The organism is Selenomonas ruminantium subsp. ruminantium ATCC 12561, from assembly GCF_000424065.1.
GTDB classification, from domain to species: domain Bacteria; phylum Bacillota; class Negativicutes; order Selenomonadales; family Selenomonadaceae; genus Selenomonas_A; species Selenomonas_A ruminantium.
The window spans coordinates 1-57671 of record NZ_AUJE01000022.1 but is presented as its reverse complement, the minus strand read 5'-3'; the positions used below and the strand labels follow the sequence as shown (position 1 = coordinate 57671).

The following is a 57671-nucleotide window of genomic DNA, read 5'->3' as shown; positions in this document are numbered from 1 at the left end:
ACCGATGAAAACGGCAATCTGCCGGACGATTTCATCGGCGCCCTCAACAAGAATTCTCTGGAAGTTATCGACAATGCCCTGCTTGAGCCCAGCGTGAAGCTGCAGGCTGCCGGCAAGCATTATCAGTTCCTGCGTACGGGTTACTTCGTGATTGACCCGGATACCACGCCGGACAAGCTGGTCTTTAACCGCGTAGTTGGTCTGCGTGACAGCTGGGCGAAAGAAAAGAATAAATAATTTTTTAGGGATGACGAAAAGAAAGAAGGGGAAGAATTGACTTCAACAACGATAGCCATCGTTATCTTCGTGGCTGCGTATGCCTTGATTATCTCGGAGAAGGTACATCGCACCATTGTGGGTATCTTTGGCGCTATGCTGATGATTCTCTTCGGCATCATCAGTCAGGAAACCGCCATTCATCATATTGACTTTAATACCTTAGGGCTCTTGATGGGTATGATGATTATCGTCAATATCACCAGTGAAACGGGACTCTTTAACTTCCTTGCCATTTGGGCGGCGAAGAAGGTCAAGGCTAAGCCTGTGGCGCTTTTGGTGGCGCTGTCCACCATCACGGCAGTTTGCTCGGCCCTGCTCGATAACGTGACCACGGTGCTGCTGACCGTGCCCATCACGTTCAGTATTACGTCGCAGCTTAAAGTAGATGTAAAGCCCTATCTGATGGCGCAGATTATCTCGTCCAACATCGGCGGCACGGCGACTCTTATCGGCGACCCGCCAAACATCATGATTGGCAGTGCCGTGGGCCTGAGCTTTATGGACTTCATTCAGAACATGACGCTGGTATCGGTCGTTATCTTCATCGTCGTGCAGGGCGTTCTCGTAGCGCTCTACGGCAGCAAGCTCAAGACTACGCCGGAACTGCAGGATAAGGTTATGCGCCTCAATGCCAAGAGTCAGATTGCTGACAAGGCCCTGCTCAAAAAATGCCTGGGCGTTATCTTCTTCACGATTACGCTCTTTACCCTGCATGGTGCTTTGGGCCTCGAAACGGCTACGGCAGCGCTTACGGGCGCAGGCCTGTTGCTCCTGATTACCTACACCCGCAATGAAGCCATGATTGCTAAAGTCCTCTCCAAGGTGGAATGGCTGGCGATTTTCTTCTTTGCCGGTCTGTTCGTGCTCGTCGGTGCACTGGTGGAAACGGGCGTAATCAAGGCTATGGCGGCAGAAGCCCTGGCGCTGACCAACGGCAATGTGCCCATGACGGCTATGCTGATTCTCTGGATGAGTGCCATTGCTTCGGCCTTCATTGATAACATTCCCTTCGTGGCCACATTGATTCCTTTGATTCAGGATATGGGCCAGATGGGCCTTTCCAACCTCGAACCCATGTGGTGGAGCTTGGCGTTGGGCGCCTGCCTCGGCGGCAATGGTACCCTTATCGGTGCCTCGGCTAACGTGGTTGTGGCATCGCTTGCCGCACAGCACGGCAAGCAGATTTCCTTCATCGGTTTCATGAAGGTTGCTTTCCCGGTGATGATTCTCACCATCATCATGGCCAATATCTACATCTGGATTTGGCATCTTTAATGACAAGAACATAGCAAAATGCTCTGTGTGTAGAAAACACGCAGAGCATTTTTTGTATTGCAGGTATTTCGGAAATTTTGTCGAATAACGTATAAGAATGTATCATTTGATTGGTTTAGGCGGCTGGGGGGGATTCTGCCCGCCGGCCGCGGCGAGATTATCGAGCTCATCCCAGGAAAGTTCCCGCTTCTGGGCACGCATATCATATAACTTGGCCTTCAGGCTGTCTTTGACCTTGCTGAAACGGGAAAAATCTGTTGTTTGCAGTTCACGTTCAATATTCATAATAGCGTCACTCCTATCTGTTATCTTCATTCTACCATAACATACGATTGAATGGATAGATTATTACAGATTTTGGAAAATTTTTGGAAAAAGTTTGAGGATTTTTATGAAAAATTATTTTTATTTGGGCATCGGCATTATTATTACCTTGATTGTAGGCTTGCTGGGGTATGGTGTATATATGAATCAGCGGGGGGAAAGTGAAATCGCCCAGCGGATGGAGAATTTGCGGCTGCCGCTTACCGGAACGGAAGTTCGGGAACGGGAGATAACGCCGATGGTGGAACTGGAGCTGGCCAATCTTTACTGCGATGACATGACCGATGTGATTGCGCGGGAAAATGGCCGTGTTACGCAGGTATTTGTGGAAAAACACAGCAATGTTACAGCGGGAAAGCCCTTAATGCAGTTGGTGGATGAGGATATCCCCTTGAAGCTGAAACAGGTGGACAGCGATATTTTGGAAGCGGAAGCTCAGCTCATGAAAACGCGTAATTCCTATAATCGTTATAAACAGCTGCGGGAATCGCAGGCAATCTCAGCGGAAAAATACGATGAAACCGAAGCAGCCTACAAGGCGGCGCAGGCGAAACTATCGAATTGTGAGGCCGTACGGGAGCAGCTGCTTGTGCGGCAGTCCCGGCAGATGGTCACGTCCTCCATTGATGGCGAGGTCTTGCGGCTTTACCAGTCGGAAGGTGCTTATGTTACGGCGGGCACTCCCGTAGCTTTGGTCGGGGATTTCAGCAAGATGTATTTCACGGTACCGGTGGTGGATGAGCAGGCGCAGCGGATGGAAATTGGCCGGCAGATCAATCTGACCATTGCCGGAGGGGCTGCCTCCGTGCTGGGGGGCGAGGCACTGCCCAAATCGTATGGTGCCAATTATTCGGCGGGCAATTTAGGCGATGAACAGGTATTTACTGCTGTGGTGATTAAGATAACGCCGGGGCTTGATGAGCCGGCAACGGTGCGGCAGGTGGTTTGGCAGATTGACAACCGCGTGGGGCTGTTGGAGCCGGGGGCTTATCGGAAACTGCGCCTGTACTCGGATATCCCCCGCAAGTGTCTGGCTGTGCCCGTGGCGGCTTTTGTCGATGAATCCCATGATCGGGTAGCGGTGATTGAGGCGGATGGCCGCTTAGGGTTCCGGGACGTTACGACAGGTGTATCGGATGGTAATTATATAGAAGTAATTTCCGGTCTGCAGCCAGGGGACATCGTCATCACAGCGGATACGGAAGGGGTAGCGGCAGGTACAGAGGTAGAATTGACTATTGAGGAAAATTAATTTTCCCGGTTTGTAATAATTTACTGAATCAGGTGTGGTTTTGTTTGGGGAGGATATTTGGTTATGGCAGATGGCAGCAAGATTTTTAGCAAGGCAGCGCTTGATAAGCTGCGTTCGCCAGACCGGCTCGATATGCTTCTGCCAATCACGACGCCCATTGGCTGGATGGGATTGATTGCCGTAGGCCTATTGCTGCTGTCCGTCGTTTTGTGGTCAATCTTTGGTTCCTTTACGGAGCGGGCTGATGGCAAGGGGATGATTATGGATTCAGGCGGTGTGGCGACGATAAATCATGTGGCTGGAGGAAAAATTGCCCATCTTTATGTGCGGGATGGTTCGACCATTAAGAAGGGCGATCTGATTGCCCGCTTAGAGCAGCCGGAGCAGTCAGCGGACACGAATATGGCGCAGTATGGCCCGCAGCTGGCCGGCAGCATGAAGGATACAGCCGACAGGGTTTACCAGTATCGGGCAAAACTCTATCAGCAGGTAGTGTCCCGCGATATTGTCAGTGATTATGACGGCATTGTGGAAGAAATCATGGTGCGCAAGGGCAGTGTTATCAATAGCGGCAGTCCGATCTGTACGGTGCGGCTGACGAAGAAGCGCAGTGACCTGACGGGGATTATGTATGTGCCGGTGGACAAGGGCAAGCGCATTGAACCGGGGCAGACCATTCAGCTGGTGCCCAATGGCGTAGATGTGCAGGAGTCCGGCAGTCTTATCGGTGTCGTGCGTACAGTTTCCAATTATCCGGTACCACTAAAGTCCATCGAGCAGCGGGTCAGCAATCCGGAGCTCGCGCAATGGCTGATGGCCAGCGGCCAGGGGGCTGTCGTGGAAGTGAGTTTTGTGCTGGTGAAGGATGAGAACAATCCTTCGGGGTATCTATGGACTTCCTTTGTGGGCGAACACAAGCCGGTGACGGCAGGCAGTTTCTGTACTGGCTCAGTGATTATTGAACGGCGGCCGCCGATTGAAAAAGTATTTTATCGAATCAGCCAGTGGTTGCGTAACAGGTGAGTCAGATGGTGATGGATTTTTTGCGTAATTTTGGGAACAAGCAGGGCAGACGGGTAAAGGTCCCCACGGTTTTGCAGATGGAAGCCACGGAGTGCGGGGCGGCTTCGCTGGCGATGATATTGGCTCACTATGGACTATGGATACCGTTGGAGAAGCTGCGGGCGGAATGCGGGGTAAACCGCGATGGCAGCAAGGCCAGCAATGTAATGCGGGCGGCCAAGGCGCGCGGCTGTGAGGTACATGGTTATCGCTGGGAGGCGGAGAGTCTGCGGGCGGAGCAGGATTTTCCGCTGATTATCCATTGGGAGTTTAACCATTTTTTGGTACTGGAAGGGATTATTGGGGATACGGTGTATCTGAATGACCCGGCAATGGGACGGCGTACGGTGCCTTGGGAGGAGTTTGTGACATCCTATACGGGGATTGCGCTGACCATTCGGCCTGCGGAGGGCTTTAAGCCCGCGGGCCATCGCTACAATGTCTTTAAGGCGGTGGCCGAAAAGCTCTGGGAGGATAAGTGGGGAATGACCTTCCTCATTTTGCTGGGCCTCTGCATGATTGTGCCGGGGCTGGCTGCGCCGGTATTCAGTCAGGTATTTTTGGACGATATTCTTACGGGGAAGCACCGGGATTGGATGGTCAACCTCTGTTTGGCAATGACCGTATCCTTTATTGTCTCGGCGGTGCTGACCTGGCTGCGGGCGGTGCTGCTCACCCGCTGGCAGCGCAAGCTGACATTGGCGGATTCATCGAGCTTTTTCTGGCATCTTTTGCGGCTGCCCATGCAGTTTTTCCATCAGCGCTATGCTGCGGAAGTGGCGGGGCGCATCTCCATGAATGAATCTGTGGCAGGGGTGCTCTCAGGCAGCGCTGCCACTGCGGTATTAGATGCTTTTGTGGCGCTGTTTTTCCTGCTGCTGCTCCTGCAGTACAATATGCTGCTTACGCTAATCGGCGTCTTGTTTATGGTGATGAATATTGCGGTGCTGATGTTGACCCGGCGGCATCTGACGGATTTGGCCATGCGGATTCAGCAGGATGCGGGCAAGGAATACGGTGCCAGCATCAATGGGCTGACCATGATTGACAGCATCAAGGCCAACGGCAACGAGGGTGATTTCTTTATGAAATGGGCCGGCTATCGGGCCAAGGTCTTGAACGGGATGCAGGAAACGCAGCTGTGGATGCTGTCCGTGACCATGCTGCCGACACTGCTTGCTGGGCTTAACGGGGCGCTTATCATGACCTTTGGCGGTTTTTCCATTATGGATGGCGCCATGACGGCGGGTATGTTTGTGGCCTTTCAACATCTGATGGGCAGTTTTCAGGCGCCTGTGGGCAATCTGACGGGGCTCTATACCAGTCTGCAGAATACGGAAATGCAGATGCAGCGCCTTAACGATGTGCGCCGCTATGAAGTGGATGATTTGAACTATCCGCAGACGGAAGTTAAAGATTTCCCCAAGCACCGTCTGTCCGGGGAGCTGGAACTAAAGCATGTCAGCTTTGGCTACAGCCCCTTAGAGCCGCCTTTGCTTACAGATTTTAACCTGCACTTGCAGCCGGGGCATTGGGTGGCGATTGTCGGTGCTTCGGGCAGCGGCAAGTCCACGGTGGCCAAAGTCATTACGGGGCTTTATGAGGAGTGGGGCGGAGAACTGCTCTTTGACGGCTATCCCCGGCGGCAGGTGCCGCGCAGCGTGATTACGACGTCGCTGGCTGCGGTTGACCAGGATGTATTCCAGATTACTGGTACTGTCGGAGAAAATATTGCACTCTTTGACCGCTCTTTGCGGCAGAGTGATATTGTGCGGGCGGCCAAGGATGCCTGCATCCATGAGGATATCCTGCAGGTTGAAGGCGGCTATGATGCACAGGTTTCGGAAGGCGGGCTTAATTTTTCCGGCGGGCAGCGGCAGCGTCTGGAGATTGCCCGGGCGCTGGCGGTGAATCCGTCCATTCTGATACTCGATGAGGCGACCAGTGCGCTAGACCCCATTACCGAGGAAAAGGTGCTGGAAAATATCCGTCATCGGGGCTGTGCCTGTGTGATTATTGCCCATCGGTTGTCCACCATTCGCGATGCGGATGAAATCATCGTGCTCGAACATGGGCAAATTGCCGAGCGGGGGCGTCATCGGGAGATGATGCAGCACGATGGCCCTTATAGGCGGCTTATTGAAGAACGCAGCAGCAAGTGATAGATAGATTGTGATGTGATGTTATGGAATTACAGGCGGGCAAACGCTGGCGGCTGACAAATGAAGATGGTTTCCTGCAAATTGCTGCCGGACAGGTGGAGGTTTACGCCGTCACCCGCGAAGGGCGGGATTTTCGGCAGGCTTATTTGCTGACTTTGACAGAAGGTGCAGCCATTTTCCCGGCAATGGACGAGTTTGCGGAAATTGATTTTTTGCTTTATGCGGTAAAAGACAGTGAACTTATTGAGCGCCCGTTTGCAGCGGTTGAGCCGCAGGAATTGCAGCCCCTTATGCAGGCCTGGTTTAAGGCTCTGGGAAAAATCGGCTGGCTCAGCCGATTGGCGGCTTTAGGTGATGATTTGTTATCACTTTGGGGCAAGGGCGATGTTTTGCAGGGACCGTTTGTCGGCACTTCTGCGCTTATGGCAGATTTTATGCAGCAGCAGCGGATTTTTTCCATGCTGCAGGGAATGCGCTTTTTGTCAGCGGATAAGCGGCTGAGCAGGCGGCAGAAAATCATCGAGCGCCAGAAAAAATGGCTGGTGCATGATGCCATCAGCATGCTCCTGGGCGAGGAGGAAATCCTTTACGAAGAAAGCAGTATGGAGCAGGGAGGCAAGGCGGTAGACGAGACGGCCTTTATCCTCCGGCTGGTCATGAAAGTGCTGTCCATGCCAGAAGCGGATTTGAATTTGTCCGCTGATATTGCCAAAAAGCTGGATTCCCTGTCGCTGCTGCGGCGGCTGGCCCAAAAGGCCAATATCGAACTGCGGCTGGTGAAGCTGGAGGGAAAGAAATGGTATCGCCGGGACAGTGGTGTCCTGATTGGTTATTATGGGGAGGATAAGGAAATTGCCGCCCTTATTCCCGATACTCCGCATAGTTACCGGATGATAACGCGCAAAAATCCTGCGGGCATACCGCTCACTGCGGAAACAGTGAAACAGTTAGACGAGGATGCCTTTGTCTGTTATGCCGGTTTTCCACGGCGCAAGCTTAAAATCAGCGACCTGTTGCGCTTTATGTTTCATCAGTGTTGGAAGGCCGATTATCGGACGATACTTTTGGTGAGTTTTTTTGCCGGTTTGATTCCGCTGGTCAGTCCGATTATTACGGAAACCATCTTTCAGGATATTCTGCCCATCATGGATAGAGAGGGCCTGGTTACCGTTACGCAGGTGATGATGGTGACGAGTTTCACCATGGCGGTGCTCGCCATGATTCGGTCGGTGGCCGTCATGCGTATCAGTACCCGGCTGGATATGGCAGTGGAAGCGGCACTTTGGGGGAGACTCTTGTCCTTGCCGCAGAAATTTTTCCACCGTTTTACCACGGGGGAACTGGCCAGCCGTATGCGGGGAATCGAAGCGGTGAAAGAGGTCGTCAGCGGCAATTTTGTGGCGACGGTCTTCAATACGGTGTTTTCGTTTTGGAGCCTTCTGCTCATGTGCTGGTACAGTCTGAAACTTACAGCGGCGGCTGTGGCAGTCTGGCTCGTCTGGTGTCTGATTACGGCCTTCGTTTATCGGCGCGTGCTGGGCTTTCAGCGCAAGCTTATCGCCGCCAATAACGAGGAAGCCGGGCTGGTGCAGCAGATTTTTACCGGCCTTTCCAAGTTCCGGGTGCATGGGGCTGAAGAACAGGCTTATCACCTTTGGAGCAAGGTCTTTGGCGAGACCTGGAAGTGGAATTTGGCACTGCGCTGGCAGGGAAACTACAATACCATTATCGCCGCGGTGCAGCCCTTTATCCTGAACATGCTGCTGTATTACATTGTAGTTTATGGTATGCAGGACATGGTCAGCGATGGAAATGGCGGGAAAGTTGTGCAAAACGGGATAGGTTATGCACAGTTTCTGGCCTTTGAAGCGGCGTTCAGTTCCTTTAATGCGACGCTTAATGCGGTGATTCCGCTGGTGGGCACCTTCTTCACCATTCAGCCGCATATTGAAAATCTGCGGCCTATTTTGGAGGAAGTGCCGGAGACTACGGAGGACAAACAGGAAGCAGACCCCTTGTCCGGCGCCATTGAGGTGAGCCATCTGACCTTTGCCTATGGGGAAGGGAAAAAAGATGTGCTTCACGATGTGAGCTTTCAGGTGGCGGCTGGCGAAAATGTCGCCATTGTAGGCCATTCCGGCTGCGGCAAGTCCACGCTGGTACGTCTGCTTTTAGGCTTTGAACAGCCGAAAAGCGGTGCGATTTACTACGATGGCCAGTCTTTTGCCGAACTTTCCCCGCCTTCGGTGCGCTCCCAAATGGGCGTGGTTCTGCAAAACGGTCAGCTGATGACTGGCGATATCTTTACCAATATTGTCGGACAGACGGCGCTGACACAGGATGATGCCTGGGCGGCAGCAGAAGCGGCAGGCATTGCCGAGGATATTCGGGAAATGCCCATGGGGATGCAGACCGTAATCAGTGAAGGCTCCAATAATATTTCCGGGGGACAGCGGCAGCGGATTATGATTGCCCGCGCATTGGCAGGCAAACCCGCAATCCTCATCTTTGATGAAGCCACAAGCGCCCTCGACAACCGCACGCAGGCCATTGTGACGGAGAGTCTGAACAAATTAAAAACAACGCGTCTGGTAATCGCGCACCGGTTATCGACGATTAAGGACTGCGACCGGATTCTGGTGATGGACAAGGGCCATCTGGTGGAAAGCGGCACTTATGAGGAGTTGTTGGCGCAGGATGGTGTTTTTGCCCAATTAGTAAGACGGCAGGTAGCATAGGAGTTTTGAAGATGGAAGAAAAAGATTGGAATGCAGTCGCCCAGCGGGCTGTGGAAGATGATGTGGCATTTGATGAACTGTACGAGTATTTTTTCCCGAAGATATATAATCTGATTTATGTCCGGGTGAAAAATGCTGCTACAGCTGACGATATTGTCAGTGATGTTTTTGAAAAGATGGTTGAACATTTGGTCGAATTTGACAGCACGAAGGCTTCTTTTGCTACATGGCTTTCCCGTATTGCCATGCGTACGCTGACGGATTATTATCGCTGGCAGAGCTATCGGCAGAATGTGGAATGGGATGATGTGTTTTCGCCGGCCATAGATGAAAAAGAACGCCCCGAAGGACAGCTGCTGATTAAAGAAGGCAAAAGTGAACTCTTGCAGGCTGTGGGAAAACTAGGCGAGCGCGAACAGCGGATTATTGAATTGAAATTCTGGGGCGAACTGAGCAATAAAGAGATTGCGGAAACCCTGGATATATCTGCGGCCAACGTCGGGGTGATTCTGTTCAGAGCCATGGGAACCTTGCGGAAAATTCTGGGCGAAGAATAATTTAAGAAATTTGTAATGGATTATCCCCTGAGTCGTATATATAGTCAGAAAGGCAAAAACAACAAGCCTGAAACAGAAACTTACGAAAAAAATAAAAAAGTTTGTAATAGACAGCAAGCTCAATCGTAAGTAGTAATGTACAGACAAGAGATTGAAAGGGGATAATCCACATGAAAGAATTCACCAAAGAAATCATCGAAGTATTGAGCCAGATGGGCATCGAAAAAATCAAAGAGGCTGGCAGCGTGGAGGCGCTGGTCGCAATGATAAAGGAACAGGGCGTAGAAGCTGAACCGGAAGAAGTCATGGCGGCAATGCATGAACTGCTGCAGCAGGCCGATGACAAACAGGAACTAGATGTCGATGCGATGGAAAATGTCGCAGGCGGCATTGCTCCGGCAGCCCTCATTCCGCTTATTCCCACGGTTATCGATGGCATTACGACAGTCGTCAAAAAGATCAAAGGTGATCCGAAGAAGCCGGAAAATACACCGGCTGCGCCTGCAACGACTACTGCACCGCAAGGGCCAACTGTTCAGCAGACGACGACGAATAATACCCAGATTGTGAATAATAATAACGTAAACGGAACGAACACGTCGAATAATATTTCTTTTGCCTGAGCTCTTAAGAATTGGGTGGGCGTTTATATAGAGGAGCGAATAAACATGAAAAACGATATGCAGGTAAAACAGGAAATCATGGAGCAGGAATTGGACCAGGTAGCTGGCGGCGCTGTAAACGTGAAAAAAGTGGTGGATACGGTGACTACAGTGGTAGATACGATATCCAAGGTAATGCCCAACAAGAAAAAAGATGGTGGCAGCCCGCAGGCACCGGGAACAACGACTGCTCCGTCAAGCCCCAATGTCACACAGAACACGACCAATAATACCAATATGGTGAATAATAATAACGTCAATGGGAACAACGAGTCAAACGGCATTCGATTTGGCGTTTCCAAAGCAGGCTAAAAAAATATAGCGGCATTACTCCGTCAAATCTTGACGGAGTAATACGTTGATGTAGGAGGATTCACGATGGGACGGCAGGAATTGGATGAATTAAATCTGGACATGGTAGCTGGTGGCGCCAAGACGGTGAAACCCGTGCCTATAAACCAAAATACAACAGGGAATAAGAATGCGGTCAACCAGAATAATGTAAACGGCAAGAATCAAATTGGTGTTGTGCAGCACAATCATGTGAAGGGGAATAAAGGCAACGTCAAAATTGGTTCGCCGGTAAATATTGACCATCCTGCGGGACCAATATACATCAGCTAGGAGGGACTGACCATGAAAATGGAAGATGTGAAAAACGATAAGGGAAAACAGGAACTGGACCTGCTGAACATGGATGAAGTTGCCGGTGGTGCTCAGGTAGAAGTGAATAATATTGTCAAGGATAATAAGAAGCCAGTAAAGATTGGGTCTACTGTGGTTATCAATATGTAAAGATTATAGCGGTAAAGAGGCGTAAGTATGAGTGGTATCTGTAAGCAAAGAAAACTGCATAAGGCAGCAGCTGCTCTCATGGTGTCTTTTACCAGTGGTATTCTGCTGTGTCCGGGGATGGCACAGGCAGATATAGGCTGCGAAGACAATGAGGCTATTTCTAACCGCATAATCTTAATCAAGGAAGGGGAACATCAAGCGGGACGTGATGTTAATATCCAAGGGGATGGTACGCATGATATATGGATTTATGGCGGCAGTCCTGGTGGCGGTACAGCGCCAGTACTTGTAAATGGCAGTGATACCTTTATTGATGTTTACAGTGGTTACCATGACGGTCAGGGCATTCCGGTAAAAAATAATATCATCAACGTGGGATCGGATGACAGCTTGAAGAACGGCTGGAAAATCTATGATGATCCGGCTAAGTTGTCCGGCTATAAGTTGCTCAGGATACAGGATATCAGCCTCAATGGTATGTTGAATATGAATGTCATTGCCGGGCATGCCAAGTCTGGGGACGTCAGCGGCAATGTCATCAATATCAGCGGAGGAAAGCTGAATGGTTATGTCATTGCCGCTGAAGCCAAAGCAGGCAGTGTATACGTGGAAAAACAGCTTCATGACAATACCGTCAATATTGTTAATAACGCGGATTTACTGAATGCCAAAATTTATGGTGCGGCTGTTTTTAACGATTTGGACCGTACCCGCAGCGGTGTTTGGGGGACAAACAACACGCTGAATGTTTATGTAAAAGATGTAAGTGTGGGGGAACTGGGGACATTTAATACATATAATTTCTATGTGCCGTTGGGGACGGTGTCGGGCGATACAATGGTAACTGTGGCAGGGGGAAAGACCACGGATATCAGCCGGAGCACCGTCAACGGCATTGTAGCTAAGACCGGCAGTTTACCGCTCGATTTTACTGTGAACTTGCTGGTCAATGGAAATGGTGTGACCGATGGAACGGGGACGATATATAACGGCATCCATAGCGATACGGGGCTGTCAACAGGGGACATCAACAGCAAGCTTTACAAGCTGGTGGTGAATAAGGCAGACAGCAGTCATGTGGTGCTGAACGTGGTGAGCTTAAATCGCCTGCATCCTTCGACGAAGAATATCGTGCAGGCAAAGATACCCAGCCTGATCAACCGGGGAGCGGATTTTCTCTCGGGCGACGCGGCACAGAGTGCAGAAGCGGCGGGGGCGCAGGTTTATACGCCATTTTTTGCCCTGAGTCACAGCGATATGCGGCATACGACCGGTTCATATGTGGACATGCGGGGGAACAGCATGGTGCTGGGCATGTCCAGGAAGTCAGAAAAAAATGGCCGGCGCAGTTTGCTCGCTCCGGTGTTTGAATACGGATATGGCAATTATGATGCCTATCTCGATGGGGGGACACACGGTCAGGGCAAAAGCCGTTATTACGGCATAGGGATTGTTTTCCGCAATAGCTTTAGTGACGGAAGGTTTTACGAGGGCAGTTTGCGGGGCGGACGGTTAAAGGTGGATTATTCCACCAACGATTATGTTTATAATGGGCAGAAGACCCATGAACATTTTGATTCATCTACGTTTTATGCAGGTGTGCATTTCGGCGTGGGACGGGAAGTAAACTGGAAACCACGTCATAAAATAACGTATTATGGAAAATTTTTCTATACGCATACCGGAGCTGAGGACATTCGTTTAAGCAATGGACAGCTTTATCACACGAGTCATGTGAACAGTGAGCGGCTGCGTTTGGGGATAAGGGATAGTTACGAGGCCGACAATAAGAATAAATTATATTGGGGTGTGGCCTGGGAACATGAATTTGATGGTTCAGCTTATGCCACCTATGATGGTCTGCGCACAGATACGCCCCGGCTTAGAGGCAACAGCTACATGCTGGAACTGGGCTGGGTGCTGAAACCAAAAGGCAATGACCATTTAAGCTTTGATTTATCTGCTACCGGCTGGCTGGGAAGACAGCGCGGTGTTACGGGCAGATTCGGGATAAACTGGATGTTTTGAAAAAAAGGCGAAAAAATGAAAAAAGGGGTTTACAAGCCTGGGGCAATGTAGTATTATATTACTTGTTCGGGACGTAGCGCAGTTTGGTAGCGCGCTTCCTTGGGGTGGAAGAGGTCGTGGGTTCAAATCCCGTCGTTCCGACCATTTAGTAAATTCAAGAGCTGTTCTTCGGAACGGCTCTTTTTTCGTAAAAACGTAGTAAGGAGAATGTCGAAGATGAGTATTTTGAACGTTTCCCATTTATCCCACAGCTATGGCGGCCGGGAGATTTTTGAGGACGTCAGTTTCCGTCTGCTGAAAGGTGAGCATGTGGCGCTCGTCGGGGCCAATGGTGAGGGCAAGTCCACGTTCCTGTCCATCATCACCGGGCAGCTTACGCCCGATGCGGGTACTGTGGAATGGGCACGGCGCGTGAAGGTGGGCTATCTTGACCAGCACGCGGTGTTAAAGCCCGGCATGACCATCCGCGATACCCTGCGCACCGCCTTTGACGATATGGTGAAGGCTGAGCAGGAAATGCTCGCCGCCTACGACAAGATGGGCGATGCCACACCGGAGGAAATGGACGCACTGATGCGGGATGTGGGTGATATTCAGGATATGCTCGAAGCGGGCAGTTACTATACGATTGATGCCCGCATTGAAGAAGTATCCGGCGGTCTGGGGCTTCGGGATATTGGCCTCGATAAGAAGGTTGATGAACTTTCCGGCGGTCAGCGCACGAAAGTTCTGCTCACAAAACTTCTCTTGCAGAATCCGGAAATCCTTATCTTAGACGAGCCGACCAACTATCTCGATGTGGAGCACATCAACTGGCTCAAAAATTATCTGACGAACTACGAGAACGCCTTTATCCTCGTATCTCATGATGTGCCGTTCCTCAATGCCGTAACCAACGTGATTTATCATGTGGACAATCTCCATCTTGACCGTTATACGGGCAGCTATGAGAAGTTCGAGGAAATGTCGGCGTTAAAGCGTAAGCAGGAGGAAGCTGCCTACGAGCGTCAGCAGGCGGAAATCAAGAAGGAGCAGGATTTTATCCAGCGCAACAAGGCCCGCGTGGCCACCCGCGGCATGGCCAATAGCCGTCAGAAGAAGCTCGACAAGATGGAAGTGCTGACTAAGCGGCAGGAAAAGCCGAAACCGCATTTCAACTTCCAGTCCGACCGCACGCCGTCCCGCTTTGTGATTGAGGCTAAGCGCTTAGTGCTCGGCTACGATACGGCGCTGACGAGTCCTGTGGATATTCAGGTGGAGCGCGGCAAGAAGATTGCCATCCGCGGTACCAACGGTTTGGGTAAGTCAACCTTGCTGAAAACCCTGTTAGGCATGATTAAGCCCATCAGCGGCCATATCGAACACGGCGAATTCGTCAGTGTAGGCTATTTCGAGCAGGAAAGTGCCGCCGGCAACAACAACACGGCACTGGAGGAACTTTGGCAGGAATATCCCGGCATGACCAACTTTGAGGTGCGGGCGGCATTGGCTGGCTGCGGTCTGACCAACGACCATATCACGACCAAGATGATGGCGCTCTCCGGCGGCGAGGCGGCGAAGGTGCGCCTTTGCAAAATTATGCAGAAGCCGGTAAATCTGCTGGTACTCGACGAGCCGACCAACCATTTGGATGTCGAAGCCAAGAAGGAACTCAAGCGGGCCATCAAGGAATACAAGGGCACAGTTCTCCTGGTTTCCCACGAGCCGGAGTTCTATGAGGACTTTGTGGATTCGGTTTGGAATATCGAACGCTGGACGACAAAAATCATTTAATTTCATAATAGCTGTCCTGCACTGGCAGGAAAAAAACCATGGATAGAGAATTTAAACATTAAAGATTCCTGTCCGTGGTTTTTTTATGCCCAAAACAAGGATGGTGTTAAAAATGCTTCTGGGGCGAAAGAGAAGTTTTTATAGAACTGCATGTTTGTTGCTGATGTTCACGGCGGCATTTTTTTTCTCTTTTTCCAGCCAAATGGCGGAAGCGGAGATACAGCTCTATCCGCAGCGGCAGACCGTGCGGGTGGGCTTTTACCAGATGGCGGGGTACCACATGATGACGCAGGAAGGAATCCGCTATGGCTATGGTTATGATTATTTGCATCTCATCAATCGGTTTGCGGATTTTGATTACGAGTATATTGGCTATAATCAGGGTTGGAAGGATATGTTTGAACTGCTCGACAGGGGCGTGATTGATATCGTCACGGCTGTGCAGAAGACCCCTGAGCGGTCAGCAAAGTATATCTACAGTGAAAAGCCGATGGCGTATAGTTCCATGCTGCTGACCACTTTGGAAAGCAATACGCGTTATCAGCCGTACAATCCGTCCACCTATGACGGTATGCGGGTGGGCTTGCTTTCGGGGAATATGCGGAGCCTGGAATTTGCCCGCTTTGCGGGGAAACATAATTTTTCGTATACCCCGGTGTATTACGACAGTGTCGGCAAGGAAGAAGCAGCCCTGCATGCCGGTGAAGTGGATGCTATTGTCACCAGCAACAAGCGGAAGCTGCAGGAGGATGAAAAAATTCTGGAACTGACGAACCCGCAGCCACTCTATGTGGTGTCTACTGCGGATAAGCAGGCCATTATCCGGGCGATTGACCATGCACAGCAGAAATTGTCGATAATCGACCCGGGCTGGGAAGTTGCTTTATCCAAACGCTACTATGGGGAAGGTGGCATTATGGCCCTGACACCGGAAAGTCAGTCCTTCCTGCGTGAATTACAGGCCTCTGACCGTGTATTCCGGGTGGTGGTCATGCCCCATGCCAATCCCTATTCGTATTTTGACCAGGATGGTCAGGCACGGGGGATTTTGCCGGAGGTCTTTAAGCTGATAGCCGATAATATCGGGCTGAAATACGAAATCATACCCGCAGCGAATCAGGCAGAGTATGAAAAACTCCTGCGGGACGAACAGACGGACATTGTTTTGGGCATGAGTTCCAGTGCCTATGAAGCAGAAAAAGTAGGGTATAAATTATCCAAGGCGATTTTGCGTGCCTCCATTGTGCAGATTTCGATGAAAAATGAGAGCATGGAGGGCACTGTAGGGATGACCGCCAATTTGAAACGCAAACTGGCGATGCTGGGTCAGCTGCCGGAAAATGTGGCAGAACAGGATTATGACACAGCAGAGGAGGCCGTGGCCGCCTTGAAGTCCGGGCGTTGTTCCAGTATTTATACCCTCGGACTCATTGGCGAGAAATATGTGAATGAGGATAAACACAATTCCTTGCGCATCACCATTGTGCCCAATCAGTCCATGAGTATGCGGCTGGGCATCCGTAGTTCTCTTGACCACAGGCTGATGGAGGTGTTATCGGCGGCGATGCCGGATATGGATTCAGTGGAAATGCAGGACATTATGCACCATTACACCGATGTGCAGCCCCGGAGTTTGAGCTGGGAGGAAATGCTTTATAGTTATCCGCTGCAATTTATTTTACTGGCAATCCTGTTGGCGATGCTGGGGGGCCTTGGTCTGGTTACGGTGATTCGCAATAATGCCTTGCGGCAGGACGAAAAACGCCGTCAGGAAATTGATGCGGTGATGAGCTATATCTGCCGTCTCAATGAAATGGTGGTCAAGGTGGATTTGAAAAACCATACGGCGACAGAATACCATATCGACGAGGAAGGTCATGTGTTCGTGGATATGTTGCCGCATACAATTGAGCGTTATACCGGTTACCTGCATCCGGAGGATAAACTTAATTTCATGCCGGATGGCGAGTGGGATAAGGAAATGCATGAGGCTTTTGCCCAAAAGCGCAGTTATTACCGTGAGGTACGCAAGCAGGATGGCCCGGACAGCTATCGCTTTTTTGCCGCCCAATTCCAACCGTATTATGAGGGGGGAGAACTGGCGGGATTCTACTTCTACCGGCAGGATATTGATGATTTGCGGCGCAAGGATATCGCACAGCGGGAGGCCTTGAAGGATGCTTTGGAAACGGCCCGTCATGCTAGTGCTGCCAAGGGGGATTTCCTCTCCCGCATGAGCCATGAAATTCGTACGCCGCTCAATGCCATCATCGGTTATCTGACCTTGGGCGAGCAGAAGGATAACAATGAACGGGATTTGCGGCAGCTGATTGGCAAGAGTCAGATTGCGGCACATCATCTTTTGGGCTTAATCAACGATATTTTGGATTTGTCCTCCATTGAGCAGGGCAAAATGAAATTGGCGAACGAGGAATTTTCGTTGCAGGATATCGTGACGGAGATGCAGACGATTTTCAATGGGCAGTTGGAACAAAAAAAGCTTGACCTGATGATTGACGTCAAGCAGATGTCGCATAGCCATGTAATCGGGGATGCCATGCGCGTTAAGCAGGTACTCATGAATATTTTCTCCAACGCGGTGAAATTTACGCCGGAAGAAGGGAGAATCGAATTCATCATCCGGCAGGTACTCCATCCCGGCAATGTGGTGATGACCACTTTTGAAATCACCGATACCGGCATTGGCATGAGTCAGGAGTATCTGAAAAATATCTTCAAGCCCTTCGAACAGGAAAATGCCAAGGTGGCACATAAACATGGCGGCAGCGGCTTAGGCTTAGCCATTACGCAGAATCTCGTGAAGATGATGCAGGGCTCGATTGAAGTGCGCAGCATCCAGAATGAGGGCACCAGCTTTTACATTTCCCTGCCTTTGCAGGTGGGCGCAGAAATCCCTGTGGAAACGGAGGATAAAGAACAGAAGGAAGTATCGTGGGACGGTATGCGCCTGCTGCTGGTCGAAGACAATGAAATGAACCGCGAGATTTCGGAGACCATTCTTGCACAGTATGGCTTTGTCATCGATACGGCAGTGGATGGGCAGGATGCGGTGGATAAGTTCATGGCAACGGAACCGGGAACATACAAGGCCATTTTGATGGATGTGCAGATGCCCGTGCTGGATGGTTATGAGGCAACCCAGGCAATCCGGCGAAGCGGCAGAGCGGATGGAGAAAACATCCCCATCATTGCGGTGACGGCAGATGTATTCACCGATGATGTGGCGCGCGTCATGGCCTGTGGCATGAATGACTATCTTAGCAAGCCTATTGATTTTGACAAGCTCCTGGAAAAGTTGCGGAAATATGTGTGAAAGGGATAAATAAAAAAGTTGACCGGTCAATTTTGACCGGTCAACTTATAAAGTCATTTGCTTATTGGCTTATTTGCCGAAATATCTGTCCAAGAGACCCTTGAAACCGCGGCCGTGGCGGGCTTCATCCTTGCACATTTCATGTACCGTATCATGAACGGCATCGAGGTTGAGCTGTTTAGCCAGCGTTGCCAGTTCTTTCTTGCCAGCGCAGGCACCATGTTCAGCATCTACACGCATGGTCAGGTTTTTCTTGGTGTCGTTCGTGAGGACTTCACCTAAGAGTTCTGCGAATTTGGCAGCGTGTTCTGCTTCTTCCCAAGCATAGCGCTTGAAGGCTTCGGCGATTTCCGGATAACCTTCACGGTCTGCCTGACGGCTCATAGCCAGATACATGCCAACTTCGGAGCATTCACCCGTGAAGTTCTGGCGCAGGCCTTCAATAATGCGGGGGTCAACATCCTTAGCCGTACCCACATGATGTTCATCGGCGTAATTCATATCGCCGCTCTGCTCAACAAACTTGGAGGCTGGGGCTTTACAGATGGGGCATACTTCCGGTGCCGCATCGCCTTCATGAACGTAACCGCAAACCGTGCAAACAAATTTCTTCATAATCTTACTACCTCCTAAAATATATTACACATTAATCAGATACAATTTTATGGTGTGCTCAGCACCATGCCTTAATTATAATTGACCACTTGCAAAAGATAAATAGCTGTTTTAGGCGATTATAAAAAAATATATCATTATTACTCTGCATTTCTCGTTATTACAACAAATTACATAATTTTTCATGATAATTATTAACGGATAATAATTATTGATTAGTGCGGCCAAATTTAGGTGGTAAAATGGAATCAATGGTGTTACAATAAAAAAGATAATGTTTAATTGTTTATAGGAGAGAAAGGACACTATGTTTACCTGTATGACAAGTTCTCCCGAGGAAACTGGTCACCTAGCCGAGCTGGTGGGGCAGAAGATTCGGGAAGGAACCGTGCTTTGCCTGGAGGGCGACTTGGGGGCTGGCAAGACGTTGTTTGTGCAGAGTCTTGCGCGTACCTTGGGCGTCGAGGGGGATGTGACGAGTCCGACCTTCAACCTGATGAATGTCTATGAAGGGATTTGCCGCATTTACCACTTTGACCTCTACCGGCTGGAAACAGAAGAAGAACTGGAAGATATCGGCTTTTATGAGTACACGGAGGAGCCAGAGGGAATCGTGGTCATCGAATGGCCCGACAAGTTCCCGGAGTCACTGCCAGAGGATTATATCGAGGTGCGTATTCGTAAATTAGGCGAAAACACCGATGAACGGCAGATTGATTTTTCCAGTATCGGCGAGAAGAATCAGGAGTTTATAAAGGAGTTGGAAGACTTTGTCCATACTGGCCATTGATACCGCTACGCAGGTTTCAAGCGTAGCCGTGGCTGATGAGGGGCGGCTTTTGGCCGAGCTTACCATGCAAGGGAAGCTCACGCATTCGGAAACCCTGCTGCCTCATATTGAGCAGGTGCTGAAAATGGCAGCTGCAGCAAAAGAAGATTTGACCGGCATTGCCATAAGCAATGGCCCCGGTTCGTTTACAGGCTTGCGCATTGGCCTTGCGGCAGCAAAAGCCATGAGTTATGTGCTCGGGATTCCCTTGGTCGGCGTTTCGACCCTGCAGGCACTGGCCTATCAACTGCCTGTGCCGGGTGTGCGGCTTATGTGCCTCTTGGATGCCCAAAAGGGTAATGCCTATGTGGAAAGTTACCACTGGGAAAATAATAGCCTGCAGGTAGTAGAACCGGTCAAGGTAGCCAAAATCAGTGAGATTGTGGCCGATTGTGCGCAGATTGGCGAACAGGTCATTTTGCTTGGCGATGCCGTACAGAAAAAGATTGTCGGCAAAATGGAACTGCCGGCAAATGTCAGCACAGCCATGCCGCATATCGTCATGCCGCGGGCGGCCTGCGTGGCCATGCTCGGACAGGAAAAACTTTTGGCCGGCGAGACGGATAACGTGATGGATTTGGAACCGGTGTACATTCGCCGCAGTGAAGCGGAAGTGCTCTGGGAGAAACGTCATCCCGAAGAAGCGAAGGCCACGAAGCCGACTGAGGAAATGTAATTGCAAGAAAGAGGAGATGTAATGGACACTGTTCCTTTAGATAGTATAGATGTGAATAAACTGGAATTTCGGGAGATGGCTCCCGAAGATGCGGACGCGGTAGAAATTGTGGAAAAGGCTTGCTTTGCCATTCCCTGGTCACGGGAGTCCTTCTGGAAGGAAGCGCAGAATGAAAACACCTTGTATCTGCTGGCTCTCGATGGCGAGCGCGTGATTGGCTATGTGGGCTGCTGGATTTCCTATGAGGAAGCGCAGATTACCAATGTGGCGATTTTGCCTGAATATCGGGGCAAGCGCATTGGTACGCGGATGTTTGGCGAGATTATCGACCGGGTGAAGGAAAAGGGCGTAACGGCCATGACCCTGGAGGTACGGCCCACCAATGCTCCGGCGCTGGCGCTTTACAAGGGCTATGGCTTCAAGGAAGCCGGCCGCCGTCCGAAATACTATCAGGATAACGGTGAAGATGCCATTATCATGTGGAATACGAAACTCTGATTGTATAGATAAGGTGACGGAAGTTTTTATGGAAAAGAAAAAGGAAGAACTGCTGACGCTGGCGATTGAGTCCAGCTGTGATGAAACTTCAGCGGCAGTTTTGCGGGGCGGACGGGAGATTCTTGCCAATATCATCTCCACGCAGATTCCCATTCATCAGAAATTTGGTGGGGTGGTGCCGGAAATCGCCTCCCGCAAACATATCGTAAATATCATGCCGGTAATTGATGAGTGCCTGCGCACAGCTGGCGTGGAACTTAAGGATATCGACCAGGTGGCCGTAACGTATGGCCCGGGGCTCGTCGGTGCGCTTTTGGTCGGTGTGTCGGCGGCAAAGTCGTTGGCGTTTTCGCTGGGCAAGCCTTTAATCGGTGTCAATCATCTGGAAGGGCATATCTTTGCCAATTTCCTCGCGGCACCGGATTTGGAACCGCCGTTTATGGCGCTCGTGGTGTCCGGTGGGCATACGGCGCTTGTCGATGTGCAGGGCTATAACCGCTTCCGCATGATGGGACAGACTCGTGATGATGCGGCTGGCGAAGCCTTTGATAAGATTGCCCGCGTGATGGGCCTGCCTTATCCCGGCGGCCCGCGCATTGATGCGCTGGCTAAAGAGGGCGACCCGATGGCAATTGATTTCCCGCAGGCGCTTACGGAAAAGGGCAATTACGAGTTCAGCTTCAGCGGTCTGAAGTCGGCGGTGCTCAACTACATCAACAGTGAGAAGATGAAGGGGCACGAGCTCAATAAGGCCGATATTGCCGCATCCTTCCAGCGTTCGGTTATCGAGGTGCTGGTGGGCAAGGCGTTCCAGGCGGTCAAAGAAGCTGGGCGCGATACATTGGTGCTGGCTGGCGGTGTGGCAGCCAACAGCGGTTTGGAAGCCCGCCTGCGCGAAGAAGCGGAGAAACGGGGCGTAAGGTTCCTCTATCCGAGCAAGATTTTGTGTACCGATAATGCGGCTATGATTGGGTGCCGTGGGTACTATCAGGCGCTCGATGGCGGGTATAGTGACTTGTACCTGAATGCGGTGCCGGGGCTTAGTCTCACAGATAAATAAGTTTATAAGATACGTTCCAATGGCGGAACAGAGATATTTTTCACGCTACGCTAAGAGGCGGGGCTAAAAATATTTTTGCTTTTCAATTAAGTATCGGGAAAAGTCAAAACTCGCTGCGCTCAAACAGTAGACTTTTCTCGATAGGGCAAGGGTAAGCAAAAATATTTTCTTCACGCCCCGCCCCTTACGCACCGCTTAGAAAAACATCTCTGTTCCGCCAAGTTACGTTTTTAGGAGTATTGTCATGAAAAATGCCTTACTAACAACCAAACAATTAAATATCTTAGACCGCCTAAAACAAATTCTCTCCTTTGTGGCTGACCTCGCCCATGGGCATGCCATCATCTACATTCAGGCGGAAACAGTGGACAAACTGCGCATAACCGCCACGGCTACGCCGCATACGGTTTATATGCAGGATGATGCGGAAATGGCGGAAGGGATTGTGGATTCTCTTTCTGAACCGCTGGTCACGGAGGTATTTCAATCCGCGCAGTTTGTGCATGGCAAGCGGGAGCAGGACTATGGGCATTTTGTGGATATGTATGTGTTCCCTATTGTCGATAATGCGCATGTGATTGCGGTTATCAGCATTGAGGTGGATAAGGAGCACTTGAATATTGATGACTTCTCCTATCTCATCAAGACCACGCAGGATGTGTTGAATTTTGCGGCGCGTGATGTGGATTTGGCGCCGTTTATGCCGCTTTCGGCCAGTGACGGGCTGTTGATTACCGACCAGTTCAGCCGGATTGTGTTTGCCAATGCGGCGGCGCAGCGCATTTATCGGGTTTTGGGCGTGGGCAGTCTCAAGGGCTGTCATTTGTTCGACCGGCAGCTGACGCGTCATGTCACGCGGGAATCCTTTGAACGGGAGCGGCCCTGGCAGAAGGAACTTTCGGCGGGCGGCTTGCAGCTTATCCGCCGGCAGATTGATTTGCAGGCGGGGGGCACGCTTCTGCGGCGGATTGTCGTGCTCTCGGATGTGACGGAAATCCGGGCCAAGGAGCAGGAAATCCGCATTAAGTCGGCGGTGATTCAGGAGATTCACCACCGGGTCAAGAATAATCTGCAGACGGTGGCCAGCCTCCTGCGGCTGCAGGCGCGGCGCAGCGGTTCGGAGGAAGTCAAGTCGGCGCTTTCCGAAAGCGTCAACCGCGTGCTGTCCATTGCGGCGGTGCATGATTTTCTCTCGCGGCAGGGGCGGGAGAGCATGGAGCTGGGGCAGATTATGGCGGAGATTTTTGCCCAGGTCAAGGCAAGCATGGTCGCGGCGGATTTTGATTTGCAGCAGGAGTATGAGGGGGAGGCGGTAAGCCTGCCGCCAAAATACGCCAGCTCTCTGGCACTGGTGCTCAATGAGCTGATAATAAACGCCGTGGAGCATGCCTTTGCCGGACGGCAGGCGGGGCTTGTAGGCTTAAAGGTGGAACTCGATGAAGAATTACGGCTGGATTTCTACGATGATGGCTGCGGTCTGCCCGCAGATTTTCAGCCGAACAAATCCCGGTCACTGGGGTTATCTATAATTCGCACCTTGATTGAGGGCGATTTGGAGGGCAGTTTCCGGTTGGAAAATGACAGCAGCGGCCGGGGAACGCATGCGTATATTGTCCTGCCCAAGCCGCAGGCGCAGGGGCAGGTTGTGGCGAGTTTGGAGGAATGAGTTATGCAGGAAAACAAGAAAACATTACGGATTGTCATTGCCGATAACGAATCCCTTATCCGTCTGGATATCCGGGAAATGCTCGAAGATGCAGGCCATGAAGTCGTGGGCGAAGCGGTAAACGGCCGGCGGGCCGTGGAACTGACCCGTCAGCACCGCCCGGATTTGGTGCTGATGGATATTAAGATGCCGGAAATGGACGGTATTACTGCGGCAGGAAAAATCTATGTGGATAAAATTGCCCCCGTAATCCTGCTGACGGCGTTCAGTCAGCCCGATATTGTGGATAAGGCGAAGGACTCCGGCGTACTGGGGTATCTTGTAAAGCCGGTGCAGGAAAGCCAGCTTTTTCCTGCGATTGAAATCGCGCTCTCCCGTTGGCAGGAAATGCAAGGGTTGGAGGATGAACTGGAAAAGCTCAAGGATTCGCTGGAAACGCGCAAAATGGTCGACCGGGCCAAGGGCATAATCATGGCGGCGCATAAACTGGGGGAACAGGAAGCGTATCGCCGGATGCAGCAGTATGCCATGCAGAAGCGGGTGCCGCTTAAAGATGTGGCACAGAGTATCATTCGCGCGGCCGGGGGCAAGGCTTGAGAGAAAGATATGCAAAGGCGCGCGGTGACTGGTAATACCTTTCCTTCGCCATAGACAGGCTTGTCAAAAGCTGCGGAAAGGCATCACCAGTCACCGCACTTAGTGCGAACATTACAATGAAGTGCAAAGGCGCCCGTCCTGTGGGGAATAACTTTCTTTCGCTTAGAAAAGCTTGTCAAACGCTACAGAAAGTCATCCCCACAGGGCGGGCTTAGGTTTTGCTTACAGTCAAATGTCTTTGACGATAATACATGATTATGATATACTCATCAAGAGGACGAACGCGGATTTTCCGTATTCACATTGATGATTTACAATGATGGTCGAAGTGAGTCTAGTCGAGCTTCCCGACACTTTATCAAAGCTCCAAAGGGTGATGTGTAATTGCCCTTTATTATACCGTGGAATATCAGCTTTTGCTGTACGCTATTGGAACCTTCGTTCTGGTGCCTATCCTTTCCGGCTTTTGGTCGGAATTCGGCAAAGATTTATATACTTGGCTAAAAGCTAAGCTTCTTGGATAGTTTCTTCGGTTAATGCTAGGCCAGAGTTCGTAGCAAGCATGAAAAAAGCCGCCCTGGCCGGGGCGGCTTAATCATGAATTCTGTTGACCATCAGATAGCCGTCTGATAGGTCACTGTTTGGTATTAACCATACAATTTACCAAATCGGAAGGTGTTGGGCGACCATCATTGTGGTTCGTCCTCCTTTTCATATCTTGATTATATCAGTTTGCCGTAAAAAGTCAAGGAATTTGCTGTATTTGTGGCGGCATCGTGCTAAAACGCCCGTCCTGTGGGGAATAACTTTCTTTCGCTTAGACAAGCTTGTCAAACGCTACAGAAAGTCATCCCCCACAGGACGGGCTTGATTTTTGCATTAATTTTCCTAAATTTCATTGTGAAACATATGATTTTTGGCAGGATTTTTTTACTGTATGACGAAAAGAGGAGGTAGATGGATAACTAAGGAAAGGTGAAAGGTGGGGGAACTATGAGTCTCAAACACAAGTTTATGGCATTGTCCGGCATAATGGGGCTGTTAATGGCCATTGTGGCTATTGTCGGCTACGTTATGGCCAGCCGTGAACTGAATCAGAGCGTGGACAGTGAACTGCGGGCGACGATTTCCCGCGAGGCTATGGTGTTGGATGGTTGGCTGCGGGAGAAACGGGCCTTTGGTGAGGCAACGACCAACTACATGACCAGTCTGAATGGCAATTTTGACATTATGCATAGCAAGGCCACTCTGGGCACCACCATGTCGGATAAGGAAATTCTGGAAATGACGGGTGCGACGGAGGACGGCTGGTGGATGGGGTATTACACTGGCGATAAGACCGGGAAACGCGACCCGCGTCAGCGTCCCTGGTATAAGGATGCCAAGGCCAAGGACAAGGTGTTCTTTACCGATGCCTATGTAGCTGCCAGCACGGGCAAACTGGTCGTATCCGTGGCCGCACCGGTTAAAGCCGATGGTCAGTTCATCGGGGCTACCTGCGTGGATATCGCACTGGATGCCATCACGGAGCAGGTAAACAAATTGAAATACCACGGCGAAGGTGCGGGCATTGTCATGGAGAAAAGCGGCAATATTCTCGCGACCTCCGGCGCCGGTGAGCAGATGAAGAATTTTAAGGAAATTGATGGCCTGGGCAGTCATTTTGAGGAAATGGTCAAAAATGGCGAGGGCTATTTTGAAGCGAACATCAATGGCGAAGATAAGGTCTTTGCTTATCAGACCGTGCCTTCAACAGGCTGGATTATGGGGATTTCTGTGCCCAGTTCCTTTGTGTTTGCCGCGCTTACCCATTTGAAGATGGTGTTCGGCGTGCTCATTGTTATCGGACTGCTCTTTTCGGGCGGTGTCTGCCGGAGCTTTGCCGGCCGCATTATTAAGCCGGTAGAGCTGTTGGAAGCGCATGCAACGCAAATGGCGAATGGGAATCTTTCCGTGAACAATTTGCCGGTGGAATCCAATGATGAAATCGGTATGCTGACCAATGCCTTTAACACCATGTGTGCCAATTTGCGCAATCTGATTGGTAAGATGGCAGCTACCAGTGAGCAAGTGGCGGCGTCTTCCGAAGAACTTACCGCCAGTGCGCATCAGTCCGCAGATGCCTCCGTGCATGTAGCGGAAACCGTGGGTAATGTGTCCTTCAGTATGGAGAAACAGCTCGAAGATATCAACGGGGCCAAGAAGAATGTGGATGAGGTTTATGCGGATGTAACGGCGATGGCGGACAAGGCCCGTACCGTTACGGAAACTTCCAACCGCACAGCTGAGGCCGCGCAGAAAGGATCACAGCTTATGGAAAATGCCGTCAAGCGCATGGGCAATATCGAGCAGAGTGTTATCTCGTCGGCCAATGTCGTGGAAAAACTTGGGGAAAACAGCAATCAGATTGGGCAGATTGTGGATGCGATTTCCTCCATTGCCGAGCAGACAAATCTCCTGTCCCTGAATGCGGCCATTGAAGCGGCCAGAGCAGGTGAACATGGCCGCGGCTTTGCGGTGGTCGCCGAGGAAGTGCGTAAGCTGGCTTCGGAATCGCAGGAATCTGCCGAACAGATTAAGTCGCGCATTGATTCCATTCAGCGCGATACCTTTGAGGCGGTCAAAGCCATGCAGACAGGTACAGATGAGGTGAAATCCGGTACGGCAGCCATTCGTGAGGTCGGCGAACAGTTTGAGGGGATTCTCACGATGGTCAACGGCATCAAGCAGCAGATGGATGAAATCAATACTTCGGTGAATACGGTGGCTGCAGGGGCCAATAATATCGTAACGGCGGTGGATTCTATTGATGGGATAAGCCGCAAGACCGCCGAGGATACGCAGACGATTTCGGCTGCTACGCAGGAGCAGTCCGCGTCCAATGAAGAAATTGCGGCAGCTTCGCAGGCTTTGGCAAATCTGGCAGCGGATATGCAGACCGCCATTAAACAATTTAAGGTGTAAACTGCAACAAAGGAGTTCGCTTGAAAAAGAGAGCTCCTTTTTGCTGTACAGGTGACGAAGGGTAATAATCCGTCTGGCTGTATTGCTTAGAAAAAATAATTATGATAAAATAAATATAAGTAATAAAAACAGAGAGGAGGGGTTCTCATGGCAGCGATTGGCGAGACCTTGGAGATTATGAGCCGGGCTGTGGATTTTTCCGTGAAGATGCCACGGATGCATTCATCCTTTGACCCGCATCCCGACATGCATACAGCCACTCCTGTTCGTGAGCCGCAGGACATTAATCGAACGGTGTATAATGCCCTGCAAAATGGCATCAGCGTGGAAAAAACGCTCAAAGAGCAGGCGGATACTTCGGTCAAGGACTATCAGACGGGCAAAAAGTCCTTCCAGGAAATGCTGCGTAAGGTTACCGACACCACAGAAGAAGACTATAAGACTACGACAGCGTATCTCAAGAAAAAAAGCGATGCCGCAACGGATGGCTATACCGCAAACTCCAACAGCAAGGCAACGGGAACGGCAGGTAAAATCGTTGATGTGCAGTCATGAACAGGCTGCAGGAAAATTGCAGAGCGAATGAAGGATTGACTGGTTTGTACGACTAGTTCGTACGCTTGACCAGTCAATTCTTTATTTTTGTCCTATTCTGTCCGGGACAAGATTGAATGTCTTTAACTTGTATAAAATCGGAATAACCCGTATAATAAAACCATCGAAACACGAATTACTTAAATCGGTTTTGATACGCTTCTGAGTGATCATAGGAGGCAAAGTGAAAATGAATCTGCGTGAGCGAACCACAGCAATCTTAAAAATTTTGACGGAAGGGGACAATCCTTTCCAGAGTGCAGGCGAACTGGCCGAAAGGTTAGGCGTCAGCACGAAAACCGTATCAAGAGAACTGCCAGCAGTGGCAGAGGCGCTAAAGCCTTATGGTCTTGACCTTTCCCGCAAAAAAGGGGCGGGCTTTTCCATAGACGGCGGTGCCGAAGCGATGGCTTCGCTCAAGGAATTTCTGGGGCAGGTGAATGACAAGACTTTTACTCCGGAGGAGCGGCGGTCGATTATCGTCAGCCAGCTGCTTCCCAATCAAGAGCCGGTAAAACTCTTTACCCTCGCATCGCTCTTAGGCGTAACCGATGGCACCATCAGCAAGGATTTGGACAGGCTGGAAAGCTGGTTTAAGGGACATGGGCTGAAACTTGTCCGAAAACCCGGTCTGGGGGTCTATATCGAAGGTAAAGAAGCAAGTATCCGGCAGGCAATTGTAGCGTATATTTATGAAAATGTAGGTGAGCAGGAGCTGTTATCGCTTGTGCAGGCCAATCTGGCCGAGGATGGACAGGCAGTGAGCATGGCTTCCTCCCACCTGCTGGATTTAGTCGATAAAGAAATCATTCAGCGTTTGGAACGCTTAATCCGGCAAACGGAAAAATCTTTGGATGGGCGGCTGTCCGACCAGGCCTTTGTGGGGCTGCTGGTGCATCTGGCACTGGCAGTACAGAGGATTCGGCGCCATGAACCCATCAAACTGGCACCTGAGGTGCTGGCGGATTTACAGTCGAAACCTGAGTTTAAGCTGGCGGCAGATTTGGGCGCAAAAATCGCTAACGAATTTGCCATCACGATAAACGAGGCGGAGACCGGCTATATCGCCATGCATATCTTAGGCGCCCGCAGCCGCTACCAGCCACAGGGCATGCCGGCGTCACTGGATAACTTCCATCTGGTGCGCATGGCCAAAGCCGTGATGGGGGCGGCGGAAAAAATCAGTGGTCAGAAATTATATCGCAATTCGGCACTGCTGACGGGGCTGGTCAATCATTTGGGGCCGTCCATCAGCAGGTTAAAAATGGGGATGCCGATACGCAATCCGCTGCTCGGTGAGATGAACAGCAATTATCCGGAGCTTATGCAGCTGGCGGCAGCCAGTGTCAAGGATATCGAAGGGGAGCTGGATATCGTATTTCCGGAGGAGGAAATCGCCTATATTGCCATGCATCTGGGCGCGGCGCTCAACGACAATCAGACGCTCAAGAAACTGCAGCGCCGTGTGATTGTGGCGTGTCCCACGGGGATGGGCACGAGCCGCTTGCTTGCAAGCCGCCTGCGCCAACAGTATGACAATCTCATCGTACACGATATGGTTTCCACCATGCAGCTTACCCCCGCTTACTTTCGTGAGCATGAGGCTGATTTTATCATCGCGACGGTGCCGATACCGCATGTACCGCTGCCGGTGGTGGTCGTAAGTGCCCTGCTCACACCTGCCGACCAGGCAAAAATTGATGGTCTGCTCGACAAGCAGCTGCCCGCCGAGCGGGTAGAGGCTCCGGCAGCTACCGCCAAGCCGGATTTTGTCAGCGCACTTAAAATCATGGGCGCTTACGAACAGGCAATCCTGACACTCATCGAGGGCTTTTTCTTCGCAGAGGATGCAAAGTCCATGACGGTGCAGGAAATTTCCCAGCTGGCTGGCAGGCTCATAAGCGCGGATAAGCAGGTAGCGGAGAACGTGGCCCGGGAGCTTTTGGCCCGGGAAGACAAGGGCAGCACAGCGGTCAGCGGCAATCATATGATTCTGCTGCACTGCCGCAGCAGCCATGTACAGGAAATTCATTTTGGCATTGTCCATGTCGGTGACTTTTTCTTCTATCCCGCCGAACCCACGGAGAAAATCCGTACGGCGGCGGTGATGGTGGCACCGAAGGAATGCAGTCAGTATGAATTGGAAACAATAGGTTATATATCCGCCATTCTACTCGAACGGTGGGGCTTTATCGAAGTGTTGCATGAAGGGGATAAGCGGCTTATCCACGATGAGTTAATCCGCATTTTCCGCCAGTTTCATGCCAAGAAATACAAGGAATTGATGGAGGGATAATCCATGAGTACAGCGACGAGTTCTGCACAGAGCTTGGGTTTTCAGGAAGCAATGCAGAAATTTGGCCGGTTTTTGTCCGGTATGGTTTTGCCGAACATTGGTGCATTTATCGCCTGGGGCTTTTTGACGGCGCTCTTTATTCCTACGGGTTGGCTGCCCAATGAATACCTAGCGCAGGTGGGCGGCCCCATGAGCAAATGGCTCATTCCCCTGCTCTTAGGTTATAGCGGCGGTGCAGCTGTTTACAAACATCGCGGCGGCGTGGTCGGTACGATTGCCACGGCCGGTGTTATCGCCGGTGCCGACATTCCCATGTTCCTGGGCGCCATGATTATGGGCCCGCTGGCTGGCTTCTTGATGAAGAAATTCGATGCCGCCATCGAGGACAAGATTCCCACGGGCTTTGAAATGCTCGTCAATAACTTCTCGGCAGGCATCTTAGGTGGTGTCTTGGCTGTGCTCGCCTTTGTCGGCGTCGGCCCCGTGGTGCTGGCTGCTAATGGCGTGCTGCGCTCTGGCGTGGAAGGCATTGTGGCAGCAGGGCTTTTGCCGCTGGCATCCGTTATCATTGAACCCGCTAAGATTTTGTTCCTGAACAACGCCATCAACCATGGCGTGCTCTCGCCGCTGGGCATTCAGCAGGCCGAAGAATTTGGCAAGTCCATGTTCTTCCTGCTCGAAGCAAATCCCGGCCCCGGCCTTGGCGTACTGCTGGCTTACTGGTTCTTCGGCAAAGGCATGGCGAAAGATTCCACTCCCGGTGCGATGATTATTCACCTTCTGGGCGGTATCCATGAAATTTACTTCCCCTATGTCCTCATGAAGCCGGTACTGCTGATTGCCGTTATCGCCGGTGGCATGGCCGGTGTGGCAACCCTGCAGCTCTTAGGCGGCGGCCTTATCGCTCCGTCCTCTCCGGGTTCCATTATCGCGGTTCTCGCCATGACCCCGAAAGGCGCCTTTATCGCCAATATGGCAGACTTCCTCGTAGCCACGGTGGTTTCCTGTGCCGTAGCATCGGTATTCATTAAAGTTTCCGCCACGGAAGAAAGCGGCGAATCCCTCGAAGAAGCAAAAGCAGCTATGCAGGAACGCAAACAGCGCGGTCAGGTCGCTGTAAGTGCTGTACGCATCAGCGGCAGCGAACTGGAAAGCATCGTTTATGCCTGCGATGCTGGCATGGGCTCCAGCGCCCTCGGTGCCGCCAGCCTGCGCAAGAAACTGCGCAATGCAGGTTATACGCATATCTCTGTAACTAACGCCGCCATCGGCAATATCCCCAAGGATGCGCAGATTGTCGTCACCCATGAAAAACTGGCACAGCGCGCTATGGAAGATTCTCCGCAGGCTGAACATATCCTCGTGCGCAACTTCACGCAGAATGATGTGTTTGAACAGATTATCGCCCGCCTTTCCGAAAACAAGATGGACGGCGTAATGGCTGCCGGTCAGTCCGGTTCCCGCGAAAAACACGTTTTGGACCTTACGAATATCCAGCTCGGCCTTAAAAGCGTGAGCAAGGAAGAAGCCATCACCGCCGCCGGCAAGGCTTTGGTTAAAGCAGGCTTTGTGGACGAAGGTTACATCGAAGGCATGCTCAAACGCGAAGCCGATATCAGCACCTATGTGGGCAAAGGCATTGCCATTCCCCATGGCGAAGCCGCTGTCAAAGATACCATCCGCCAGTCCGGTATCGTGGTGCTCCAGTATCCCGAAGGCATTAAGTTCGGCAACGACACCGCCCATATCCTCGTGGGGATTGCCGGCAAGGACAACGACCATCTCTCCATCCTCGCTAACATCGCCGCTACGATGGATGAATGCAGTGATGAGGAGCTGCAAAAACTCTACAACACCAAAGACGCCAACGTGCTCTATGAGCGTTTCGCACTGGCAAACTAATCAAATCTGAATATTACATGTCCCTTTTCCACGCAGGCGTATACCCTGTGGAAAAGGGACTATTTTTTTGACAAATTTTGGAGGTAATCAAGATGAAAAAGGCAATCCATTTCGGTGCAGGCAATATCGGCAGAGGTTTTATCGGAGAGCTCCTGGTGCGTTCCGGCTATGAAGTGACGTTTGTGGACGTCAATGCAGAACTTGTGGATTTAATCAATGAGCGCCGCGCTTACGATATCAAGATTGTAGGGGATAAGCCCGAAATCATCCATGTGGAACATGTGCGCGCCATCAACAGCGCCGCCCATCCCGAAGAACTCATCAGGGGCATCTGTGAAGCCGATATCATCACGACGGCTATTGGCCCGAATATCCTGAAATTCATTGCGCCGAATCTGGCGGCAGGCCTTGCAGAACGCGTAAAAGTAAATCAGCAGCCCTTGAATGTCATCGCCTGTGAAAATATGGTGGGCGGATCCACGGTGCTCAAAGGTTTTGTCGAAGAAAACCTGCCGGAAGAAGCCAAAGAAGACGTGGCTAAATATATCGGCTTCCCCGATGCCGCTGTGGATAGAATCGTACCCCTGCAGAAAAATGACGACCCCCTGCTCGTGCAGGTCGAACCCTACGCCGAATGGGATGCCAATGTGACCCAGGCCAAAGGCGAACCGCCGCAGATTGAGGGCCTGACCTGGGTGGAAAACCTCGAAGCCTATATCGAGCGCAAGCTCTTTACCGTAAATACCGGCCATGCCTCCATTGCGTACCTTGCTTATCGCAAAGGCATCAAGGACATTTACAGCGCTATGCAGGATAAAAACATTGTGGATATGGCGCGTAAGGTTTGGCAGGAAACAGGGGACTTGCTCGTGCGTAAGTTCGGCTTTGACCCCAAAAAGCATGAAGAATACGTCAAGACCACCGAAAACCGCTTTAGAAATCCGCACCTCAGCGACGAAGTGACAAGAGTAGCCCGCGGTCCCAAACGCAAACTCGGCGCTAAAGACCGCCTCGTAAGCCCCGCTACCCAGCTTTTGGCACAGGGACAGAAACCCTCGGCCCTGGCTACAGTAATCGGTGCAGCCTTCCACTTCGACTATGATGGAGACAAAGAAGCGCAGGAAGTGCAGGGCGCCATTCAGGAAAAAGGCCTGCATAAGGCAATCCTGAACTATACACAAATCCCCGAAGAATCCGAACTCTTCCGTATGGTGGAGAATAAGACAGCAGGATTTTAAGTGCCTATTTATAGAAATGTGAAAAATTCCATGAACATGAAAAGTCCGCTGATCCAAAGTATCAGCGGGCTTTTATGTAAATTGCAGTTTGCCAGTACGTGCTGAAATTTTTTTGTTACAGCTCAGTTTGGGCGTAGGTGGTAATACTTTTCGCCGTTGCACTGAATGACCCACAAGCAAGGGAGGCGCTTTTTAGTTACCTGCGCCGGGCAAGACCGGCGGCGCGTATGTTCAGCTTAATTTTTAGGAACTATCGTTTGTGGGCCAGTCCTCACTGCGTTCGGACAATCGTTCCACGGCGAAAAGCATCACCACCACCGCCCTAAGCGATGTTCGTATAAAACGGCACTTTCGCGGTGACAAGCAGCAAGTACATCGATGTTCTTGTAACGGGAGCAACGAGTTCGTTGCAATCGTTACTCCGTAACTGGGGGCGGACGGGGAGTGCTTTTTCTGTTAGGAGCGACTGCCTGAACGCAGTGAAGGCCGGCCCCTGTAGGAAGTCGCTAAGCAAATACGCTGAAAGCAGCGCCGTTGGCCTGCCCGGCGCGAGTAACTGGACAGCTATTTTTTCCGAGGGGGTCGTTTAGCGGGAAACAGAAAAAGTACTCCCCGTTCGCCCCTGACCACGTATGAACAAGATACCTTTACCACGAACTGAACTCCCCGACAAACTGCAACTTATATGTATGAATAAGCTATGCTTTTTTGATTGGGAATGATATGACCAGTTCCATTTTACTGATAATAGATAATATCCACAAAGTTCACCGGTTTGGTACCGGTGTTGCAAAATTTATGCGGGCGGGTGCAGTCGAAGCACATGGCATCGCCTTTATTCAGGACATAGGCTTCGTTGGCAATGTAGGCTTCTAGTGTGCCTTGTTGGACAAGTACATATTCCTGCGTGTTGGGGGAATGGCTTTCGGACAGGTGTTCTTCGCCGGGCAGTATGGTTACGGTGAATACGTCAAAACGTCGTTGGGCTGTGGCCGGGAAGTAACATCTTGCCGAAAATAAGCCGTTATCGTCTGCTTGTATGGGAATATCGGCTTCGCGGACAATTTGTACTGAGGCGGCTGGTGGGGCAATGAGCTGGGAATAATCCACGCCCAAGCCATTGGCGACCTTCCATATCGTATTGATGGTGGGGTTGCCCTCGCCCTTTTCAATTTGTGACAGCATGACCTTGCTCACACCTGACCGGTCAGCCAGTTGTCCAAAACTTAAATTCTGTTCTTCGCGCAGTCGTTTGAGGTTGTTCGCTATAATTGCATTTATTGTCATCGTTAGCTCCTCCTTTTACAATATAGTTTACCATTCGTAAAATATATTGTAAATATTTCTTGACAATAAAGGAAAAGCACCGTATACTCTATTTAACATTTCGTTAGATATATTAATTAATGGGTTAGGAGTGAATGATATGGTGACTATGGCGATAAATTCCCTGCGCAATCTTTCGCCGGAATCTGCCCGCTGGCAAATGCTCTTTTCTATGGCGATTTTTGGGACGTTGGGCTTTTTCAGTCGGTATACTTCGGCAATTACTTCTGCGGAGCTGTCGTTTTACCGCTCGGCCTCGGCGTTTGTCATCATCGGCATATATTTTCTCTGCCGTGGCCGTCAGCTTTCCTGGCATAAGCTGCGGGAGGATGTCGGGATTATGTTCCTGTCGGGGATAGCGCTCGCAGTTAATTGGTTGTTTATGTTCGAGGCGTTTCGCTATACCAGTATTTCCCTAGCGACCATCAGTTACTATTTTGCGCCTGTGATTGTCACGGTGGTCTGCCCTTTTCTGTTCCACGAAAAAATGACGGGGCGGCAGCTCATTTGTTTTGTCATGTCCACGCTGGGGCTGGCTTTGATTGTGAACGTATTTGAGGCTTCGCCTGAGGCCGCAGATTCGCTGGGTATATTTTATGGTTTGCTAGCGGCGGTCTTCTATGCGCTGTTCATCATTCTCAATAAATACATCAAGAGCGTGGGCAGCATGGAGCGTTCCTTTTACCAGTTTGGCATTGCCGCTGTGGTTATTTTGCCGTACACAGCCTTAGGCGATGGTTTTCATCTGCTGGCATTGGATGTCAGCGGCTGGGCGGCGCTTATGATTATCTGTCTTGTTCATACGGTTATCATGCATTATGCGTATTTTCAGTCCCTGAGTCAGCTTACTGGTCAGGAAGTGGCTGTTCTGGGCTATATTGACCCGCTGGTGGCGGTTATTATTTCGTATTTTCTGTTACACGAAACGATGACCGTCAGTCAGGCGGTGGGCGGTGCCATGATATTGGGCTTTGCCTTGTGGAACGAATGGAAAAGCAGTTAAACAGGGAAAAATTAGGGTGCGACAAGATATGCGGATGCGCATACGCTGTAACAGCCTTGGTTTATAGTTTCAAATATGCCTCTTCAACTTTCATTTCCTCAGGCAGTTCTGGTGTTTGCCCGAGGATTCTGCGGGTGAATAGTTCAAAGGTACGCAGTTTTTCATCATGGGCGATGTTCCAGCGGTCAATCAAAGGCTTGTACTGAGGATTAATGGACAGGGCATCCCGGTAACTGCGGCCGAAGGTACAGTATTTGAAGAGAATTTCCCGGGCAACTTTATTGAGCCGGGGAAGGCCTTCGGACTCATTTTTGACGAACTGTTCGTATTCAGAGGCAAATATCTTGCTGTACCTGTTGCCGTTGCGCTTTAGGGCGGCTTTGACTTTTTCCTTCATATCTGCTGACAGAGTGGAATTTTTCTTGTAGAACTGCAAGTAGTTGCAGTATTCTGCGGTGAGGGATGGTTCGCTGATATCGCTGTAGTGCACGCCCTGAATGCGTTTGCACATTTCCCAGCGGAACTGGGCACACATGCGGATAAGGGTGGTTTCCAAATCTTCTGAATGGAAGATGGACAGTACCATATGAGCGGGAGTCGTTCGCCTGCGACCTTCGATTTCCTGCCAAGTTAGACCGCGGCTGCCGTAGTTAGGCATAAGGATAATGTAGGGAAGAACTTCCCGGTTATAGTCATAGCGGTTGATTTTTAGCTCAGGATAGCTGGCATAGGCGGGGCGGTAGAAGCAGCTAAAGTCGATTTCCCGAATGTGATTTAAGGCTTTCCGAACCCGTTCAACTGTGGACAGGCAGGTTTCCAGCGGACGGGATACAGCCTGAGCGTAGAAGGCGGGAATGTAGGAGAAAATGCTGCCGTAGGTCATTTTATTGGCATTGGCAATCATATTGTGTAGTTCAAAGCGGGCCATAGCCTTGGGGTCATTCAGCATGGCATCGGCCTGCGGCTGTTTTAGATTTCCCTGCCGGACGGCTTCTTTCAAGTGGTCCGGCCAGTCGTTGTCAAATTCGTCCTTAGATGGCTGTGCCTGTCCCAGGGCGATTTTTTTCAGCCAGTTATAGGCGGGCATAATGAGGTCTTCGGGGTCGTCCTCCCATAAAAGAGCAGCTTTGTAAATTGCGGCTGTGTTTTCCTCGCCAGCTAGTTCCTCGTCGATAAAACCGAAGAGGAAGAACATTTTGACCTCAGCGGGAATGCTGTCGGTTTCCAAACTTTTGAAAAAGGCAGCTTCGTAGATGGTGAAAAAATTCTGGGTGATATCGCCGCGCAGACGGCGCATTTCTGCAGATTTTTCGGTTTTGTCCGGCGCTTTCATAAACAGGCGGATATCCTTGGCCAGCGCGTCGCCGATATCCCGGCCAATGCCGGCAAAGGCCAGGATGGTTTGCAGGGCATTGGTGATTTTAGGAATATTGCCGCTGCCAGCTTCCAGCGCTTCCTGACGATGGGCTTCGTCCAGTTTTGCTTTTTGCGTGCGATACTCAGAAGTGAAATCATTGGTGGCAGCATGGGTGTCCTGAATAAAGGCCGTGATGAAGTCAAGCTGGGGATGGATCGCTTGGGCGAGGCGGGCGGCCAGCATGATGGTGCCTATGCAGAAATTGATATCGGCAGGATAACATTCTTTCCGCAGCAGTTCATTTTTTTCCCGACAGGTACGGCAAAGGGCCGCCTGCCAGCCGGTGAGCATGGATGGTTTATCTGGGGGCGTCAGGGTGTTTACATGGTCAAATTTTTGCGGTTGAAGCATTAAGGTGGCACAAATATTTTTATAATCGCTGTAATCGCTTTTTAGGCTGTCACAGAGATTTTGGGCTTTATTATAGAAATCGTCGAGGGTGTTGATTAAGTCTGTGGCTAAATTGATACTGGCAGAAACCATGACAGGGGCAATGGAGGGGGTAGCGGCAATGGCGGCAGCCAGGTCATCTTCGTCATTATAATCGTAGGTAAAGAGGGTGCAGTCCTCGGCAGCTTTGTAATCGTATTCGTATGCCCCGCCACTGGGGTGAAAAGCGCCGATAATGGCTCCGTTGCCTGCGGTGAGCTGGACTTCATCCCCATAACAGAGGGTGAAACTTCCCTTGAGGATAATGGCAATATCCTTCACTGTATCGCCCTTGCGATGCAAAAACTGTCCTTTGCTTAGTTCAAGCTTGCCCATGGCTGCCAAACCTCCTTAACTCTAGCTAACATTGCTACCTCGTATATTCGCGTTTGGGAACGGATTTCCTTCATCAGAAAGAGGTTTGGTTGCGGAAAATTATTTTTTCATCATAGAGGATGCTCGAATCCTGTTGGAAATACATCCCGTTAGAGCGTTAGCGGTTGACACGGCGGGTTTAGTTTGCTAAAATTGACCTCAGCGATGAAAAAGAGGAGTAGCGCGCACTTAGCGAGTCCGGGAGGGTGCAAGCCGGTCAGAGCGTGAAGGGCACTTTGGAGCAAAAGACAAGAGAAAACTTTGAGGTGGGCTTCTATTATATATAGAAACCAATCAGGGTGGAACCGCGGGATTTTGAGTCTCGTCCCTGTAACGATGGCGTTACGGGGGCGGGGCTTTTGTAGTATAAGCACAGTCAACCGTAACAGGAGAAAAAGGAGTTGTACCTATGAAATTTCAGGAAATCATCCTGGCTCTGCAGAAATTCTGGTCAGAGCAGGGCTGTATCTTAGCACAGCCTTATGATGTCGAAAAAGGTGCGGGCACGATGAACCCCTCGACCTTTTTGCGTGTACTTGGCCCGGAGCCGTGGAATGTGGCTTATGTAGAGCCGTCCCGCCGTCCTGCCGATGGCCGCTATGGCGATAACCCGAATCGTCTGTATCAGCATCATCAGTTCCAGGTCATCATGAAGCCGTCCCCGGACAACATTCAGGAGCTGTACCTCGAAAGCTTGGAACGTCTCGGCATTGACCCGAAACAGCACGATATCCGCTTCGTAGAGGATAACTGGGAATCTCCGACGCTGGGCGCTTGGGGTCTGGGCTGGGAAGTATGGCTCGACGGCATGGAAATCACCCAGTTCACCTACTTCCAGCAGGTGGGCAGTCAGGACGTTAAGCCCGTCGCTTCGGAAATCACCTATGGTCTGGAGAGACTAGCCATGTACATTCAGGGTGTCGAAAATGTTTACGACATTCAGTGGACGGACGATTACACCTATGGGGATGTATTCCATCAGAACGAGTATGAGCAGTCTGCTTATGCGTTTGACCTCTCCGATGAAAAACTGCTGTTCGAGATGTTTGACAAATACGAAGCCGAAGCGGTTCGCGTAATCGCAGAAGGTTATGTACATCCGGCTTATGACTATGTGCTCAAATGCTCCCATACGTTCAACCTGCTGGATGCGCGTGGTGCCATCTCCGTATCCCAGCGTACGGCATTTATCGGCCGCGTAAGAAAGCTTGCACGTCTTTGCGCCGAATGTTACTTGAAACAGCGTGAGGAATTAGGCTATCCAATGCTGCACAGGGGGGAGAAATAATGAGCAAGGATTTACTGTTAGAAATCGGCACGGAAGAAGTACCGGCACATGTCATGCCGGGCATCCTTGCCCAGTTGAAGGAAAATGCCGCTAAGGCATTTGCAGACAGCCGCATTGACTGCGGGGAAATCCGCACCATCGGTACGCCGCGCCGCACGGCTCTCCTGGTCAAAGACCTCGCGGAAAAGCAGGAAGATGTGGAAAGCGAAAACCGTGGCCCGTCCGCAGCCATCGCTTTTGATGCGGACGGCAACCCGACCAAGGCTGCTCAGGGCTTTGCCCGTGGTCAGGGCATTGACCCGAAAGACCTCGTGGAAAAAGACGGTTATGTCTATGCCATGGTACATGAAAAGGGCAAGGAAACGGCTGAGCTGCTGCAGACCATTCTGCCGGAACTCATCTGCGGTCTGAACTTCCCGAACAATATGCGCTGGCGCGACCTGGACTTCAAGTTCATCCGTCCGCTGCGCTGGATTGTGGCCCTCTATGATGCAGAAGTTGTGCCCTTTGAGGTTGCCGAGGTTAAATCCGGCAAGGTTTCCCGTGGCCATCGCTTCCTGTCCCAGGGCGATTTCACCATCAACAGCGCTGCAGAATACGAAAAAGCCTGTGAAGAAAACTTCGTCATTGTAGACCAGGAAAAGCGCAAGGCCATGATTCGTGAGCAGATTGCTGCAGTTGCCGAAAAGAATGGCGGCAAGGCTGAAATCACCGAAGACTTGCTCGAAGAAGTGCTCTACCTCGTCGAATATCCGACGGCTCTGTGCGGCAAGTTCGAAGAAAAATATCTGGAACTTCCGCCGGAAACGGTTATCACGCCGATGCGCGACCATCAGCGTTACTTCCCGGTTAAGACTGCAGACGGCAAACTTCTGCCGCTCTTTATCACGGTGCGCAATGGTGGTAGTGAACACCTCGAAACCGTACAGCACGGCAATGAGCGTGTACTGCGTGCCCGCCTGGCTGACGCGCAGTTCTTCTTTGACGAAGACCGCAAGAAGAGCCTTGAAGAACATCGCGAAAAGCTCAAGACCGTTGTCTTCCAGCAGGGCCTTGGCACGATGTATGAAAAATCCGAGCGTCTTGTGGAACTGGCCGGCTTTATCGCGGATGAAATCGGCGCTGATGAAAAGGCTCACAAACACGCACAGCGTGCAGCACTGCTGTCCAAGGCTGACCTCGTTACCGGTATGGTAACGGAGTTCACGGAACTGCAGGGCATTATGGGCCGTGAATACGCAAAACTTGATGGCGAATGCGAAAATGTGGCCATTGCCATTGATGAGCACTATATGCCGCGCTTTGCCGGCGACAACCAGCCGCAGACGGAGGCCGGCCGCATCGTGAGCATGGCCGATAAGATTGATACCATTGTGGGTACATTCTCCCGCGGCAAGATTCCGACGGGCTCCCAGGATCCGTTCGCGCTACGCCGTCAGGCTCTCGGCCTTGTGAACATGCTGATTGAAGCCAAGTGGAACGTAAGTCTGTCCAAGGTTGTAGCTAAATCCATGGACCTCTATGGTCTGACGGATGAGGCTGTCCGCACGAAGATGCAGTCTGATGTGGCTGACTTCATGCGCCTGCGTCTCAAGAACGTGCTCGAAGCTGTCCGCTATGATGTGGTGGATGCCGTGCTTGAAAATGTTGACGATATCTACGCGGTCAGCCTGCGCGCTGCCGCTGTGGCTAAGTTCGTGGAAACGGCTGATGCTGCCGCCAACATTCAGGCCTTTGTCCGTGCGTCCAATCTGGCGAAAAAAGCCGAAGCAACGGAAATCAAGGAAGCTGTCTTTGTGGCTGATGAAGAAAAAGCTCTCTACGATGTTTACAAGTCCACCAACAGCGCTGTTGCCAGCCTTGTAGATGGTGAGGATTACGTTGGTGCCATTGACGCATTGAAGGAACTGTCCAAACCCATTGATGCCTTCTTTGATGCTGTAATGGTTATGGACAAGGACGAAGCGGTTAAGAATAACCGTTTGGCTTTGCTTAAATCCATTGATGCACTCGTTAACCGTGTAGCAGATTTTAGCAAAATCGTGCTGTAATTTTATAAGTTGTCTTTTCACCGCGTACACATTAAAGAAATGTGTACGCGGTGATTTTTTATTTTTTGTAATCGTTCACTGTATGCAAACATTTTTACATTTTACTCTTGCAAAAGTGTAAAGTATAGTATATACTAACAGATGTATCATAAGGGTGAACGCACTTATCGTAATACAAGATTTTTAATGAAGGAGGATGATTAGCATGTTTAGGAAAGTCGGCAAAAAGTATATGGAAACTGCTCTGATCAAGCTAATCGCGGTAGGTTTAGTTATTGGCATTGTAATCGCTCTGGCGGCGCCGGGGATGGTGCCTTTGGTGGCAATTTTTGGTGATTTGTTTGTCCGGGCGTTGAAGGGCGTGGCGCCGGTATTGGTGTTCGTGCTCGTTATGAACGCTATGGCACAGAAAAATGCGGATGCCAGCGCGTCCATGCGGCCGATTGTCAAGCTTTATGTATTTGCTACGTTTTTTGCATCGCTGGTGGCGGTGGCGTATTCCTTTGCCTTCCCGACCACGCTGCATTTGCAGCTGGCAGATGCGAAACTCACGCCGCCGAGCGGTATTCTGGAAGTTTTGCATAACCTCGTGCTCAATGTGGTAGACAATCCGATTCATGCCATTGCCAGTGCCAATTATATCGGCATTCTGGCTTGGGGCGTGTTGACAGGCCTTGCGCTGCATCATGCTTCGGATGGCACGAAGGAAACGCTTAATGATTTTGCCAAGGCTGTGACTAAGCTCGTGCAGTGGGTTATTCGTCTGGCACCCTTCGGTATTATGGGGTTGGTGGCTGATGCTATCGGGACCAATGGTGCTGATGCCATTTTGGGTTACTTCCATCTGCTGGCGGTGCTTCTGGGCGCATTCTTCTCCGTGGCGCTGATCATGAATCCGCTGATTGTTTATCTGCACATTCATCGCAATCCTTATCCGCTGGTGCTCACAACGTTGCGGGAAAGCGGCATCTATGCGTTCTTCACGAGAAGTTCGGCAGCCAATATCCCCGTGAATATGGATTTGTGTGCACGGCTGGGACTCAATAAAGATACCTATTCCATCTCCATTCCTTTAGGTGCTACGATTAACATGAGTGGCGCGGCTATCACCATTGCGGTGTTGTCCTTGGCTTGTGCGCATACGTTGGGGATTGATGTTGACCTGCCTACGGCACTGCTCTTGTGCATCATTGCCACGGTTGGCGCCTGTGGTGCTTCCGGTGTGGCGGGCGGTTCCCTGCTGCTTATCCCGGTGGCCTGCTCCTCGTTCGGTATCAGCAACGATATTGCCATGCAGGTCGTTGGTGTGGGCTTCATCATCGGCGTATTGCAGGATTCCTGCGAAACGGCCCTCAACAGCTCCAGTGACGTGTTGTTTACGGCTACGGCGGAACTGACGCAGAAGGCGAAAGAGGGGACACTGACGGAAGCGGATTTAGTGGCTAAGAATTAAACAGCTGTTGGCTTTGTTTACATCCATACAATAAGACGCCCGCAGGGGTTGGCAATATTTTTTCTTCGCTTAGACAGGCTTGTCAAACGCTACGAAAAAACATCGCCAACCCCTGCGGGCTTAATACGTAGCAGTTGTTTCGTCATAGACAGGCTTGCCAAAAGCTGCGGAAAACATCACCAGCCCCCACGGGCTTACTGCGTTATTTTGCTGTACATTAACATCGTAGTGCTAAGGCGCCTGGTGGGGCTGGTAATATTTTCCTTCGCCATAGACAAGCTTGTCAAAAGCTACGGAAAACATCACCAGTCCCACCAGGCTTACTGCGTATATACATGACCGCTGCTTGCTAAGACACGCATCGTTGTATGGGTTACATTGAAGTGTTAAGTTGGAAGTGAGGCGGGAGGGGGAGGCAATGACTTTCGGCAGCGTTTGACAAGCTTGTCTAAGCAGACGAAAGTTATTGCCTCCCCCTCTCGCCGCCTGTTACATCGAATTATAAAATTTTCTTAAAATCAAAGCTGACAAATACTACCTGTAGGATGTATAATAAAAGAAAATTCCATCATATGTGGACAAAGAAGGCGAAATTATGGAGTTTCGACTTAAACAATGGCACAGGCCATTGGCTGGGTGTGGTTTAGTTCTTTTGTTGGCAGGTTTAGTAGGGGCTTGGTATGCTGATGAGGCAGAAAAGCCCCCGCTTGTGTTGCAGGCAGGTGAAACGGAGAAAGTGGTGCAGGAGGATTCTTTGGCCATTCGTGGGTTGCAGGAGGCCAATGAACATAAGGAGTTGCGCAATCCATTTTCTTTGCTCCATGAAACGGAACAGGAAAGTGAGCATATGGCTTTGCCTGCTAAACAGCCAACAGAAAATGGAAAGGTAAAAACGGACACGCCGCCGGCAGTTTCGCCTGCTGCGGGGAATGGTTCGCAAAAGCCGGCCGGTAATGAACCGGCGATAAGCTTATGCGGTATTGTGGAAGGAGGTGGTCAGCGGCTGGCTTTGCTGAAAGTCGGCAATAATACGGTAACTGCTGGCTTGGGCGAAATGGTTTCGGATTGGCAAGTGACCGGCATAAGCGCTGCTGCGGTTACGGTGGAGCGTTCCGGGCAGGTGCAGGTTTTGCCGCTGGTGCTGAATGGGGAAGCGGGGGTGAAGTGACATGGGGAAGAGTGTTTTTTGTCTGTTGATGATGGTCGTTTTGACCTGCCTGGGAGAGCTGCAGGTCAGTGCATCGCCTGTGCGGCTGCAGGTGCAGAATGCACCGACAAGTGCGGTGTTGATGTCTGTAGCCCGTCTGGGTGGTTTCAACCTGTTATTGTCCGATGGCATCGGGGGAACGGTGACGGTCAATGTGCAGGAGGAGCCACAGAAAATACTGGAATTATTATCGGCTTCGCAGGGCTTTTTGTTGGAGAAGTATGGTGATGTCTATGTGGTGACTGCACCGGATAAGAGTAATGCCTTGCGGCGTGTACACAGCTATCAGGCCAGGTATGCCCGTCCAGCGGATTTAGCAAAAATCGCAATTTTATCTTTGGGTGAAGCAGGAAAAAAGTCTCAGGTGACGAAAGATAACAATGATGTGGATATAACTGCCCAAAAACAATCCACAGAAAAAGCGGAAACTGGGGAAAGGTCATCTCGGGTATTGGTTGATGAATCTGCAGGCAAGGTAGTCTTTTATGGTACTGATGCTGAAGCGCAGCGGGTGCAGGAGGCTTTGCAGCAGGTAGATATTCCTGCTAAGCAGGTCAGTATTGAAGCCAAAGTGGTAGCTTTGTCCAAGAACGCCGCCAAAAATTTGGGTGTAGAGTGGGAATGGTCCAAAATACCACAATATCCTGAACGACGTAAAACTTATCGTCATGAAGGAAAGGAAAATGAGCGGGTGGATTATGAGGTGCGCCGTTCCTATGGCGGCAAGTCAGATTCTATTCCGGGCATTATTCAATTTGGCCACGGCCCTGAGGGGCAGCCCTTTGAATTTTATTTCAGTGCGCAATTGAATGCCTTGGTATCGGACGGCAAGGCGAAGATTTTAGCCCGGCCGAATATTACCACCATTCAGGGGCATGAAGCCGTCATCAATATTGGCGGTGATGTGCCAGTGCCCACGCAGACGGTGACGGAAACCTCTACGACCAATACGGTGACGTATCGGCAGGCGGGCATTATTTTGCGATGCATACCTAGAGTAAACGCCGAAGGTCAGATTACCGTAGAGGTACATACGGAGGTCAGCACGCCGGAATTTGTGACGGATTTGAAGGCGTATCGTTTTCAGCGCCGCAGTGCCGATACAATGGTGCGGCTGCAGGATGGGGAAACCATGGTGATTGGCGGTTTGATTGGCAGCGAGGAATCCCATAGTTTAAGCAAGGTACCCTTTTTAGGCGATTTGCCCATTTTAGGGGCATTTTTCAAAAGTGTACGGCATAGCCATACGGAGTCGGAAGTGATGATATTCCTGAAAGCGCATGTGCTATGAGGTTATAGATATGATAAAGGAGAAACGGTTATGGCGATTAAAATTTTGATAGCAGACGACCATGCGCTTCTACGACAGGGGATAAAGAGAGTCCTTAATTTCGAGGATGGTTTCGAGGTTATCGGCGAGGCCGAGGACGGACAGGAAGCTGTGGCACGGACGCTCATGCTACAGCCGGATATATTGCTTTTGGATATCAACATGCCCGGGCTTAGCGGTCTGGAAGTGGTAAAGCAGCTTAAGCAGGCAGATTGTGAAACGAGGGTTATTGCGCTGACGATTCACGATAGTGATAACTATGTTCTGGAAATGCTGAAAAACGGAGCGTTAGGGTATCTCTTGAAGGATGTGGAGCCGGCGGTGCTCATCAAGGCGATTCATGTGGTCAACGGCGGTGATGCCTTTGTTTATCCGGAACTGGCGGAGCGGCTCTTTGGCAGCACCACGGTGACGGATGATGTGGAGAGCAGGGCAAAGGAAATGCTCGATGAAAGCCGTGGCGAGCGCCTGACTTCGCGGGAGATGGATGTGCTCGAATGCGTAGCCAAGGGCTTTTCCAATCAGGATATCGCCAAAGCGTTGGGACTTAGCGAAAAGACGGTTAAGAACCATATGACCCGTGTCCTCAGAAAGCTGAAAGTGGAGGACAGGACGCAGGCGTTGGTCTATGTGCTCAAAAATAAAATCATATCTCTGGAATAAATTTTTATTGTGAAAAACTCCAAAAGCAGAAGTCTAAAATTTATGGATTTCTGCTTTTTTTTCGTGATTAGATAAGGTATAATAGGAATAGTAGAAAAATATGAATCCGATTCGTAATTGAGAGGTATTCACAAAAAGTGGAAGGTGATTCGGTGCTTTATCCGCTGAATTTGGAACTGGCGGGCAGAAGCTGTGTAGTTGTAGGCGGCGGGCAGGTCGCCTGCCGGAAGGTACGGGGACTGCTGACTGCTGGAGCTGAAGTGACCGTTATTGCACCTGTGGCAACGGATGATTTACAAAAAATGGCCGCATGCGGCAGGCTGAAGTGGTTGAAGCGGGATTATCAGCAGGGGATGCTGAAAGCGCTGCGCCCCTTACTGGTGTTTGTCACAGCGAGCAGTCAGGCGGCTAATGCAGCGGCTATTGCTGAGGCTAAGGAGATTGGCGCCTTGGTCAATGCGGCAACCGATCCGGAGCAGACGGATTTTTCTGTGCCTTCTAAGGTTCAGCGGGGCGATTTTTTGCTGACGGTTTCCACTGGCGGCGGCAGTCCTGCCTTTTCCCGGCTCCTGCGTGAGCGGCTGGAGCGTGAATACCCGGATAGTTTCGGGCAGTTTTTGGAACGGTTAATGGTATTACGGGATGAAATCAAGGCCATGCCGGGCGGCAGCCGGGAACATGAACGGCTGTGGCGGCAGAGTCTTAACCAGGGAATTATTGATTTAGTGAGAGTGGGTCATTTAGACCAGGCGGAGGAAGAAGTAAGAAATGGAATTACTAATGCTGGGATTAAATCACAAGACAGCACCTGTTGATGTGCGGGAAAGGTTTTCCATTCCCAAGGCGGCGGTGAAAAATGGTCTTGCGAATCTGGGAACCTATGAGGGCATTTTGGAGGCGGTTGTCCTCTCCACCTGCAACCGCAGTGAAATGTATGCGGTGGTGGATGATGCAGAGCGGGATTTAGCCACCTTGAAACAGTTCCTCTTTGACTTGACGGGAAACGAGGAGGATATTGACGAATATCTCTATCATTATGCAGATGAAGCATGTATTGACCATCTGTTCCGCGTGGCGTCGAGCCTTGACTCGTTGGTGCTTGGCGAGGGACAGATTCTTTCCCAGGTCAAGGAAGCCTATGCTATGGGACGGGAAGCCGGCACCACGAGCACGGTATTAAATACCCTTTTTCATCGGGCGATTGCCACGGGCAAGCGGGTGCGTACGGAAACCCGCATTCAGTTTAATTCCGTGTCGGTAAGTTATGCCGCTGTGGAATTGGCGCGCGAAGCACTGGGCGAACTGCATGAAGCCAGTGCCCTGATTTTTGGTGCCGGAAAGATGGCAGAACTTACGGCACAGCACTTAATCTCCCGCGGCGTAAAGAAAATCTATGTGGCCAACCGCCATATTGAGCGGGCACAGCTTTTGGCCGAGCAGTTTAATGGCGAAGCAGTTCCTTTTAAGGATGCCATGAAGCGGGCCGTGGATGTGGATGTAATCGTGACCTCCACGGGCGCGCCGCATTATGTGATCAAGCCCTGGGAAACTCGCCAGCTTATGAGCAAGCGAAAAGGCAGACCGTTATTCCTGATTGATATTGCCGTTCCCCGCGATGTTGACCCCGAAGTGGGCGATATCAAGGGCGTAACGCTCTACAATATCGACGCTTTGGAAGAAGTGGTGGATGAACATATCGAGGAACGCCGTCAGGAAGCCAAACAGGCGGAAAAAATCGTGGCCGAAGAAGTGGCATCTATTGAGGAAAAGTTCCAGTACCTCTCTTTCCGTCCGTTGATGGCACTGCTTTCTGACCGCTGTGAGCGCATTCGCCAGCGGGAGGTCAAGCGGGCCAGTTCCAAACTGCCGGAGCTTACGGAGGAGGAATGGCGGCAGGTGGAACATATGAGCCGCATGATTGTGCGCAAGATTCTGCGCATGCCCATGATGAAGCTCAATTCTGCCGCTGGCACGGAAAACGAGCAGTTCTATATCGACGCCATGCGGGCGCTATTCAAACTTGATACGATAGGAGAGACAGCAACCAGTGAAGAAAGACACAATCGTTATCGGTACGCGCAGCAGTAAGCTTGCTCTCTGGCAGGCAGAATACGTAAAAGGCCGTTTGGAAGAAGAATATCCCGGCCTTAAAGTCGAACTCAAATTAATGACCACCAAGGGGGATAAGATTCTCGATGCCCCCTTGGCCAAAATTGGCGGCAAGGGCCTGTTTACCAAAGAACTCGAAATGGATATGCTCTCCGGCGGCATTGACCTGGCGGTGCACAGCCTTAAGGATATGCCGACAGAGTTGCCCGAAGGCCTGACGCTTGCTGCGATTACGAAACGTTTTGACCCCGGTGATGCCGTGGTCAGCCCCAAATTTAAGACATTTGCAGCGTTGCCTTGTGGCGCAAAAGTAGGTACATCGAGCCTGCGCCGCAAGGCACAGCTTTTGCATGCCCGCCCGGACCTCAACATCTGCGACTTGCGGGGCAATGTGAATACGCGGCTTGCCAAACTGGAAAGCGAAAACTTTGACGCCATTATCCTCGCCGTGGCCGGACTCAAACGCCTGGGCTTTGGCGAGCGCATTACGGAAGTTTTGCCCCGCGACATGGTACTGCCCGCCGTAGGGCAGGGAGCACTGGCCATTGAAACCCGCGAGGACGATGCGGATATGCGCGAAATGCTCGCGTTCCTCAATGACGAAGCCACGGTGCATTGTGCCAAGGCAGAACGTGCCTTCTTAGGCAGGGTCGAGGGCGGCTGTCAGGTGCCGGTTGGTGTTTACGCCGTACCTGCCGCTAACGACGAAATTCAGGTGGAAGCCGTAATCGCTTCCTTGGACGGCCAGCGTCTCTACCGCGATAAACTCAGCGGCAAGGCTAGTGAGGCGGAAAAACTGGGCGTAACGCTGGCCGAGAAACTCCTCGCCGCCGGCGGGCAGAAAATCCTGCAGGAACTTGGTTTGTTGCAGAATAAATAAGACAGAAAAGGGATGACATATATGGCAGGAATGGTTTATTTAGTAGGTGCAGGCCCCGGAGATTACCGGCTTATCAGCATGAAGGCAGTGGATTGCCTAAAAATGGCCGATGTGGTGGTCTATGACCGTCTGGCCGATGACCGCATCTTGCGCTGGGCGCCGGAAGATGCCGAATTCATTTATGTGGGCAAGGCATCGAGCAACCATACCATGAAACAGGAAGATATCAACCAGCTGTTGGTGGACAAGGCCAAAGAAGGCAAATGCGTCGTGCGTCTCAAAGGCGGCGACCCCTTTGTATTTGGCCGGGGCGGTGAGGAAGGCCTGCTCTTGCGCGAAAACAACCTGCCCTTCGAAATCGTGCCGGGCATCACTTCGGCGATTTCCGTACCGGCCTATGCGGGCATTCCCGTGACCCATCGCGCGGTAGCAACTTCCTTTGCCGTGGTGACAGGCCATGAAGACCCCACCAAGGGCAAGAGCAATATGCGTTGGGAACACCTGGCTACGGGCGTGGATACGCTTGTGTTCCTGATGGGCGTAGCCAATCTGCCGCATATCACGGGTAAATTAATCGAAAATGGCCGCAGTGCCGATACGCCGGCTGCCGTTATCCGCTGGGGCACCAAGCCAGAACAGCGCACGCTGATTACCACCGTGGGGAAGGCCGCTGAAGATGTGGCGAAAAACGGCATCAAGCCGCCTGCCATCTTTATCGTGGGTGAAGTCGTGAAACTGCGGGACAGCCTGCAGTGGTTCGATAACCTTTCCCAGCGTCCTCTGTTTGGCAAGCGGATTCTCGTAACGCGGGCACGTAGTCAGGCATCCAAGCTGACGGCAAAACTGGAAAAACTCGGCGCGGAAGTTCTCGAAGCTCCGGCAATTTCCATGGCCGACCCCGCCGATAATTATGCGGCTCTCGATAAGGCCATTGACCATGTGGCGGATTATCACTGGTTGATTTTCACGAGTGCTAATGGTGTAGGCCGTTTCTTTGCCCGCCTGTTCAAAGCAGGCAAGGATGCCCGCGCATTAGGTTATGCCAAGATTGCCGCTATCGGTTTGGCAACGGCAGAGAAACTCAAGCAGTATGGCCTTGTGGCTGATGTAATCCCGCAGGAATACCGCGCTGAAGGCGTGTTGGAAGCGCTGAAGGGAAAATTGCCGCCGCATGCCAAAATCCTGATTCCGCGTGCCGAAGAAGCACGGGAAGTCCTGCCGGATACCTTGCGTGAAATGGGCGCAGAGGTTGAAGTCGCACCTGCATATCGTACAATCTGCGGTCAGGTGGACGGCGAGGCTTTGGCGGCAGAACTCAAAGAAGGCAACATTGATTTGGTGACCTTCACCAGCTCGTCCACGGTTAAAAATCTCGTCAACATCATCGGCTCGGCAGAGGTACTGAAGGGCGTAAAGACGGCCTGCATTGGCCCAGTTACGGCCGATACTGCCAAATCCTTAGGCATTGAGCCGGATATTATAGCCAAAGAATATACCATTGATGGTCTTGTAGAGGCCATCTGCAAATAATAGGAGATGTTATATCATGTATGAACAGAAACTCCGTCCGCGCCGTATGCGCATCAGCCCCGCTATGCGGGCAATGGTTCGCGAAACCAGCCTGTCGGTGAAGGACTTTGTCTATCCGCTGTTTGTCGTGCCAGGCGAAAACGTCCGCGAGGAAATTCCCTCCATGCCGGGCTGCTATCATCTGTCGGTGGATGAAGCGGTCAAAACGGCGAAAGAATGCTGGGAACTGGGCATTCCTTCCGTGGAAGTATTCGGCATTCCCGAATATAAAGATGCCGACGGTTCCAGCGCCTGGGATATGACCAGTCCTGTACAGCGCGCCATCAAGGCGATTAAGGCAGAAATTCCCGAACTTATGATTGTCGGCGACGTCTGCATGTGTGAGTATACCGACCACGGCCACTGCGGCCATCTCGAAGGCCACTATGTGGACAACGACAAGACCTTGAAACTCCTGCAGAAAGTTGCTGTTTCGCAGGCACAGTGCGGTGTGGATATCATCGCGCCCTCCGATATGATGGACGGCCGTGTGGCGGCTATCCGCGAAGCTTTGGACGAAAACGGCTTCCAGAATGTCTCCATCATGAGCTATGCGGTCAAATATGCTTCGGGCTACTACGGCCCCTTCCGTGATGCTGCCGACAGCGCACCGGCTTTTGGTGACCGCCGTCAGTATCAGATGGACCCGGCCAATGCCCATGAAGCCATCAAGGAAGTTGACCTCGATATTGCCGAAGGCGCTGACATCATCATGGTAAAACCGGCGCTGGCTTATCTCGATATCGTGCGTCAGGTGCGAGACCATATCCATCATCCGGTGGCTGTTTATAACGTCAGCGGCGAATATGCCATGGTCAAGGCTGCCGCTAAGAACGGCTGGATTGACGAAAAGCGCATCGTTATGGAAACCCTGCTTTCCATGAAACGTGCCGGTGCTGATATCATCATCACCTACCATGCTATGGATGTGGCCCGCTGGCTGAAGGAGGATGCTAATGCTTAATCTCACCAAATCCGCTGCCGCTTTTGCTGAAGCCAAAGAACTTATGCCCGGCGGCGTCAACAGCCCCGTGCGTTCCTATAAGAGTGTGGACTGCAATCCACCGTTTATCGACCATGCGTTAGGCGATAAGATTTACGATATCGACGGCAATGAATACATTGACTATGTTGGCTCCTGGGGGCCAATGGTCGTGGGCCATGCCCATCCGAAAGTCGTAAAAGCCCTGCAGGAAGCCGCAACCCGTGGTACGAGCTATGGCGCGCCGACTTGCATTGAGTCGGAACTTGCAAAGCTCGTGATGGAGGTTTATCCGTCCATCGAAACCATCCGCATGGTCAACTCTGGCACCGAAGCAACCATGAGCGCTCTGCGCCTGGCACGCGGCTATACGGGACGGGAAAAGATTGTCAAATTCATTGGCTGTTACCATGGCCATAGCGACAGCCTGCTCGTCAACGCCGGTTCCGGCATGGCCACCTTCGGCGTGCCGAGCTCTCCGGGCGTAACGAAAGGCACGGCACAGGATACGATTTCCGTACCCTACAATGATGAAGAAGCCATTACGAAAGTGATGGAAGAGGTCGGTGACGAAGTTGCCGCCGTTATCGTGGAGCCGGTAGCCGGCAATATGGGCCTTGTTTTGCCGAAACAGGGCTACCTTAGAAAACTCCGCGACCTTACGGAAAAGCACGGCGCCCTGCTGATTTTTGACGAGGTTATGTGCGGTTTCCGCGCCTCCTTGGGCGGCGCCCAGGCAGCTTACGGTATTACGCCGGATTTGACCTGCTTGGGTAAAATCATCGGCGGAGGTCTGCCCGTAGCAGCCTACGGCGGCCGCAAGGACATCATGGCGAAGGTTTCGCCGTCCGGCCCGGTCTATCAGGCCGGTACGCTCTCCGGCAATCCGCTGGCCATGACCGCAGGCCTTGCCACGCTGCAGATTATCACCGCAGAACCGGAAGACGGCAAGGCCGATTACAGCCGCGAACTGACCTTAAAGACGAAGAAACTGCTCCTCGGCTGGCAGGAAAAAGCCAAAGCCGCAGGCGTTGCCATTCAGGTCCATCAGGCAGGCTCCATGTTCGGCATCTTCTTCAGCGAAAAAGATGTGCTGAACTACGAGGATTCCTGCAACGCCGACCAGGAAAAATTCAAGGTCTGGTTCAAATCCATGCTCGAACAGGGCATCTACCTTGCCCCGTCCCAGTTTGAAACCCTCTTTATGAGCGGTGCCCATACGGATGAAGACATTGATAGAACCATTGCGGCAGCAGAAAAAGCATTTGCAGCTGTAGCGGCTATGGAAAAATAAAATAACAACAATAGTTAGGCTTGACTGGTCAAATGTTGATTGGTCAAGCCTTTTTATAAACATAAAACATGAAATATAAATATAAAATGTAAAATATAAATACGAAATATAAAATTGGCAGGCAAAAATGTAAAATGATTTATCAAAACATAAAGAGAGTCTGTTGTAATTTTATAAATGACCAAAGTACGATAGTCATTTGGGAATGCGTGAACTTCATCCAAAAGCTGGAATATTGACTGAACAGGCAGGAAAATTTTTATGTTATGGAGAATAACACCATAAATGTAATATGGTGCAGTTAATTAGAAGTCAAAGTGGGGTGTGTTTATGGCAGATAAAAAGAATATCAGCAAAGTCACGTTAAAGTCTCGTCCGGGGAATCTTTCTTTTGCCAGGCGAATGAATGTTACTGAAGCAAAGTTTTGGCAGACGGATTTTGCCAAAAGACATTCTGTCAAACTGCCTTTGCTGGTAACGGATAAGGCTGTGTTGGCTTCCAAGGGGCATGAAATGCCCCCGGAAAAACTGGAAAAAGAAATAATGGATCCAAATCCACAAAAGAGCCAGTCCTGTACATTGTCTACGGAATGCGATACCTTAAGAATTGACTATGGCATAAAGGTGCTGCCGGTAAAGGATGGCATGTACAGTTGTTCAGACTATGCTTATCGGACAGCGATTTATCAAAAGATAGATGAATATATTGCCAAAGATGGTTTTCTGACCTTGGCAAAGCGCTATGTGAATAATATCGCCAATGCCCGCTTTCTATGGCGAAACCGCAAAGGGGCTGAAGCTATTGAAACCATCGTTACGATTGGCAACAAGGAATACCCGGCATTTGATGCCAAGGATTTTGACTTGGATGTTTTCGTGGATAACAATAAAACAATCAATGATATAGCCCGGCAGGTAGCTGATACCTTCGCCGGTAAGCAGGAATATTTGAATATGTATATTACCTGCTTTGTGAAAATCGGTTGTGCAATGGAAGTATATCCTTCACAGGAAATGACCATAGATGAAGAGAAAGGGAAGCAGTTGTTTGTCTTTGAAGGCAGTGCGGGGATGCACTCGCAGAAAATCAGTAATGCTTTGCGAACCATTGACACCTGGTATCCTGATTATACTGCATACGAGTTTCCCATCCCCGTTGAGAATTACGGAGCTTCAAGGGCGGTAGGCATAGCATTTCGCCCGGATACCAAGAGTTTTTACAAACTCATTGATAAGTTAGTTTTGAAAAATGAAGATATACCGATTGAGGACAAGCATTATGTTATGGCTGTCCTTATTCGGGGCGGGATGTTCAGCAAGAAACAGGAAAAATAAGCGTGTTTGAGGTAGTAATTATGTTTAGTCAAATGATAATTATAAAACCCGGTACGGGCATATCCGCAAATGTAATTATCTCTGAAGACATATTTCCTGTATTGCACCGCTTGTTTGTTAATCATGGCAAGAAGTTTGGCATAACCTTTCCTGCTTATACTTTTGACAAAAGAGGCAGCCTGGGGAATATTATTGAGGTCTTATGTGAAGATGATAAGGCTTTGGCAGCACTTCGGCTTGAAGAAGTAATGGCGCCCATAAAAGATTATGTAAAGGTGAAAAGGGAAATAGCCGAAACCGATGATTATATGCTCTTTAAGCGTGTCCGTGGAGAAAGTCAATTTGAAACGACCAAAAGGCGTATGGAGAAACGTGGACATACTGAGTTGGGGCGGCCTTTGGCTATGCATATTCGGAAAAGGAATCAGCAGGTATTTTGTCATGCATATATCAAGGTGAAAAGTGCTTCTACAGGCAAGGCTTATAATATCTTTGTTGCTCCTGCGGATGTGAAACATGGCAATTTTTCCGCCTATGGATTGGTTCTGCGAGGTGAGGAGCATGCTTAGAAAGAAGATGCTGGCGGCCATCAAGGGAACAATGTCTGAAGAAGAGAAAATTGCCAAGTACATTGATGGTCTTTTGCAGGCCATAGACAAAAATTATCTTGCTACGCATGTTGCTAAATTTACGGAAACGAACAGTCCCGGCAATATTGGCGCTTATGATGATTCGCAAGATGGTTTTAGCTGTGGATATTTGTGTACAGCTAATTCAGGCTGGCATGATTTTGACATGGTAACGAATGATGCAAAATATAAGCGGCCGCATGGGTTCATTGCTATGGAAATGCAGGATGGACGTACTGTAATGGAACATTTGCAGGAAGATAGTGCAGAGCTCAGGCAGGAAATGGAACAGCTCACAGATAAATATGATGAAATTCGGAATGGACTACTGAATATGGCCCGGATTCAGCCGGATAAGACCAATCAGTTTATAAAGCAAGTATTTTTTCCTGTGGGAGATTCTTATCATTTGTTAAGCGTATTGCCTTCAACCGTATTGAATTATGAGGTGGGGGCAAGATTGTTCAAATCCCGGTTGCCACGAATAAGGCTGAAACTCTTGACCGATAAAGCTGCATCTACAACCGGCAGCCGACTGGTCAGTAAAAATAAATGGCCTATAGTTTTTCAGTCACTACCGCCTAAGTTTTTGGAAAAATCGCTAACTAAGGTTTTGGATAAGGAGTTCCTATTGCCGGACATGGATATTGATGAAATGTCCGGTGTGGAAGCCGGATGCCTTGTTGATGCGTCCTTGTTGTCTATGATAATTGAAGAAGGCAAGCGAAAAGGGGAAGGAAATTATCGGGCGGCATTTTTGCGGGACGAGCGTAAGGAAGAGACGGTTCAAGCATTCTTAGCGAAGTATGGTTACCATGGTATTCCTATAGGTTACGAAATTCATCATATTGTGCCATTGAGTCAAGGCGGTGCCGATTCAATAAAGAATATGATTATGCTCAGCATAGAAGACCATGCCAAAGTTACTGAAGCTCATGCTGCATATTTCAAGTGGAGATAATGATGATGATAAGATATGTACTGCTTGAAAAAGTGAATATTGAAAATGCTAATGCCTTTAATAATATTACAGTAGGGATTCCGGCGATCACTGGTTTTATGGGCTTTGCTCATGCATTGGAGAGAAAACTTAAAGCAAAAGGGGGAACGATAAAAATAGCTGGTGTCGGCTTGGAATTTCATGAGTACGAATTAAAAGGCTATAAGAACAAAGAGGGGCAGTATGTAACGACTTTTCCTTTACCGGGAAGCATTCCTGGCTTGAATGAGAAAAAACTCGATGCCCATATTATGAATCAGGCTTATATTGATTTGAATATGTCGTTTGTTTTGGCAGTTGAGGGTAGCCACATTGATACATCCATATGTAAATCAATAAAAGCGGCTGTGGAGACATTGCGGATAGCTGGTGGAATCATTCGCAGTTATAAGGCTGTACGATTGATTGATACACTGGCGGATATTCCCTATGGTTATTTCTTAACTTGTAGGCAGGATGTGTTAAATGATGCTGTTGGTAATGATATGCTGGATAAAATGATTCATGCTTTACAACAGGACAACACACTTATTCCTATTGCCATTGGGTTTAAGGCACTTTCTGAGGTGGGGCATGTGGAAGGTCAGCGTGACCTGGAAAAAGACCACTGCTTTGTAGAAAGTGTGTTCAGCCTGGGCGGATTTGAGTGCAGCAAATCTATAGAGGATATCAACGCATATTTGTGGCGCTATAAAACAGGAGAAGGATTATATCTTTGTACCATAAATTGTTAGGCTATACGCAACCCTTTAGTATTCAGGCCGCAGGCGCCTTGGGGAAAAAAGGGTATTTTTACAAAAGTTTCTCTAAGGCCAATAATATCAAGGGGTGACGCATTTTTTATTACGGGTGTACCGCCGTGTAGGTGGTTTAGAAGTTGACGTTACAAGTAACCTCATAAAGCTTTACGTGTACCGCCGTGTAGGTGGTTTAGAAGATCATCAGATAACAGGTTGCTGTCCTGCTATGGTGTACCGCCGTGTAGGTGGTTTAGAAGGGACGATGTTATTAAATGGCGTAACAAGAGATGTGTACCGCCGTGTAGGTGGTTTAGAAGATACAGTCAGCGCGTATCGTGAAGGTTGAGGAGTGTACCGCCGTGTAGGTGGTTTAGAAGAATGGCATACAGAGTGGGCTTGAAGGTATCTTGTGTACCGCCGTGTAGGTGGTTTAGAAGAGCTGATTCATGCCGTTTGCAATAGTATCTTTGTGTACCGCCGCATAGGTGGTTTAGAAGATCAGGTCAGCAATACGGTCCAGTTCCTCCGGGTGTACCGCCGCATAGGTGGTTTAGAAGAGTATCGCAAACAGCGTAGACTCTGCATAACCGTGTACCGCCGTGTAGGTGGTTTAGAAGTGCTTGACCGTCTTGCCAGCCGTTTCAAAGCCGTGTACCGCCGTGTAGGTGGTTTAGAAGTACGATTCCGACAGCTATAACGGCGTGGATTTGTGTACCGCCGTGTAGGTGGTAAAGGACTGTTTTTTACCGATTATAAATCATCAAATTAAGGATATATCCTTTAGCAACAAGTTGATAACGACATTACAATTTGATAATGATGTGAAATTGAATATAGCCGTGTACGATAACAATAAATCCCGTTACCTGTATTTTCAATAGATGCGGCAAGTAAAAAGGCCTTTTTCTTTACCAGTTCACCGGGGGCAAATCCTTCTGGAGGGTAAAGTGCTTACCTTGCTTTGCACGGCAATTTTGCCGTCGGCAGCACAGGCAAGACCGGTCATCAAGTTCCAGATTGAGCATGTCTATATACATCATGCGGGTGAGGTGGAAATTGTCGGCTACTTTGAAAACAGTGGCAATCAGGGAGCTTATCCAAAACGCCGTAAAACCCCTAACTTTAGTTATGGGGATATAAGGCGTGTCCACCGAATTTACGTAAGTAATTGAAGGTGGAGAATTACTTTTTAACTTGTGTTGTATTATCTTTCTTAAAGTTGTATAATACAAATATGGGAGAAATAAAATATCATTCAAGCCACAATATCGTATATTCATGTAAGTACCATATCGTGTTCTGTCCCAAGTACCGCAGAAAAGTGTTGGTCAATGGCGTTGACACCAGACTAAAGGAGCTGGTCAAGTCAATCTGTGAAGAAATCCAAGTCGATGTAATCGAAATGGAAATCATGC

The 57671-nt window shown here is 50.4% G+C and carries 48 protein-coding genes, 1 tRNA gene and 1 CRISPR repeat array (1 of these 50 running past the window's edge); of the genes, 45 read left to right on the top strand and 4 right to left on the bottom strand.

Features of this window, described 5'->3' with window-relative positions; all coding sequences use genetic code 11:
• Positions 1-237: the end of a glutamine--tRNA ligase/YqeY domain fusion protein gene (locus G598_RS0109875; RefSeq protein WP_026766832.1), read on the top strand. It extends 1440 nt beyond the left edge of the window; 237 of the gene's 1677 nt are visible here — the last part of the coding sequence; the start codon falls outside the window, past its left edge; the stop codon is at positions 235-237.
• A 36-nt stretch (positions 238-273) separates the two neighbouring features.
• Positions 274-1554 carry an ArsB/NhaD family transporter gene (locus G598_RS0109870; protein ID WP_026766831.1) on the top strand — a complete coding sequence of 427 codons (1281 nt, stop codon included), beginning with the start codon at positions 274-276 and terminating at the stop codon, positions 1552-1554.
• 102 nt (positions 1555-1656) lie between these two features.
• Here G598_RS0109870 and G598_RS0109865 read toward each other — a convergent pair whose 3' ends face one another.
• Positions 1657-1839, bottom strand: coding sequence for a hypothetical protein (locus G598_RS0109865; RefSeq protein WP_026766830.1), 183 nt, complete (start codon positions 1837-1839; stop codon positions 1657-1659).
• Positions 1840-1945: 106 nt separating this feature from the next.
• Here G598_RS0109865 and G598_RS0109860 point away from each other — a divergent pair, with 106 nt between their 5' ends.
• From G598_RS0109860 to G598_RS18660, 13 genes are all read left to right on the top strand, one after another.
• Positions 1946-3130 carry an efflux RND transporter periplasmic adaptor subunit gene (locus G598_RS0109860; protein WP_026766829.1) on the top strand — a complete coding sequence of 395 codons (1185 nt, stop codon included), beginning with the start codon at positions 1946-1948 and terminating at the stop codon, positions 3128-3130.
• Between the two features lie 63 nt (positions 3131-3193).
• Positions 3194-4153: a biotin/lipoyl-binding protein gene (locus G598_RS0109855; RefSeq protein ID WP_026766828.1), complete on the top strand. Its 960-nt coding sequence runs from the start codon at positions 3194-3196 to the stop codon at positions 4151-4153.
• A 5-nt stretch (positions 4154-4158) separates the two neighbouring features.
• A complete protein-coding gene (locus G598_RS0109850; RefSeq protein ID WP_071837967.1) occupies positions 4159-6354 on the top strand; it encodes an NHLP family bacteriocin export ABC transporter peptidase/permease/ATPase subunit in 2196 nt (731 codons plus the stop codon).
• A 23-nt stretch (positions 6355-6377) separates the two neighbouring features.
• The gene (locus G598_RS17645) at positions 6378-9092 is read left to right on the top strand and encodes an NHLP bacteriocin export ABC transporter permease/ATPase subunit (RefSeq protein WP_051180172.1); all 2715 of its coding nucleotides are present in this window, start codon (positions 6378-6380) and stop codon (positions 9090-9092) included.
• An 11-nt stretch (positions 9093-9103) separates the two neighbouring features.
• Entirely contained in the window at positions 9104-9649 is a 546-nt protein-coding gene (locus G598_RS17640; protein WP_051180169.1) for an RNA polymerase sigma factor, read from the top strand.
• Positions 9650-9819: 170 nt separating this feature from the next.
• Positions 9820-10272 carry a hypothetical protein gene (locus tag G598_RS0109835; protein ID WP_026766826.1) on the top strand — a complete coding sequence of 151 codons (453 nt, stop codon included), beginning with the start codon at positions 9820-9822 and terminating at the stop codon, positions 10270-10272.
• A gap of 45 nt (positions 10273-10317) precedes the next feature.
• Positions 10318-10623 carry a type A2 lanthipeptide gene (locus tag G598_RS0109830; protein ID WP_026766825.1) on the top strand — a complete coding sequence of 102 codons (306 nt, stop codon included), beginning with the start codon at positions 10318-10320 and terminating at the stop codon, positions 10621-10623.
• A 66-nt stretch (positions 10624-10689) separates the two neighbouring features.
• Positions 10690-10935 carry a hypothetical protein gene (locus G598_RS0109825; protein ID WP_026766824.1) on the top strand — a complete coding sequence of 82 codons (246 nt, stop codon included), beginning with the start codon at positions 10690-10692 and terminating at the stop codon, positions 10933-10935.
• A gap of 12 nt (positions 10936-10947) precedes the next feature.
• Positions 10948-11106 (top strand): hypothetical protein, encoded by a 159-nt coding sequence (locus G598_RS19755; protein ID WP_157833315.1) that lies wholly within the window; start codon positions 10948-10950, stop codon positions 11104-11106.
• Positions 11107-11133: 27 nt separating this feature from the next.
• The gene (locus G598_RS0109815; protein ID WP_026766823.1) at positions 11134-13134 is read left to right on the top strand and encodes an autotransporter outer membrane beta-barrel domain-containing protein; all 2001 of its coding nucleotides are present in this window, start codon (positions 11134-11136) and stop codon (positions 13132-13134) included.
• A gap of 67 nt (positions 13135-13201) precedes the next feature.
• Positions 13202-13278, top strand: a tRNA-Pro gene (locus tag G598_RS0109810).
• A gap of 72 nt (positions 13279-13350) precedes the next feature.
• Positions 13351-14907: a ribosomal protection-like ABC-F family protein gene (gene abc-f / locus G598_RS0109805; protein WP_026766822.1), complete on the top strand. Its 1557-nt coding sequence runs from the start codon at positions 13351-13353 to the stop codon at positions 14905-14907.
• 202 nt (positions 14908-15109) lie between these two features.
• Positions 15110-18241 (top strand): ATP-binding protein, encoded by a 3132-nt coding sequence (locus G598_RS18660; RefSeq protein ID WP_211221548.1) that lies wholly within the window; start codon positions 15110-15112, stop codon positions 18239-18241.
• A gap of 69 nt (positions 18242-18310) precedes the next feature.
• Here G598_RS18660 and G598_RS0109795 read toward each other — a convergent pair whose 3' ends face one another.
• Positions 18311-18856, bottom strand: coding sequence for an NADH peroxidase (locus tag G598_RS0109795; RefSeq protein WP_026766821.1), 546 nt, complete (start codon positions 18854-18856; stop codon positions 18311-18313).
• A 307-nt stretch (positions 18857-19163) separates the two neighbouring features.
• Here G598_RS0109795 and tsaE point away from each other — a divergent pair, with 307 nt between their 5' ends.
• From tsaE to G598_RS0109740, 11 genes are all read left to right on the top strand, one after another.
• On the top strand, positions 19164-19646 hold the full coding sequence (gene tsaE, locus G598_RS0109790) for a tRNA (adenosine(37)-N6)-threonylcarbamoyltransferase complex ATPase subunit type 1 TsaE (RefSeq protein ID WP_026766820.1): 483 nt from the start codon (positions 19164-19166) through the stop codon (positions 19644-19646).
• Positions 19627-20361, top strand: a complete 735-nt coding sequence (tsaB, locus tag G598_RS0109785; RefSeq protein WP_026766819.1) for a tRNA (adenosine(37)-N6)-threonylcarbamoyltransferase complex dimerization subunit type 1 TsaB — start codon at positions 19627-19629, stop codon at positions 20359-20361. Before tsaE ends, tsaB begins: the two co-directional genes overlap by 20 nt.
• Positions 20362-20382: 21 nt before the next feature.
• Positions 20383-20859, top strand: coding sequence for a ribosomal protein S18-alanine N-acetyltransferase (rimI, locus tag G598_RS0109780; RefSeq protein ID WP_051180165.1), 477 nt, complete (start codon positions 20383-20385; stop codon positions 20857-20859).
• Between the two features lie 28 nt (positions 20860-20887).
• Complete coding sequence (gene tsaD, locus G598_RS0109775; protein ID WP_026766817.1) at positions 20888-21919, top strand: tRNA (adenosine(37)-N6)-threonylcarbamoyltransferase complex transferase subunit TsaD; 1032 nt, start codon at positions 20888-20890, stop codon at positions 21917-21919.
• 244 nt (positions 21920-22163) lie between these two features.
• Complete coding sequence (locus G598_RS0109770) at positions 22164-23585, top strand: sensor histidine kinase (RefSeq protein ID WP_037363850.1); 1422 nt, start codon at positions 22164-22166, stop codon at positions 23583-23585.
• A gap of 3 nt (positions 23586-23588) precedes the next feature.
• A complete protein-coding gene (locus G598_RS0109765; protein WP_026766815.1) occupies positions 23589-24182 on the top strand; it encodes an ANTAR domain-containing response regulator in 594 nt (197 codons plus the stop codon).
• 993 nt (positions 24183-25175) lie between these two features.
• On the top strand, positions 25176-27146 hold the full coding sequence (locus G598_RS0109760) for a methyl-accepting chemotaxis protein (RefSeq protein ID WP_026766814.1): 1971 nt from the start codon (positions 25176-25178) through the stop codon (positions 27144-27146).
• A 147-nt stretch (positions 27147-27293) separates the two neighbouring features.
• The gene (locus tag G598_RS0109755) at positions 27294-27701 is read left to right on the top strand and encodes a hypothetical protein (RefSeq protein WP_026766813.1); all 408 of its coding nucleotides are present in this window, start codon (positions 27294-27296) and stop codon (positions 27699-27701) included.
• A 229-nt stretch (positions 27702-27930) separates the two neighbouring features.
• Complete coding sequence (locus G598_RS0109750; RefSeq protein WP_026766812.1) at positions 27931-30036, top strand: BglG family transcription antiterminator; 2106 nt, start codon at positions 27931-27933, stop codon at positions 30034-30036.
• Positions 30037-30039: 3 nt separating this feature from the next.
• Entirely contained in the window at positions 30040-31938 is a 1899-nt protein-coding gene (locus G598_RS0109745) for a PTS mannitol transporter subunit IICBA (RefSeq protein WP_026766811.1), read from the top strand.
• Positions 31939-32030: 92 nt separating this feature from the next.
• Entirely contained in the window at positions 32031-33176 is a 1146-nt protein-coding gene (locus G598_RS0109740; protein ID WP_026766810.1) for a mannitol-1-phosphate 5-dehydrogenase, read from the top strand.
• Between the two features lie 738 nt (positions 33177-33914).
• Here the strand turns inward: G598_RS0109740 and G598_RS0109735 are convergent.
• Positions 33915-34463 carry a helix-turn-helix domain-containing protein gene (locus tag G598_RS0109735; protein ID WP_026766809.1) on the bottom strand — a complete coding sequence of 183 codons (549 nt, stop codon included), beginning with the start codon at positions 34461-34463 and terminating at the stop codon, positions 33915-33917.
• Positions 34464-34602: 139 nt separating this feature from the next.
• Between G598_RS0109735 and G598_RS0109730 the strand changes: the two genes are divergently transcribed.
• Positions 34603-35505 (top strand): DMT family transporter, encoded by a 903-nt coding sequence (locus tag G598_RS0109730; protein ID WP_080657005.1) that lies wholly within the window; start codon positions 34603-34605, stop codon positions 35503-35505.
• Between the two features lie 61 nt (positions 35506-35566).
• On the opposite strand, the gene G598_RS0109725 is transcribed toward G598_RS0109730, so the two are convergent.
• A complete protein-coding gene (locus tag G598_RS0109725) occupies positions 35567-37687 on the bottom strand; it encodes a cyclic nucleotide-binding domain-containing protein (RefSeq protein WP_026766807.1) in 2121 nt (706 codons plus the stop codon).
• A gap of 448 nt (positions 37688-38135) precedes the next feature.
• On the opposite strand from G598_RS0109725, the gene glyQ reads away from it, so the two are divergent.
• The 18 genes from glyQ to tnpA all read left to right on the top strand — a co-directional run.
• Positions 38136-39014: a glycine--tRNA ligase subunit alpha gene (gene glyQ, locus G598_RS0109720; RefSeq protein ID WP_014423721.1), complete on the top strand. Its 879-nt coding sequence runs from the start codon at positions 38136-38138 to the stop codon at positions 39012-39014.
• Positions 39014-41065, top strand: coding sequence for a glycine--tRNA ligase subunit beta (gene glyS, locus G598_RS0109715; RefSeq protein ID WP_026766806.1), 2052 nt, complete (start codon positions 39014-39016; stop codon positions 41063-41065). The genes glyQ and glyS overlap by 1 nt, the downstream gene beginning before the upstream one ends.
• Before the next feature lie 205 nt (positions 41066-41270).
• Positions 41271-42518, top strand: coding sequence for a serine/threonine transporter SstT (gene sstT, locus G598_RS0109710; protein WP_026766805.1), 1248 nt, complete (start codon positions 41271-41273; stop codon positions 42516-42518).
• Positions 42519-43113: 595 nt separating this feature from the next.
• Positions 43114-43686, top strand: coding sequence for a hypothetical protein (locus G598_RS0109705; RefSeq protein WP_169534986.1), 573 nt, complete (start codon positions 43114-43116; stop codon positions 43684-43686).
• Position 43687: 1 nt separating this feature from the next.
• Positions 43688-45016, top strand: a complete 1329-nt coding sequence (locus G598_RS0109700) for a type II secretion system protein GspD (RefSeq protein WP_026766803.1) — start codon at positions 43688-43690, stop codon at positions 45014-45016.
• A gap of 30 nt (positions 45017-45046) precedes the next feature.
• The gene (locus G598_RS0109695; RefSeq protein WP_026766802.1) at positions 45047-45718 is read left to right on the top strand and encodes a response regulator; all 672 of its coding nucleotides are present in this window, start codon (positions 45047-45049) and stop codon (positions 45716-45718) included.
• Between the two features lie 137 nt (positions 45719-45855).
• Positions 45856-46533, top strand: a complete 678-nt coding sequence (locus G598_RS0109690) for a precorrin-2 dehydrogenase/sirohydrochlorin ferrochelatase family protein (RefSeq protein WP_051180163.1) — start codon at positions 45856-45858, stop codon at positions 46531-46533.
• Positions 46487-47806, top strand: a complete 1320-nt coding sequence (gene hemA, locus G598_RS0109685; RefSeq protein ID WP_026766800.1) for a glutamyl-tRNA reductase — start codon at positions 46487-46489, stop codon at positions 47804-47806. Before G598_RS0109690 ends, hemA begins: the two co-directional genes overlap by 47 nt.
• Positions 47766-48707: a hydroxymethylbilane synthase gene (gene hemC / locus G598_RS0109680; RefSeq protein WP_026766799.1), complete on the top strand. Its 942-nt coding sequence runs from the start codon at positions 47766-47768 to the stop codon at positions 48705-48707. The genes hemA and hemC overlap by 41 nt, the downstream gene beginning before the upstream one ends.
• 21 nt (positions 48708-48728) lie before the next feature.
• Entirely contained in the window at positions 48729-50237 is a 1509-nt protein-coding gene (gene cobA, locus G598_RS0109675; RefSeq protein WP_026766798.1) for a uroporphyrinogen-III C-methyltransferase, read from the top strand.
• A gap of 16 nt (positions 50238-50253) precedes the next feature.
• Positions 50254-51240: a porphobilinogen synthase gene (gene hemB, locus G598_RS0109670; RefSeq protein WP_026766797.1), complete on the top strand. Its 987-nt coding sequence runs from the start codon at positions 50254-50256 to the stop codon at positions 51238-51240.
• Positions 51233-52552 carry a glutamate-1-semialdehyde 2,1-aminomutase gene (gene hemL / locus G598_RS0109665; protein WP_026766796.1) on the top strand — a complete coding sequence of 440 codons (1320 nt, stop codon included), beginning with the start codon at positions 51233-51235 and terminating at the stop codon, positions 52550-52552. Before hemB ends, hemL begins: the two co-directional genes overlap by 8 nt.
• A 330-nt stretch (positions 52553-52882) precedes the next feature.
• The gene (gene csy3, locus G598_RS0109660; RefSeq protein ID WP_026766795.1) at positions 52883-53887 is read left to right on the top strand and encodes a type I-F CRISPR-associated protein Csy3; all 1005 of its coding nucleotides are present in this window, start codon (positions 52883-52885) and stop codon (positions 53885-53887) included.
• A 32-nt stretch (positions 53888-53919) separates the two neighbouring features.
• Positions 53920-54456, top strand: coding sequence for a type I-F CRISPR-associated endoribonuclease Cas6/Csy4 (gene cas6f / locus G598_RS0109655; protein ID WP_157833313.1), 537 nt, complete (start codon positions 53920-53922; stop codon positions 54454-54456).
• Positions 54449-55477, top strand: coding sequence for a type I-F CRISPR-associated protein Csy1 (locus G598_RS17630; RefSeq protein ID WP_037363842.1), 1029 nt, complete (start codon positions 54449-54451; stop codon positions 55475-55477). The genes cas6f and G598_RS17630 overlap by 8 nt, the downstream gene beginning before the upstream one ends.
• On the top strand, positions 55477-56250 hold the full coding sequence (locus G598_RS0109645; protein WP_080657003.1) for a type I-F CRISPR-associated protein Csy2: 774 nt from the start codon (positions 55477-55479) through the stop codon (positions 56248-56250). The genes G598_RS17630 and G598_RS0109645 overlap by 1 nt, the downstream gene beginning before the upstream one ends.
• Before the next feature lie 115 nt (positions 56251-56365).
• Positions 56366-56993: a CRISPR direct-repeat array (repeat unit 28 nt; unit sequence GTGTACCGCCGTGTAGGTGGTTTAGAAG).
• A 144-nt stretch (positions 56994-57137) separates the two neighbouring features.
• Positions 57138-57428 (top strand): hypothetical protein, encoded by a 291-nt coding sequence (locus tag G598_RS0109640; protein ID WP_211221546.1) that lies wholly within the window; start codon positions 57138-57140, stop codon positions 57426-57428.
• 62 nt (positions 57429-57490) lie between these two features.
• Positions 57491-57671, top strand: a 181-nt coding sequence (gene tnpA / locus G598_RS17625; RefSeq protein ID WP_037363860.1) for an IS200/IS605 family transposase, incomplete at its 3' end; no start/stop codon positions are given.

Excerpts from the sequence above, each read along its gene's own strand:
- G598_RS0109705 (WP_169534986.1), top strand. The coding sequence starts at position 43,114 with ATGGAGTTTCGACTTAAACAATGGCACAGGCCATTGGCTGGGTGTGGT.
- hemL (WP_026766796.1), top strand. The coding sequence starts at position 51,233 with ATGCTTAATCTCACCAAATCCGCTGCCGCTTTTGCTGAAGCCAAAGAA.
- G598_RS0109760 (WP_026766814.1), top strand. The coding sequence starts at position 25,176 with ATGAGTCTCAAACACAAGTTTATGGCATTGTCCGGCATAATGGGGCTG.
- G598_RS0109835 (WP_026766826.1), top strand. The coding sequence starts at position 9,820 with ATGAAAGAATTCACCAAAGAAATCATCGAAGTATTGAGCCAGATGGGC.
- G598_RS0109645 (WP_080657003.1), top strand. The coding sequence starts at position 55,477 with ATGATGATGATAAGATATGTACTGCTTGAAAAAGTGAATATTGAAAAT.
- rimI (WP_051180165.1), top strand. The coding sequence starts at position 20,383 with ATGGACACTGTTCCTTTAGATAGTATAGATGTGAATAAACTGGAATTT.
- G598_RS0109755 (WP_026766813.1), top strand. The coding sequence starts at position 27,294 with ATGGCAGCGATTGGCGAGACCTTGGAGATTATGAGCCGGGCTGTGGAT.
- G598_RS0109865 (WP_026766830.1), bottom strand. The coding sequence starts at position 1,839 with ATGAATATTGAACGTGAACTGCAAACAACAGATTTTTCCCGTTTCAGC.
- G598_RS0109745 (WP_026766811.1), top strand. The coding sequence starts at position 30,040 with ATGAGTACAGCGACGAGTTCTGCACAGAGCTTGGGTTTTCAGGAAGCA.
- glyQ (WP_014423721.1), top strand. The coding sequence starts at position 38,136 with ATGAAATTTCAGGAAATCATCCTGGCTCTGCAGAAATTCTGGTCAGAG.
- tsaD (WP_026766817.1), top strand. The coding sequence starts at position 20,888 with ATGGAAAAGAAAAAGGAAGAACTGCTGACGCTGGCGATTGAGTCCAGC.
- G598_RS0109740 (WP_026766810.1), top strand. The coding sequence starts at position 32,031 with ATGAAAAAGGCAATCCATTTCGGTGCAGGCAATATCGGCAGAGGTTTT.
- G598_RS0109770 (WP_037363850.1), top strand. The coding sequence starts at position 22,164 with ATGAAAAATGCCTTACTAACAACCAAACAATTAAATATCTTAGACCGC.
- G598_RS0109735 (WP_026766809.1), bottom strand. The coding sequence starts at position 34,463 with ATGACAATAAATGCAATTATAGCGAACAACCTCAAACGACTGCGCGAA.
- G598_RS17645 (WP_051180172.1), top strand. The coding sequence starts at position 6,378 with ATGGAATTACAGGCGGGCAAACGCTGGCGGCTGACAAATGAAGATGGT.
- csy3 (WP_026766795.1), top strand. The coding sequence starts at position 52,883 with ATGGCAGATAAAAAGAATATCAGCAAAGTCACGTTAAAGTCTCGTCCG.
- G598_RS0109700 (WP_026766803.1), top strand. The coding sequence starts at position 43,688 with ATGGGGAAGAGTGTTTTTTGTCTGTTGATGATGGTCGTTTTGACCTGC.
- G598_RS0109730 (WP_080657005.1), top strand. The coding sequence starts at position 34,603 with ATGGTGACTATGGCGATAAATTCCCTGCGCAATCTTTCGCCGGAATCT.
- G598_RS0109850 (WP_071837967.1), top strand. The coding sequence starts at position 4,159 with ATGGTGATGGATTTTTTGCGTAATTTTGGGAACAAGCAGGGCAGACGG.
- G598_RS0109725 (WP_026766807.1), bottom strand. The coding sequence starts at position 37,687 with ATGGGCAAGCTTGAACTAAGCAAAGGACAGTTTTTGCATCGCAAGGGC.
- sstT (WP_026766805.1), top strand. The coding sequence starts at position 41,271 with ATGTTTAGGAAAGTCGGCAAAAAGTATATGGAAACTGCTCTGATCAAG.
- G598_RS17630 (WP_037363842.1), top strand. The coding sequence starts at position 54,449 with ATGCTTAGAAAGAAGATGCTGGCGGCCATCAAGGGAACAATGTCTGAA.
- G598_RS0109765 (WP_026766815.1), top strand. The coding sequence starts at position 23,589 with ATGCAGGAAAACAAGAAAACATTACGGATTGTCATTGCCGATAACGAA.
- G598_RS0109860 (WP_026766829.1), top strand. The coding sequence starts at position 1,946 with ATGAAAAATTATTTTTATTTGGGCATCGGCATTATTATTACCTTGATT.
- hemA (WP_026766800.1), top strand. The coding sequence starts at position 46,487 with ATGGAATTACTAATGCTGGGATTAAATCACAAGACAGCACCTGTTGAT.
- G598_RS19755 (WP_157833315.1), top strand. The coding sequence starts at position 10,948 with ATGAAAATGGAAGATGTGAAAAACGATAAGGGAAAACAGGAACTGGAC.
- cas6f (WP_157833313.1), top strand. The coding sequence starts at position 53,920 with ATGATAATTATAAAACCCGGTACGGGCATATCCGCAAATGTAATTATC.
- tsaE (WP_026766820.1), top strand. The coding sequence starts at position 19,164 with ATGTTTACCTGTATGACAAGTTCTCCCGAGGAAACTGGTCACCTAGCC.
- G598_RS0109640 (WP_211221546.1), top strand. The coding sequence starts at position 57,138 with ATGCGGCAAGTAAAAAGGCCTTTTTCTTTACCAGTTCACCGGGGGCAA.
- glyS (WP_026766806.1), top strand. The coding sequence starts at position 39,014 with ATGAGCAAGGATTTACTGTTAGAAATCGGCACGGAAGAAGTACCGGCA.
- G598_RS18660 (WP_211221548.1), top strand. The coding sequence starts at position 15,110 with ATGGCGGAAGCGGAGATACAGCTCTATCCGCAGCGGCAGACCGTGCGG.
- abc-f (WP_026766822.1), top strand. The coding sequence starts at position 13,351 with ATGAGTATTTTGAACGTTTCCCATTTATCCCACAGCTATGGCGGCCGG.
- G598_RS0109795 (WP_026766821.1), bottom strand. The coding sequence starts at position 18,856 with ATGAAGAAATTTGTTTGCACGGTTTGCGGTTACGTTCATGAAGGCGAT.
- G598_RS0109695 (WP_026766802.1), top strand. The coding sequence starts at position 45,047 with ATGGCGATTAAAATTTTGATAGCAGACGACCATGCGCTTCTACGACAG.
- G598_RS0109830 (WP_026766825.1), top strand. The coding sequence starts at position 10,318 with ATGAAAAACGATATGCAGGTAAAACAGGAAATCATGGAGCAGGAATTG.
- hemB (WP_026766797.1), top strand. The coding sequence starts at position 50,254 with ATGTATGAACAGAAACTCCGTCCGCGCCGTATGCGCATCAGCCCCGCT.
- G598_RS0109825 (WP_026766824.1), top strand. The coding sequence starts at position 10,690 with ATGGGACGGCAGGAATTGGATGAATTAAATCTGGACATGGTAGCTGGT.
- G598_RS17640 (WP_051180169.1), top strand. The coding sequence starts at position 9,104 with ATGGAAGAAAAAGATTGGAATGCAGTCGCCCAGCGGGCTGTGGAAGAT.
- G598_RS0109855 (WP_026766828.1), top strand. The coding sequence starts at position 3,194 with ATGGCAGATGGCAGCAAGATTTTTAGCAAGGCAGCGCTTGATAAGCTG.
- G598_RS0109750 (WP_026766812.1), top strand. The coding sequence starts at position 27,931 with ATGAATCTGCGTGAGCGAACCACAGCAATCTTAAAAATTTTGACGGAA.
- G598_RS0109815 (WP_026766823.1), top strand. The coding sequence starts at position 11,134 with ATGAGTGGTATCTGTAAGCAAAGAAAACTGCATAAGGCAGCAGCTGCT.
- cobA (WP_026766798.1), top strand. The coding sequence starts at position 48,729 with ATGGCAGGAATGGTTTATTTAGTAGGTGCAGGCCCCGGAGATTACCGG.